Consider the following 55922-nt stretch of genomic DNA (forward strand, 5'->3'; position numbering starts at 1 on the left):
ACACGGATCATGAGCGAATCCCCTCAATGTTATAGTGTAACATCGAGGGGATTGCAGGTGCCGGATGAATGCCAGCTTACAGGCGCGGCGAGGCGGTCAGTCGCGCTTGCGGAACAGCAGCGTCATGCGGTCGCTTTCGCCCAAATCACGGGTTTGCGCGTCCATCGCATCGTCACCGCCGAGCGAGGGCGGCATCATCCAGACGCCGCCTTCCCAGTTTGCCGGATCGCGCGGATTGGCATTCACCTCGCTGCTGTCGACCAGCTCGAAGCCCAGCGCTTCGACATAGCCGATGACATCGTCCTGCCGCAGATAACCCTTCGACCCGTTCGCATAATCCGCGCTGGCATCCGCCGGAGCGCGGTGCTGGACGATGCCGAGCATGCCGCCGGGCTTCAGCAGGTCGCGCATCTTCTTCAGCTCGCTGTCAGCGTTATTCCAGCGCATCAGGTTGGGCATCATGCGAACCACTAGCACCCGGTCGAACGTCCCCGCTTCGCCTTCGGGAACCGCATCGAGCGTCATCGCGGAGAAGTTCTCTGCCGGGAGCCCGGTAAATTCGGCAGCCTCGGCGGGAAAGCCGGTAGCGCCGGCGCGAATGCGCTGCTGCGCTTCTTCGTTGAAAGGTCCGCTCGTGGGATCGAAATACAGGCCGACCAGCTGCCCCTCGCCGCCCAGATAATGTCCCAGCACGCGCGTGTACCAGCCGCCGCCGGGAGCGTACTCGCCGACCTTCATGTCGGGTTCGACGCGGAAGAAGGCGAGCGTTTCGGCCGGGTGGCGGAACTGGTCGCGTGCGCGATCGTCCGCACGGCTGGGGTGGTTGATCGCGCCCGAGATAGCTTCGGCATGGGTTGCCGCGAAAGCGTCCGCATCGGGCAGTTCGTGGTGATCGGCCATCGCGGGGACGGCAAATGCCAGGGCGGCGGTGGCAAGCAGGATACGCATACGGTCTCTCCCGGAAAATCGATGCGCGCTTCCTGCACCTGCCGCCGGTGGATGACAAGGCGTGAGGCGCTTCCTATCTCTGGCGCAAAGGAGATTACGATGAGCGAGACACAACAGGCGATCGTGGCGGGTGGATGCTTCTGGTGCACCGAGGCGGTGATGAAGGACGTCATCGGCGTCCATGAGGTCGAAAGCGGCTATATCGGCGGCGATGTGCCCGATCCGACTTACAAGCAGGTCTGCACCGGCAGCACCGGCCATGCCGAGGGTGTGCGCGTGACCTTCGAACCCGACGCGATCAGCCTCGGCCAGCTCTACGACGTGTTCCTCGGCACGCATGACCCGACCCAGCTCAACCGCCAGGGCGGCGACGTCGGCACGCAATATCGCAGCGCGATCTTCCCGCTCGACGACGCCCAGCGGGCCGAGGCGGAAGCGGCGATCGAACGCTGGAACGCCGACCACGAAGGCCAGAGCGCGGTCACGACCATCGAGACCGGCGAGTGGTATCCGGCGGAAGACTACCACCAGGAATATTGGGAAGGCGAAGGCCAGCGGAACCCCTACTGCCAGGCAGTGATTCCGCCCAAGCTGATGAAGCTGCGCAAGAGCTTCCAGAAATACCTCAAGGAAGACGCCTGAGCGACAGGCCCGATGCCCGGACCGCATGGCAAGGCGTTTACCGGCGACCATGTCGTCCACAATGACGGCAGCGTAGAGTTCGCCTGCTCGCGGGATGCGGGCGCCTGGCCCTGGACAGCGCTCCACCCGCACCATCCCGGCGCGATCCAAGCGCTGAGCTATTGGGTGAGCGTGGAATGCGCCGCCGCGCTCGGCACCTGGGACCCGGACAAGTGGTCGGCGCTCACCTGGACGCGCAGGGAATGCGGCGATCCCGATCTCGGGGCTTATGCCAGCGGGACCTACCGCCGCACGACGATCGACGGGAAGGAAAGCTTCTCGATCGATTTCGCGGATGCGGAGGGTCATCACATATGCCGCCTCGACGGGCGCGGCGTGGTGTTTCGCACCCGCGACTTCGAGAGCTGGCGCAAAGGCGACAAGGCGGCCGCACCGCAGTTCAGGTCCGACGATTTCGACTACGCTGACGCGCGGCTTCTTGGCCTTGCCCAAGGTGAGCGGCCGTTCCTCGGCCCGCTCGAGAATGGCACTGCGCAGGGTCTGCTCGACACTGCCAATAGCATGCCGCCGCACCATCCCTGGCTCGACGGCTCGGGCGACCACGTGAACTCCGCGCATCTCGCCGAAGTCGCGCGGCAATTCGTCAGCCTGACACGCGGGGGACAGCCTTTCCGCGTCACGAAGGCCGAAATAGTCTTCCGGCACTATGTCGAACTCGGCAGTCCTTTCACCATCGAATTGCTAGGCAGAGGTGACAACGAGGTCGCGATGCGCGTCCGGCAAGCCCGCAACGACTGCACGGATATCCGCTACGTGCTTGCCGGCGCCTGATCCGCTTTCCACCGGCCGATGAAGAAGCCATCCAGTCCGCCCTGATCCGCCAGCATGCCGGGATCGGTGCGGACCCAGCCCTCGCTCGTCGGTACGATGCCTTCGGGGAGCTTGTCGGTACGGATTTCATCGGGAGGCAGCGAGATCGCTGATGCCTGCGCCTCGCCCTCCTCGCGCTCTAGCGAGCAGGTGGCGTAGAGCAGCGTGCCGCCAGGTTTGAGCCAGCCCTGGGCGCGCTCGACCAGTGCGGATTGCAGTTCCGCCATCTCTTCGATCTGGCGCGGCCCGATGCGGTGTAGCACGTCGGGATGGCGGCGCGCGGTGCCAGTCGCGGTGCAGGGAGCGTCGAGCAGAATGGCATCGTATTTGTGCTTCGGCTCCCACGTCAGGGCATCGGCGCGAACGATGCTTGCTTTCAGGCCCGTGCGGTTCAAATTTGCCCGCAGCAGTTCGAGACGGCGCTTCGAGATGTCGAGCGAAGTTACTTGCCAGCCCTGTGCAGCCAGTTGCAATGACTTGCCGCCCGGCGCTGCGCACAGATCGAGCACGTGCCGACCCTCGCCCTGCCCGAGGAGACGCGCGGGCAGCGAGGCTGCAAGGTCCTGCACCCACCATGCCCCTTCCGCGAAGCCCGGCAGCTTCTCGACATTGCCGCCGCGCGGCAGGCGCAGGTGACCGGGCATGAGGCTGTCGGCGGAAAGCTGATTTGCCCAGTGCGCGGTCTGGTCCGGGTCGCGCAGGGTCAAGTCGAGCGGCGGTGGTTCCGCTAGACCGGCTGCGATCGCCGGAGCCCGCTCGCCCCAGCGGGCGGCAACGTCGGCGGGGAGGGTCGGCGCATCCGGCAATTGCGCTTCCTGCTTCGTAAGGGTCGAGAACACACCGTGCGCCAGCCTGCGCGGCCCGCCCGACAGCAGGTCCAGCCCGGTCGCCACAACCGCATGCGGCGGCGTGTCGAGCCGTAGCCACTGCGCCAGCATCAGCCGCAACACCATGCGCGCCTTGGCATCGCCCGGCAGCGGCTTTTTGGTCGCGCTGTCGATCAATGCGTCGAGATCGACCAGCCAGCGCAGGCTCTCGCTGGCGATCGCGCGGGCCAGCGCCTTGTCCTCGAACTTGCGCACATCCTTGGTCGCGACTGCAAAGGCGATGTCGAGCGTTTCGCCCCGGCGCAACACGGCATCGAGCAGGCGAAGCGCGGCGCGGCGCGCGTAGATACCGGTGGGCTGGGCCATCGCCCGCGCCTCTACCCCTGCTTGAAACCAAGCGCCAGTGCGCGCATTTCCTGTACATGACCGATCGCGCGACCAAACGGCCCGAAGGCTTCGAAAAGCCGTCCCACTGGACCAACGATCCTCCGCCGGAGCCGCAAAAGGTCGAGAACGACGAGGACCTCAGCCCCACCCGCTATGGCGACTGGGTCAAGGACGGCATCGCGATCGATTTTAGTTGAGTCTTTGTTTGGCGAACCCGCATCCGCGGGTTCGTCCTCGCTAGACGTGCGGCAAGCCGCACCCGCTGCGGGCGCGCAGTCGCGCTTGCCGGGCCTCCTCCGGCCCGGATCAAGCCGCCTGCGTTTGAGGTCTAAAGAGAAACCAGCCTGATCTTCAGCCCGTCCTTGGGCTTGGGGATCGGCCAGGGTTGCCACTCGGGCTCGCCATCGGCCAGTTCGATGCGATAGCGCGGGAGCAGCTGCGCCATCAGGATCTTGATCTGCATGTAAGCGAAATGCAGGCCGAGGCACATATGCGCGCCGCCACCGAAGGGGATCCAGGCGTATTTGTGCCGTTCCTTCACTTTTTCGGGCGTGAAGTGCAGTGGCTCGAAAGCGTGCGGGCGGTCCCAGTGCTCTTCCATATGGTGCACATAATGCGCGTTGATGCCGACATGCGCGCCGGCGGGTATGGCATAGCCGCCGAACTCGAATTCGCGCAGCGCCCGGCGCGGGGTGGAGGGCACCGGCGGGATCATCCGCAGCGCTTCCTTGAAGGCCATTTCCGTCAGCGCGAGCTTGCCAAGATCTTCGTAAGCGAGGTCGCGCGGCTTGCCGCTGGCATCCACGCCGCCGGTCACCGCCTCGATTTCTTGGCGCAGCTTCTCCTGCCAGTCCTGGTGCTTGGCGAGCTGCATGACCAGCGAGGTGCCGGACGAGGTGATCGTGTCGTGCGCCGCCATCATCAGGAAGTTCATGTGGTCGACCACCTCGTCGACCGGCATCAGGCTGCCGTCGTCATGCGTGGCGGTGGCGAACTGGCTGAACATGTCCTGCCCGCCCCCTTCGGCGCGGCGGCGATGGGTTTCCTTCGTGAACCAGTCGACCAGAAATGCGCGCCCGTCGGTCCCGCGCTTCATCTGGGTGAACGGTAGCGACTTGCGCACCGGGGCGACGCTGGCCTGCACCATGTCGATGAAGGCGGTGTTGATCTTGTCCGCTTCCGGCCCCCATTCGATGCCGATGAAGCTGTCGGCGGCCAGATCCAGCGTCAGCTCCTTGATGGCGGGATAGAAGGTCATCTCGCCTTCGCCCCACGCCTCGACCTGCCGCGCGATGCCGCGGTTGAGGCTGCCCGAATAATGCCGCATCGGCCCCGGCTTGAAGGCGATCGAGAGTGCCCGGCGGTCGGCACGATGATGATCGAAATCGAGCAGCATCAGGCCGCGCGGAAACAGCTTGTCGAGGATCGGGCCCCAGCCCTGCTCGGAGGAGAAATTGCGGTTCCGGTCGAACAACATCAGCTCGTTCGCGTCCGCGCCAATCATGGCGATCTGCCAGCCGCCGAAAGCCCGCGTGCGATAGACGTGGCCGTATTGCTCTACCATGCGGCGGGTGAAGCCGTGCGGATCGGCGAGCATGCGGAAGGTGTTGCCGACCAGCGGCAGGCCCCCGTCGCCGGGGATATGCGCGAGATCGCGTTCGCCGAGGCGGCCGTCGGACCAATGGGTTAATTCGGCGGGTTGATGAGGTGCGAGAGTGGCCAAGGTCTTTTCCTGCTACTTACCGTGATGTCAGTAGCCTATCGAAACCCATCTTTCCAGTCTGCTAACACCAGCCGGAAAGTTCGCGGCGCAGCAGTGTTTCCAGCATATCGAGCCCTGCGTCGGAGGTATTGAGGCAGGACAGCGCAGCGAATTTCTCTCCGCCGCCTACGATGAAGGTAGCGCGCCCCTCCATCGCGATTTCCTCCAGCGTTTCGAGGCAGTCGGCGGAAAAGCCCGGCATCGCCACGGCTAGGCGTTTCGTGCCGGCCGCGGCCTCTTTCTGGAGCGTATCGTCGGTCGCAGGTTCGAGCCACTTGGCCGGTCCGAAGCGTGACTGGAAGGTGGTGACCAAGCGCAGGTTCGGGCGCGCCATGGCTTGTTCGAGCAGCCGCGACGTCTTCTGGCACTGGCAATGATACGGATCGCCGAGGTGCAAGGTGCGTTCGGGCATCCCGTGAAAGCTGAGCATGAGCACTTCGGGCTCGAAATCGAGCGCATCGAGCTGGCGCGAAATATCCTTGGCCAGCGCTTCGATATGCACCGGATCGTCGTGATAAGGCGGCATGGTGCGCATGGCGGGCTGCCAGCGCATTTCGCGTAGAGTTTCCCCGACCTTGTCGACCACGGTGGCGGTCGTCGCGCCGCTATATTGCGGATACATCGGCGCCAGCACGATGCGCTCGCAGCCTGCCTCCATCATCGCCTGCAGACGCTCCGAGATCGATGGCGTGCCGTAGCGCATCGCCCAGTCGACGCGGACGCCCTCGCCCAGCCGGGCTTGCATCGCCTCGGCTTGCTGGCGGGTGATGACCGCGAGCGGCGAGCCTTCCTCCGTCCACACCTTCCGGTATGCTGCAGCGCTCTTCTTCGGCCGTGTGTTGAGGATGATCCCGCGCAGGATCGGCTGCCAGACGATGCCGGGTATTTCGACCACGCGCTTGTCGGACAGGAACTCGCCCAAATAGCGCTTCACCGAGGCGGTGTCGGGCGCATCGGGCGTGCCGAGATTGACCAGCAGCACGCCCACCCCGCCCGAGCGGACGGGCGGGTGTTCGGGGGGCAATTGCTGCTCGCGCCAGGTCAACGGGCTCTCCTTACAGGCCTTCCGACAGGAGCGGCAGGCGGCGGAAGCGCATGCCGGTAGCAGAATAGAGGGCGTTGGCAATCGCGGGCGCGGCGACGGCGGTGCCGAGTTCGCCCGGGTCGAAGGGGTCGGCATCGCTCGGCACGAATGTAACCTCGATCTCCGGACTATCGCCCAGCGTCGGCAGGCCGAGCGCAGCGAGGCGGTTAGGCGAGGGCTTGCCCTCGATGAAACTCACGCTCGACCCCGTCGCCAGCGAGAGGCCGAACAGGAGGCCCCCTTCGATCTGCTGGCGGGCAACGTCGAGATTGACGATGCGCCCGATATCGACCGCCGCATGGAGCCGCGTCACGCGCAGACCCCCTTCGCCTAACGCGGCTTGCGCGACGCAGGCGATGCGCCCCGTCGCGCCTCCTATCGCGTCCATGCGGACCATCGCCAGCCCCTGCCCCGTACCGCGCCGTCCACCGTCCCAATTCGCGATCTGCGTCGCACGGCGCAGTACATCTGCCATGCGCGGCGCCTGGCCGAGCATGTCCATGCGATAGAGCAGCGGATCGCGCCCCGCCTTCTCGGCCAGCTCGTCCATGAAGCATTCGGTGAAGAACGCCGTGTAGGCAGCCGAATTGCCGCGCATCGGACCGGTCGGCAGGTCGATGCGGACGGGCAGGTGCTCTACCGCGACATTGGCGATTCCGTAAGGCGGCACCGCGCCCCGGCAGGCGAGCGGATCGGCCTTCCCTGCCGCCTCGCGCATGGCGGCTTCGGGAACGAGATTGTCGAACAGCCGATGTCCTGTCTCGCGCATGGTCGCGGGCATGGCGAGCTGCGTGCGCCAGGCCGCAATCCGCCCGCCGGTCGCGGGCTGGAAAGCCGCTGCCAGTTCCGCGACCACCGGCGTGCGCGGCGGGACGGCCTGGAACTCTTGGACTCTCGGCCACATCAGCTGGACCGGGCGACCGATGGCCTTTGCGATCTGGACCACCTCGATCGCGTGGCGCTTGTCGAGCCGCGCATCGAAGCTGCCCCCGGCGGCGGTGGGGTAGAGCACGACATCGCGCTCCGAGATTCCCGCCGCCTTCGCCGCAGCGCGCCGGGTGAGTTCGGGCGCTTGCGAGGCGATCCACAATTCGAGCTTGCCGTCCTCCAGCCGCGCCGTCGCCGTCGCCGTCTCGATGCCGGCGTGCACGGCCGGTGCGATCGAATAGCGTGCTTCGAGGTCCGGCTTGGCGAGCAGGCCATTCGCGTCACCGATGCTCGCTATCGCTTCCGGCTCGATGTCGCCGAAAGCCTCGTCCAGCAAGACTTCCGCCCCGGCGCTCTCCACCGGGGGCGGGCCGCTGAAGACCGAGGCGAGCCGCTTCAGCGCCTGCTCGGCGATCCACCAGCTTTCGCCCACCGCTGCGAGATAGCGCTTCGAGCGCACCACGCCGACCACCCCGCGCATACCCGCGACAGCGCCCTCGGCGAAGCGGCTGAGCTCCTGCGAACCGGTCGGCGCATGGCGGATCGAGGCATAGACCAGCCCCGGCAGGCGGATGTCGCCGGCGAACAGGAAGCTGCCGTCGACCTTGGCCGGCAAGTCGAGCCGGGGGAAAGCGAGCGGTGTATCGGAATCGATCTCGGCCGGAGCTTCGGCGGCCGGCTCGACGCGCAGGGGGGCCGGATCGGGCGGGTCGAATTCGGCGGCCTCCAGCACCAGTTCGCCGAAACTCGCGGTGTTCTCGCCATAGCGGACCAGGCCGCCTTCGACTTCGCATTCCTCCCACTCGGCGTCCCAGTGCTCGGCGGCGGCCATGGCCAACATCGCCCGCGCACTGGCCGCCGCTTCGCGCATGGGTAGCTCGAAAGCTGCCAGAGATGTCCCACCGGCGGTGGCAATGAAGCGGTTGCCCCGCGCGAAATTCTCGGCGAGCAGGCTGCCCGGTTCATCCGCGAGCGACGGAAGGTTGGACCACATCTCCGCCCATTCGGCAGCAAGCGGTACGTTGGCATATAGCCCGGCCGGTGGCACCGGCTCCACGCCCACCTGTCGCCAATCCGCGCCCAATTCCATTGCGACCACCTGCGCCAGCAGCGTGGTGACACCCTGCCCCATTTCGAGTTGCGGCACGGCAACTGTGACCACACCGTCGGTCCCGATGGTGAGCCAGCCGCCGAAATCGCGCTCTCCCCGACCGGGCGTCAGCGGGCTGCCATAATGCCGCGGCCATAGCCACCAGGCGACGGCAAGACCGCCGCCAACTGCCGCCCCGGCCACCAGCTGGCGCCGGGTGACGGGCAGTTCGCTCAGCTTTTCGCGCCAATCCATGCGTCGAGCTTCGCGGCGATGTCGTGGAAGGGCTGGGCCAGCGGATCGTCGGTCGCGGCCGGCGGCGCACCGCTATCCCCGCCTTCGCGAATGGCGAGGTCGAGCGGGATGCGGCCGAGGAACGGCAGTTCAAGCCTCCCGGCGGCCTCTTCCACCCCGCCCTTGCCGAAGGGATCGGAAACCTCACCGCAATGCGGGCAGGCATAGCCCGCCATGTTCTCGACCAAGCCGATGACCGGGACCCCCGCCTGATCGAACAGCTGACCGGCGCGCGCGGCGTCAATCAGCGCAAGGTCCTGCGGCGTCGAAACCAGTACCGCCCCGGCAGGCTTGAACTTTTGCAGCATGGTGAGCTGCACATCGCCCGTGCCCGGCGGCAGGTCGACCAGCAGCAGCTCCGTATCTCCCCAATGCGCATCGACCAGCTGGGTCAGCGCGCCGCCTGCCATCGGCCCCCGCCAGGCGATCGCGCGGCCCGGCTCGACCAAATGCCCCATCGACAGCACCGGCACGCCGTATTTGCTGGGCACAGGCTCCAGCTTTTCCTCGCGCGCCACCGGCTTCTGGCCCTGGTTGCCGAGGATCATCGGCTGCGAGGGGCCGTAGATATCGGCATCGACCAGCCCGACCTTGCGACCCATGCGGGCGAGCGCAATCGCAAGGTTGGCGGTCAGCGTCGACTTGCCGACCCCTCCCTTGCCGCTACCCACTGCGATCAGTTTGCGCGCGGTCCGCTCCGCCGTCATGGCGACGCGGACCTCCGTCACATCGCCCCGCTTTTCCAGCACTTCTCGGATGTCGGCTTCCAGCGCCTCGCGCTCGCCGGCGCCTAGCCCCGCGGCATCGACAATGGCGATGGCGCGGCCTTTTGCAATGGCTAGGGAGGATACACGCGCTGCAACCGCTTCGGGAAACAGCGCTTTCGGATCGGTCGAACTCATGGGCAGCGCTGCTGTATCATCAAAAAGCGCCGTTCAACCCTGTTTTTCCGCCAAACCACACCTATAAAGAATGGCATGAGAACATTGGACGGGTTCACCAACAGGATTTGGCTGGCAATGGCGGGCAAGAAGAGTCCCTGGGGCCAGGGATCGGGCGACAAGGATAACGGTCCGGGCCGCGGCTCCAACGAGCCAACGGGAGATGGCGACGGCAAGAGCGGGGACAAGACTCGCGGGCCGCGCAATCCGTGGCTTCCGCCCGGGTCCGGCGGCAATGACGGGCGCCGCTCGCCCAATATCGAGGACATCTTCAAGAACCGCGGCCCCGAAGGCCCGCGCCGCAGCGGCGGTGGTGGCCCCGGCGGCCCGAATTTCCGCTTCCCCCAGCGCCCCGGCGGCAAGAGCTGGTTCCCGATCGCAGTCGTCGGCATCATTGCCCTCGGCCTGATCGCGACCAGCGTGCACCTCGTCGGGCCGCAGCAGCAGGCCGTCGTTAAGACGCTGGGCAACTTTACCCGGACGATGGAGCCGGGCCTCAATTTCTCCGCCCCCTTCCCGATCGAAATCGTGGACGTGGAAGACGTTCAGGGCGTGCGAACCGAACGCATTCCGGGCAGCGACAGCCAGGTGAAGCTGATTCTGACGGGCGACCAGAACCTCGTCGATCTCAGCTATATCGTGCGCTGGAACATCAGCGATCTCGCGGCCTTCAAGTTCAACGTGGTCGACCCCGTGGAAACTGTGAAGGAAGCAGCCGAAGCTGCCATGCGCGCTTCGGTCGCTGAGACCGAGCTCGACGAAACCTTCTCCGGTCAGGGCCGTGCCGCCATCGAGCAGGACGTGCGCGAGCGCATGCAGCGCACGCTCGACGGCTACCGCGCCGGCGTCCGCGTGTTGGGTGTCGAAATCGAGAAGGCCGACCCGCCCGCACAGGTGGTCGATGCCTTCCGCGACGTGCAGGTGGCCGAACAGAATGCCGACGCCAACCGCAACCAGGCCCGCGGTTATGCGCAGCAGGTGCTGGCCCAGGCGCAGGGTGAAGCCGAAGCCTTCGACAAGGTGTACGAGGAATATCGCCTCGCGCCCGAAGTGACGCGCCAGCGGCTTTATTACGAAACCATGGAGCGGGTCTTGAGCCAGACGCCCAAGACCATCGTGGAAACGGACAATGTAACGCCGTACCTCCCGCTTCCCGAAATCCGTCGCCGGGCCGACCAGTCGCAGCAACAGCAGCGGCCCTCGACGACCGTGACCGCGCCGGAGGGCCAGTAAGATGAGCACTTTCGTGCAAGACCACCGCAACACGCTGATCGTCATCGGACTGCTGATCGTGGCCCTGATGCTCAGCGCCTATGTAGTGCCCGAGGAAGAGCAGGCCGTCGTGATCCGTACGGGTAATCCCATCGGCACCGTCAATACGCCTGACGGCTCAAGCAATGCGGGTATCTACCTGCGCATGCCGTTTGTCGATTCGGTGCGCCGGATCGAGAAGCGTCTGCTCGACCTCGAAATGAACGACGAGGAAGTACTGAGTGCGGACCAGCAGCGTCTCTTGGTCAACGCCTATGCCCGCTTCCGCATCGTCGATCCCGTTCGCATGGTCGAACGTGCAGGAACGACCGACGGCGTCCGCAACGCGCTCGAGCCGATCCTCAATTCGGTCTTGCGTCAGGAACTGGGCCGCCGCACCTTCCAGTCCATGCTGACGGCAGAGCGCGGTTCCGCTCTGGCAAATGTTCGGGAAAATCTCGATCGGCAGGCCCGCCAGTACGGTGCCGAGGTGGTGGACGTGAAGATCATGCGCACCGATCTGCCCGAAGCGCCGCTGCAATCGGCTTTCCGCCGCATGGAGTCCGACCGTGAACGCGAAGCGCGCACGATCCGCGCGCAAGGATCGCGCGACGCGCGGATCATCCGTGCCGATGCCGATGCCGAAAGCGCCTCGATCTATGCCGATGCCTTCGGCAAGGATCCGGAGTTCTACGATTTCTACCGCGCCATGCAGAGCTACGACGCGACCTTCGCCGCCGAAAACGGCGGGGCGGAAAGCAACATCATCCTGTCGCCCGACAATGAGTATCTGCGGCAGTTCCGCGGACGTCGTTGACCGTTCGTCGAGCACGCCCCGCGCCGTTCAAACGGCATTCAGCGCCGCAGCGCAGTCTGGCAGGCAGGAACCCGCAGCCCGCTGCTCGGTAAGTTCACCGAGCGGATGCGCCGCGCGACAGAAGTGAAGAGGATTTGAAGGACGTGAAGCCTGTGCGATATGCCTATTCCGTAACGAGTGCCCTGTTGGTCGGAGGAGCCGCGATCACGCTGGCGACCGGCTATCCGGCCGGTGCCCAGGTGGCCCAGAACGACGATGCGCAGATGGCCCGCGTGGTCCCGCGCGCCGGTGCGCCCGAAAGTTTCGCCGAACTGACCGCGCAGCTGCAGCCCGCCGTGGTCAACATCTCGACCCGCCAGCGGATCGAAGTGCAGCAGAATGCCAACCCCTTCGCCGGCACACCCTTCGAAGGTCTGTTCGGGCGTCGCGGCCAGCAGCAGCCGGACAAGCCGCAATATCGCGAAGGCCAGTCGCTCGGCTCGGGCTTCGTCATTTCGGCTGACGGCTATGTCGTTACCAACAACCACGTCGTCAGCCCGACCGGGCGCGGCACGGTAGAAGAAATCACCGTGACCATGCCCGACGGCACCGAATACGAAGCGGATCTCGTCGGCACCGATGCGCAGTCCGACCTTGCCGTGCTCAAGGTGAACCGGCGCGAGGCCTTCCCCTATGTCGAATTCGGCGACAGCCGCCAGGCGCGCCCGGGCGACTGGGTGGTCGCGATCGGCAATCCCTTCGGCCTCGGCGGCACGGTGACCAGCGGGATCGTGTCCGCGATCCAGCGCAACACCGGGTCCGGCGGCGCCTACGACCGCTATATCCAGACCGATGCCGCCATCAATCGCGGCAATTCGGGCGGCCCGCTGTTCGACATGCAGGGCAATGTCATCGGCATCAACAACGCCATCTTCTCGCCCTCGGGCGGCAGTGTCGGCATCGGCTTCGCCATTCCGGCGGAAATCGCTGCACCGATTATCCAGAAGCTGCGTGATGGGGTGGAGATCGAACGCGGCTATCTCGGCGTCAACATCGCGCCGGTGAGCGACGATGTCGCCGATTCGCTCGGGCTCGACCGCAATCGCGGCGAGATCGTCCAGTCGGTCCAGTCGGGCCAGGCTGCCGATCGTGCGGGCCTTGAAGCCGGCGATATCGTAACGCGCGTGAATAATCGCGAAGTGACGCCTGAGCAGACCCTGTCCTTCCTCGTCGCCAATATTGCGCCGGGCACGACGGTTCCGATCGAGTTGATCCGCAATGGCGAACGCCGCCGCATCAATGTGACCGTCGGCAAGCGCCCGAGCGAAGACGAACTGCGCCAGCAGCAGATGTTCGATCCGGACATGGACGACGAAGAGGAGATGCAGCCGGGCGAGAACGAGGTGATCGAAGAACGCCTCGGCCTCCAGCTGCTGCCGATCACGGCGCAGATCGCTCGCCAGTTGGGTGTGAGCGCGGATACGCAGGGCCTCGCCGTCGCCGGCGTGAACCCCAATTCCGACGCCGCCCGCAAGGGCCTCCAGCGCCGCGATATTATCCTGTCGGCCAACTACCGCCCGGTCGCGACGCTTTCTCAGCTCGAGGGCATCGTGATCGAAGCCGAGCGCGAGGGCCGAGTAGCCGTGCTGCTCCGTGTCCAGCGCAGCGGCCGTCCGCCGCAATATGTCGCGGTACGGCTGCGCTAAGCTTCCTCGCGCTTGGAAATAGAAAGGGCCTCCTGCCGAAATGGCGGGAGGCCCTTTTGCTGTCTGCTCTATCTATTGAGGCCGGATCACCGTTACCGTCGGGCTCGGTGAAGGTCGCGGGGTCCCGCGCGAAGCACCACCGGTCGCCTCGTCGAGGAAATCGTCGCCGACAGCCTGCGGTGCGCCATCGGCGCCGCGCCCCGGCTGCTGCGGTGCCTGCGGCTGGCGCGGACGGTCGCCGTCGCCGGGCTGCGGAAAGGCATCGCCGAAGGGATCGCGCCGCTCGCCATCCTCGCGGCCGGGCTCGATCAGATTGCCCTGCTCGTCGATGAAGTAATAGTCGTCCGGATCGCCGAGCATGTATTCATCGTCCGGCTCGAGCTGCCATTCGGGCAGTTGCAGGTCGGTGTCGAATTCTTCGACCGGCCGGTCCTTCACGGCATAGCGCATATAGGCGGCAAAGGCGCGCGCCGGCGCGGTGCCGCCCTGCAGACCTGCCACCCGCGCATTGTCGTCGCGCCCCATCCACACGCCGGTGGTGATCCCGCTGGAAAAGCCGACGAAATAGCCGTCCTTGTTCGAACTGGTGGTACCGGTCTTGCCCGCGACCGGTCGCCCGATCTGCGCTGCGCGGCCGGTGCCGGTGTTGACGGCGGTCTGCAGCAAGTCGGTGATACCCGCTGCGACATAGTCCGGCACCAGCTGGCTGCGCCGCGCATTCTGGTGCTGGTAGAGCAACTCGCCCTCGGCCGTCGTCACCTTTACGATGCCATAGGGTTCGACCGACTGCCCTTCGGCCGATATCGCCGCAAAGGCGCGCGTCATGTCGAGCAGGCGCACCTCGTTCGATCCCAGCACCATGGAGGGATAGGTGTTGATCGGCGTCGTCACGCCGAAACGCCGCGCCATCGAAGCGACCGTGCCGAAGCCGACTTCATTGCCGAGCTGTGCCGCCACCGTGTTGATCGAATACGCAAAAGCAGTGCGCAGGTCGATTTCGCCGACATTGCGCCCGCTGGAATTGCGCGGGCTCCACCCGTCGATAGTGACCGGGGTATCGACCACCCGGTCGCCCGGCGTGTAGCCCGCTTCCAGCGCGGCGAGATAGACGAACAGCTTCCAGCTCGACCCCGGCTGGCGCAGCGCATCGGTGGCACGGTTGAAGCTCGTCTCGACATAATCGGTGCCGCCCACCAGCGCGAGGATCGCCCCGTCGCGGTCGAGGCTGACGAGCGCACCTTGTGCGCCGCCGGGCGTATTGCCCTGGATGGCTGCGGTCGCCGCGCGCTGCATGCCGACATCGAGCGTAGTCCAGACCTCGATCGGCTCGAAGGTTTCGGGCAGCAGCATATCGAGCTGCGGCAGCGCCCAGTCGGTGAAGTAGCGGACCGAATTCTGGCCCTTCTCTTCCTTGAGTCTGACCGCCGAGGGATCGACCGTGACATCGGACGGGATGCGCCCCTGCTCCTTCATCAGCCGCAGCACTACGCTGGCCCGACCGACTGCGGCATCGACATCGGCCGTAGGCGAATAGCGGCTCGGTGCCTTCACGAGGCCGGCGATGATCGCAGCCTCGGCAACCGACAGATCGGTCGCCGGATGGCTGAAGAACTTGCGGCTGGCGCTATCGACGCCGTAAGCCCCGCCGCCGAAATAGACCTTGTTCAGATAGAGCTCGAGGATCTGCTCTTTCGAGAACTTCCATTCCAGCGCCAGCGCCAGGATTGCCTCGCGCGCCTTGCGGTCGAGCGAGCGGTTGTTGTTGAGGAAGACGTTGCGCGCCAGCTGCTGCGTGATGGTCGAAGTCGCCGAGATCCGGTCGTCGCCGGTGACGCCTTCATAGACTGCGCGGGTCAGGCCATAGGGATCGATCCCGAAGTGCGAATAATAGCGGCGATCCTCGACCGAAATCATCGCATCCTTCATCACCTGCGGGATCTGGTCATGGGTCAGCCATTGTCCGAAGCTCGGGCCGAGTTCGACGATTTCGGTGCCGTCGCGCGCGCGAACGACGATCGTCTGGGCGTTCTGCGTGGCCTTGAGCTGGTAGTAGCTCGGCATGGACCGAACGGCGAAGGCGACTGCAAGGCCGACAAAAACGACAGCGATCAAGCTCAAGGCGGCGCCCCACAGGGCAATACGGCGCAGCCAGCGGCCTGCGGGCTTGTCGTCGGCTGCGCGACGAGCTGTTTCGCTGCGGGCCGCCTGCTTGCGGCGGCTTCCTCTCTTTTCCATCGGTTGCGGGGTGCCCCTTCGCTGTAACCAGCATCCTGTCCGGCGCTATATCGTTGCCCGCAGAGCATGGCGAGTTCTAACTCAGAGTGAACGCCACCCATCGCTCGCCCTTGCACGGGACGTTTTCCGCCACATTCTTCCACAGTTCGCATAAAACTGTCCCAAAATGGGCACATTTTGGCGCTGTGAAGCACGGCGCTTATTGCTTGCTAACCATTCGGAACCGAAACCCGGTTCGGGGGCATCAATGACGCGATATCAGCAGATCGCGACCGATGAGGACTGGTTTCGAGACAATGTTCCTTTCCGAAGTTCCTTCACGCGTCGGCTTCGGCACGAAGGCTAGCCTGTGCTCGATCCTCGCGCTAGCCGCCGCTGCGTGTGGCGGCGAAGACAAGCCTGCGGCCCCCCAACCGTTAGTCGGCGTTGCCAGCCCGAGTCCGACCCCGACGCCCTCGCCAACGGCCACGCCCACCCCCACACCAACGCCTACATCTTCGCACTATGACCCTGCGAAGTTGCCGGGAGGCCAGCAGCGCGCCTTTCCGACGGCCGAAGGTTTCGGCGCCCGTTCGGTCGGCGGGCGCGGCGGAAAGGTGTTCCACGTCGTCAACCTCAACGATTCGGGCATGGGTTCGTTGCGCAAGTGCATGGAGGCAAGCGGCGCGCGAATCTGCATCTTCCGCGTCGGCGGTACCATCGAGTTGCTTTCGCAGATCAAGGTCACGTCGGGACAATTAACCGTAGCCGGGCAAACCGCGCCGGACGGCGGGATAGCCCTGCGTAATGCGCCTAACAATCTGACCGGCTCGCCGATCTATCTGAACGCGCCGGATATCATCATCCGGCACATCCGCATCCGCCCCGGACCGACGTCTGGCACAAAGCAGGACACAACCGATGCGATAACCGTGGACGGAAAGGCCAAACGGACGATTATCGACCACGTGTCGATGTCTTGGGCGACCGACGAAATCTTCAATTCCACGAAGGCTGCCGAAGACGTAACCCTGCAGTGGTCGCTCGCTTACGAAGGCCTGAGCAAGTCGACGCACAAACAGGGCGAGCATTCCAAGGGTGTTTTCGTCGAAGGGAGCCGTATTTCGCTGCACCATGTGCTGATCGCCCACGCCACCGACCGCATGCCCAATGCGGGCACGGGCGACCGAATCGACATCGTGAACACCGTTTCATACGACATGCGCAGCAAGGCCCACCAGTATTTCTCGAACTACCGGAAGCAGTCCGATCCGAGCAGCGGCCTGACGCGGCTTGCGAATATCGTCGGAAACTGGGTTTCCTTCGGCCCGAGCACTATCAATGGCTCGACGATCTACGGGGGCGACTACGACGAGAAATATTCGACCAATCCGGGCAAAGCGGAGCTCTATCTCTACGCCAATATCGACGGGCGGCGAACCTCGTCGTCGAAAGATCAGCGCGAGTTCCTCGACCCGAACGACTGGAAGTACGTCAAATCCAGCGTGATAGGCTCGCTTTCGGTACAATTGTTTACCGATGCCGCGCAGGCCGTACGCGATGTCATGGAATATGCCGGCGCCTTCCCCCGCGATGCGTCGGACAAGCGCGCTGTCGCCAATTTCGCCGCGTGCAAAGGCTCCATCATCGACAACCCCTCGCAGGTCGGCGGCTGGCCCAGCCTCGCCAACGGCATCGCCTATGCCGATGTGGACGAGGACGGGATGGACGACGCCTGGGAAGCGGCCACCGATCTGACCAATCCGAACGGCGATCACGACAAGGATGGCTATACCAATCTGGAGGAATTCCTGAACGAGCTTGCCGGCGACCAGGATCGCCAGGGTAATCTCATCAACCGGGTCGGCGCGGCGAACGGGAGCATTCCGCAGGTGAATTGCGGCTACAAGGTCTAGCTGTCCGTCCGTTTCAGCGATGAAGGCCTGCCTTTGGCGATCACGCCTTTCGCGTGATGCCTCAAGCGCTCGCCCAGCAGCATCACGCCAATCGTGCGCAGCAATATTTCGACGTCCAGCCAGACCGAGCGGTTCTTTACGTACCACAGATCGAGCGCGATCTTGTCATCGAGATCGAGCAGCGTGTTGCCGCTGATCTGCGAATAGCCGGTCAGACCGGGCCGGACCTTCGAGCGCTCGCGCCCCCGCTCGCCAAGGTCGCAGATGGTTTCGGGCAGAAGCGGGCGGGGGCCGATCCAGGCCATGTCGCCTCGGGCCACGTTCCACAGGCCCGGCAATTCGTCGAGACGGGACCGGCGCAGGAAGGCCCCGACGGCTGTCGTCCGTTCGGCATCGGGCAAAAGCCGCCCGCCCGCATCGCGCATTTCGCGCATCGATCTGAATTTCACGAGCGTGAATAGCACGCCATGGCGCCCCGCCCGTGCTTGCCTGAACAGGATCGGACGGCCCTGACCGACCAGGATCAGACCAGCGAGCGCGGCCAACACCGGCGAAAGCGCCAGCAGGGCAACCGCGGCCGCCAGGCGTCCCACCCGCACGGTCAGGCCTCGATCGCATGAAAGCTGGGATTGGCCTCGCGAAGAGTGCGCTCAACGATCCGCTCGATGGCCATCGGTTCATAGCCATGGGCAGCCAGTTTCGCGCAATCGGCTGCGGCGTAGCCGTCATCGCCTCCCGGTCCGGGATCGGCGGCGCAGTTGCGCACGTCGGCCAATAGCTGACGCCTGATGGTCGCCTCCACCTCGCCCAGCGTGAAGCGGCTCCCGGACGACAGGTTGAATATTCCGGTCAGGCGCCTCTCGCATGCGAGCAGCAAGCCGGAGGCGACATCGTCGAGCGCGACGAAGTCCGCGCCGTAGGAGGGGTTCGCAATGCCCGCATCCTCCCCCCGCGCGATTCTGCCCGCGATACGGGCGATGATATCGTCGCCGGTCTGGACGACACTCGAAATGCGCATTGTCCCAAGCGCGATGCCGGCGGCGCGGCAGCATTCGGCCGCATGGAACTCCTGAGCGGCTTTCGATCCGAGGTAGAGCGATCGGCGATCGGCGCGAATCGGGCTTCGCTCGTCCGCCGTCCCAGCGAGCGGGTCGTAGAGATTGGCAGTCGATGCCATGACTATATGCGGAACGCCGGCCTCCGCCATAGCCGTCACGAGCGCGCCGGAGCCCAGCACATTGATTTGCCACAAACGGTCCGCCTCCGCGCGGTCTAGCGGGTCCATGATGATGGCAGCCGCCAGATGGACGACCGTTCCGACCCCCCGCAGGATATGGGGATCGCAGCACGGCTCTTGCAGGAGGTCAAAGGGCGCGCAGGCCACCTGGCCCTCGACGGCATCCGGGTTGCGGGCCATCGCGAGCACGTCGTGCCCCTCTGCCATCGCCGCCGCGATGAAGGTCCGTCCGACCGTGCCCGTTGCTCCAGTGACCGCGATGCGCATCAGCCGGTCGCCCGCAGCCGCTCGACAGCGTCGTTCGTCACCAACTGCTCTTCGAGATAGCGCAGGACAATGCCATCGGCGACCTCGGGCTGCTCGACCGGCTGTCCATCGAGCAAGTGGCACAGGGCCATGTCGACCTCGTTGAAGCCGAGCAGGGCACGCATGGGCGTAGTGCCCGAAAAGCGCGCATTGATCTCGAACAGCTTGAATTCGCCACTCGCATGGCGGCGAAACTGGAAATTGGCGGGGCCATAGGGTTTCAGGGCCTCACCCACACGGCGCACGTAATCTTCGCAATCTGGGAAGTCGCCGGAATAGGCACGATAGGTATTGCCGTCACGCAGATCGCGCCGCAGCACGATCTGCGCTTTCACGGCGCCGTCGAAATACAGCACGCCAGCGGTGTATTCCTCTTCTTCCGGCCCGGCATATTGCTGGACGATCTGGTCGGTTCCGGGCGCGATTGCCGCTTCGAGGCCCGCACGGTCGTGCACGAGATGGACACCCACGGAGCGGGCGCCGCGGCGCGGTTTCAAGATCAAAGGGAAGCCGCAGCTTTCGACCAGCCTCTCCACCCCGTCGCGATCGTCAGCCAGCGCAGTCACGGGATAAGGCAACCCTTCGTTGCGCAGCCATGCGCCGGTCCGGAACTTGTCATCGGCGATCTCGATGACGTCGGGGGAACTGACGAGAATATGCGTATTGTAACGCGTCTCCCACTCGTCCCGGCGTTCGGCGAATATGCCGAGTTCGACGTCGGTTCCCACCAGGACCGCGGCCGGTCTGACCTGGTCGAGCGCCTGTTCGACGCGTGTGGCATAGCTTTCGTCATTCGCCATCGGCAGCAGTCCGGCATGGTTCGTCCAGTGCAGGCCGACCGACAGCGGATTGGGATCGAAGGAATGCACGCTGTAACGATCGCCCGCCTGGGCGAGCGATTTCAGGATGCCCTGACCGAGGACAGCCCCGGCGCCAGTCACGAGGATTTTGGTCATAGATAAAAGCCGCAGAGCTTGGTTTTGGTCTCTTGCGAGAGGTTCGGCACCATCCGGATCTGTTCTCGCAAGCGTTCGCGATCGAACGGGATGGAACGGCTTTCGATTTCGATTTGCGCCTCGCTCACCTCGACCAGAGTCCACGAGGTGCGCTGAAACCCTTTGCGGCGCGGCTGGCCGGTGGAATCGACGATATGCACCAACGTGCCGAGGTCGTCGCTATAGGTCGCCTCGCGATGGAGATGTCCGAAAATCCCTGCGCGAAAGCCGCGCTCGCGCAGCACCCGCGCCGCCTCGGCCAGCAACTCGGGGGACGAAAGATACGTCCAGTTGCCGAAACCGAAGGGATTGGCATGGGCGAGTAGCAGCCCGTCCCACGCCCACTCCTGGATCGTCTCCAGCCGCCGCGGCCATTTCTCACCAAGTTGCGACCACGTCCACTGCGCGGACTCCATGATCCATTCGGGCAGGCGATCGTAATAGGCCGAACAGCTGCCTTCGAGGTCCAGATAAAGCTTGTCGTGATTGCCCGCGATCAGCAGCGCATCATCGCGCTCCACTGCCTCGATGGCGAGATCGGCACATTCGACCGGATCGACGCCGTAGGTAAACAGATCGCCCAGAATGACCATCTGGTCGAAGCCGGTGCGGCGGGCATCTTCCAGCGCGCTGCGGAATGTGTCTGCGACGGAATGGACATCGCTGATGACGGCTATGCGCATAGTCGTGTCCCCCAAACCCTAGGTTGCATACCGGCCATAGCCACGCTGCAGGCCGAAGGCGCGGGCCAGACGCGTCTTCCAGCTCGGGCGCAGAGGATGCTCGCCGCTGAAATAGGATGCGGATTCTTGGTAGAACTGGACCGAGTCTCCGTAGCGACGGCGGGCGTGTTCGGCATAATCCACCTGGTCGAAGACACAGCCGGCAATCCGTCCCGAGCCGAGCAGTTCCAGCGTGGCTCGCATCTGGTCGATGGTCGTGTGCCCCCAGCGCGCGACCACCAGCGTATCGTCGGTATAATCGCACATCGAACGCGCATCGCGGACGGCCAGCGTTGCCGGAGCGTTTACGACGACCAGATCGTAGCGATCCTTAAGCTCGTTGACCAGTCTTTGAAAGCGTGAGGAACCGAGCACGGCCGACGGCTCCTCGACAGGCTGAGAGGCACTGATCAGGGCAAAACGATTGAGCCGCTCGTCTGCTTCCGTCTGATCGACAATGTCGCGGCTCCCGCTTTTGCCGAACTCGCCGACATCGCTTTCATCGTCGAACTCGCGGGTCGCAGGGGTCGGTCCGGAGATCGACTTCACATCGACCTCGCCATGTACGAGGTCCATCAGTTCGGGCGCGTTGATATCCTGCTGGATCCGCTGGAGAATGCCCGAACGCCGCAGGTCGAGGTCGAGCACGACGGCCCGCTTGCCCATCGCCACCGCCGCTGCGGCGAGCGTCAAGGCGACCACCGACTTGCCATCGCCCGGCAGGGGTGAGGTGATGAGGATGCTCTGAGACGCAGAACCCGGACGCAGCGCACGGGTTTCGGAATAGATCGACCGCGCGACTTCGGCGAAGAGCGACTGCGGTTCGGCAAACACCGGGCTTTCGCGCAGCTTGTCGCTGATTCCGTTTTCCAGCATCGGCAGCATGCCCAGCGTCGGCAGGCCGAAATACTTGCTGATCTGGCGCACGGTCCGCAACCGATCGTCCAGCATTTCGATCGTGAAGGCGAGGAAAACACCGAGAATACCAGAGCCGATGAGCGCTATCAGAGTGAACTTTAGCGGCGACGGGGAAACCGGTTCGCGATTCTCGACGGCGGGCGAGATGATGCTGGAGCTGACGCCCTGAACCATCTTTTCCGAGCGCACGCGGGTGATCCGTTCGCTGATTTCCGCCACGGCGGCTGCCGCAGCCACCGCTTCGTTCTCGAGCTGGCTGAGCAGGGGCGAGTTCTGCACGTTGCGATATGCGTCTGCGCTCAGGCGCGAAACCACTGCCTGCAGCTGTCCCGCGCGGGCCGCATCGCCCGATGCCTGTGCGCGCGCGGTCTCGCGCACGCGCGCGCTCTCCGCGGCAGCGACCTGCTGCGCCGCGGCGCGGGCCTGGCGTTGTTCGCGCGCCAAGGCGGACTGCACGCTTGACAATTCGCTCTGCACCCTTGCCAGCTCGGGATAGCCGGGGCCGTAGGTTTGGCTAAGCCGCGCGACATTGGCGGACAGCTCGGCTTCCTGCCGCTGCAAGTTCTGGACCGCGGCACTGGTGGCATCGGCAGTCGAGCGCATGGAAGCGGCGCGGGCCATGCCGGCGCTTTGCGCGGCCGATCCGGCGCCCAGTGCGCTGGCAGAAGCAGCCTCGGTGAAGATGCGGTTGAGCTGCGCCAGATCCTCTGCCCCGCCGGAACCTACCAGCATGCGGTTGTTCACTCGGAATTCGGCGAGATCTTCCGCGCTCTGGCGGGCTGCATCCATCCGGTCGGACCGTTCGGCTTCAAGCTCGTCGATCAGGGCTTCGCGGCGACGTTCGTTCTTGCGCGCCTTCATCTGGCTGACCGCCTCAGGAAACGCATTGGCGATCTCCGCCGAAAGCCGGGGCGAACGCGAGGTGACAGTGAGATCGATAAGGTCGGACCCGTCCTCCGCCTGGACGCGGGTCATTTCGAGCAGTTGCGAGGTGGCCGCGTTGATTCGCGTGCGATCGTCGGCCAGCACCTCGCCACCCATTTCGCGGATGAAGGCCGGGTCGCTGGTGAGGTCGAGATCGCTGACCACCCGCTCTGCCGAACTGCGCGAGCGATAGAGCTTCACCTCGTTGGCGATACGCTGCACATTGCGCGCAAGAACATCGGCCTGGTTCGTACCGAGGTCGTCGATCAGCTCGACCTGCACGTTCACGCTCGAGCGATAGAGGTTGGGCGATGTCACCTGCCAGACCAGCGTGCCCAGCGTCACCGCTGCAATCAGCGACAGGATGATAAACTTGTGGCGCAAGATGACCCTGACCAGGTCACGTAGGCCAACCTGCTCGCTGCCGTCGGCTCCGCTCGGGGCGTAGATTGCGCCGGGATAATCGCTGTAATTGGCAGGCACAGTGCCATGCGGGCTGGGTACGGCGAGATTGTTCACGTCTGCTCTCCACACTTGCAACCGCCGGAACTACCGGATCCTAGAGGATCTCCGGCCGCTAGCCCGGTTCGAGATGCCTCCACGCTGGGCACGCCGGTGAAGCTATCAAAAACGGACGTATTCTTGGCCGACTATTGCGGAGCGCGCGCTCACCTATTCTGGCTAATCCTTTTGGGCGCGTCGTATGTTCAGGCCGCCTGTCCGGTGATGTCGCGATAAAGTTGCAGGTGCTTTTGCGCAGTTGCTTCCACCGAGTATTCGCGGCTCCGCGCAAGGGCATTGCCCGACATGGCGCGATAGGCCGCGCGGTCCGACAGCATGCGCTCGATCAGTAGCGCGAAATCCTGCGGATCATCGAGCGCGGCGCGAAAGCCGTTGTACCCCTCGTCCACCAGTTCGCGATTGCCCGGCGCGTCACTGGCCAGTATCGGCAGACCCGAAGCCATTGCTTCCAGCAAGGTGAGCGGCATGCCTTCATAGAGCGAGGTGTTGAGATAGAGGTCCGCATCGCGCATGCGCTCCGGAACGTCCGCCCGCTCGCCGAGAAAGATGACAGTGTCGGTCAGGCCCTCCTGCGCAACCTTCTCGCGCATGGCAAACAGATCCTCGCCGCCCCCGGCCACGTGAAATACCGGCATTGCCTCCTCGCAGAAGACCGAGCGGCAGTGCTTCGCGATCTCGAGGACCAGGCCGTAATTCTTCTGGCCCGAAATGGCGCCCACCGAAAGCACGACAGGCTGGCGGCTCCGCGGCTCGCTACGGATCTTCCCGCCGGCGAAATTCCGGCCGGCGCAATTCGCGATCGGTACGATAGGCTTGCCGACATGCCGCATCAGGGCGCCTTCGACATCGCGGCCAATCGCGACATAGGCGTCGGTCATCCGGTCGAATGCGCGGAACAGGAAAATCGGAAAACCGATGCGCGTGTTGTGATGGGTGAACGCGACTCGCGCCGTATTGCCGGCCAGTGCGAGCAAGGGCAGCGCGCGGGCGGTGTGGGCGTGCACAACGTCGGGTCGGAACTCCCGCAGTAACGCGCGCATACGCCCGCGTCCGTCGAAGGGGTTGCGTGCTGCCGACTGGCAGAGCGAAGCGAAGCGAATCCCCGCCTCGCCCAATTCTTTCCGCATGCGCGCCTCGGTTTCGGCCGAATTCCCAACGATAGCAGCATCCGTCAAAGCGACGACGAGCACATCGTGCCCTTGTGCGGTAAACTCCTCCGACAGCGCCTTGACGAGGATTTCCGCGCCTCCGGTCGTCAGGCTGGTAATGACGGCAGCAATTTTCATGCCGCGGCACTATTAGTCACGACGCGATATCCTGAGGCTGCATAGGCGCGGCGTGCCGGGTCGCTAAGCACACGGTCGAGAATGGCATCGATTCGCTGGAGCTCTTGGGGGCCGAGATAGTCGAGATAGCCCGCAACCTTGCCCCGCCGCACCCGCGAGGCATCGGCGTCGCTGCGATCATAGGAATGACCCGGAATGCCTTCGCGCTGCTCCTTCTTGCGCATTCTGTCGAACTGTGCCTGACGGATCGCATGATCGAGGGCGGGCTCGTCGACCGAGAGACCGAGGAAACCGAGCACCCCGCGTACGGTGGCTTGGGCATCATTGCTCAGCTGCTCGTAACTGATGACGATGTGCCGCTGTCCGTTGAGCCCGTCGAGCCAGCGGTTGTGAAACGCACCGATCGCACCGACGCCATAGTCGGCATCATCGATGAAGTCCGACAGATCGCCGTCGAAGCGATGTTTGTGGCGGGTCTGGTGGAAATAGGAGGATACCAGCACGTCACGTGGATCGCGCACCAGGAATACGGTGGGCAATCCGGCGAAGAGTTCGGGGTCCCAGTCGCGGTGGCTGGCAGCGACCAGCGGGCCCGGGCTTCCGACCATCATGGCGGACGCCGGCAGACCGCGCTCCGCATCGAGATCGTAATTCGGCAAGACCTGGAACGTCGTGCGCAAATCGATATCGAGGCCGAGCTCGAACCTTTGCGCAAAATAGATCGACAGGAGATAGCGCAGCCAGGTCCGGCCGCTTTTCGGATAGGATACGAGAAAAGCGTCCACCTCACCGCGCGACTGCCTTAGCTGCCAGTCGTGTTGCGCCCGCCTGACGCTCGCCAATCCTGCTTTCAGTCCGGCAATCATCGCGTACCCTCCAGTTCCAGTTCGACAAAAATCTGCTCGATCACCGCTTCCCACTCCTGTCCGATCCGTTCGGGTTCGAACCGGCGGGACGATGCCTTTGCCGCCTCCGAGAGCCGATCGCGCAAATCCGCATCGCCCATCACGCACGACAGGCAGGCGGCGAGATCGGCGACGTCGCCATCGCGGGCCAGCAATCCGTCGACGCCGTTGGTAATCATGTCTTCGGGCCCGAACGGACAGGCGAACGATACGCTGGGAAGTCCGGCCGCCATGGCTTCGCCAAGCACCAGACCCCATCCCTCGAACCGCGAGCTGAGCACGAAGGCATCGCTGGACTCGATCCATTCGCCAGGCTGCGCGGTGACCCCTGGCAGTTCGATCCGGTCGGCCAGTCCCGCGGCGGCGACCTGCGCTTCGAGTTGCTCGCGATCCGGGCCCTCGCCCCAAATGCGCAGGGACCAGTCGGGATGGCGCCGCGCAATCTGCGCGAATGCCTCGATCAGCAGATCGAAGCCTTTCTGGTGCGTCAGGCGGCCAACTGCCGTCAGGGTCGGCCCACCCGAATGCGGTTGCGGTTCGTAATGGGCGAAATCCGCCATGTTCGGAATGACCCAGCCGCGCCTGCGCGATCTGCGGGGAAAGCATTCCAGCGCGCCGCGCGTCATCGTGATCAGCCCCGCGGCATGCGGATAAGCGCGATTGCGCAGGAATCGCCAGACAGGCCCTGGATCCTGCCGCACCGGATTGTTGCGCTCGGACACGACGACCGGCGCGCTTCGCCCGCGCGTGGCGGCGAGCGTCTGGATATTGGTTCGGGTCAGGAAACTCAGCACGAGGTCGGGCGACAGTTCGTCAAGAGCCCGGCGGAGATCGCCGATCCGCCGGAGAATGACGATTGCCCCGCCAACCCGCCCACGGCGAACGACCGGCCGACCGATATAGCGGATCGCAACCCGCTCGTCGGTTTCGTAATAGGGCGCCTCGTCGCCCGTCTCGAAATTGACAATGGTCACATCATAGCCAAGTCGCGCCAATCTCGAGGAGAGAAAGCTCACCACATGCTCCGATCCCCCAGCGCGTAGGCCCGGCAGAACGATTGCCACACGCCTCCCGCTACGGCGCTCGTGCGTGTGTGTCTTGACCGGGATCTGTTCGTGCCGGGTCATTCGCCGCCTCCATCGAGACGTTGCTGGCGGCGCCAGATCCGTGGCCAGCAGGACGCATCGAGCGCGATCGCGGTAAAAAGCGCGAAGCCGATATGCGCGAAATTCGCGCCGATCGGGCCGTAGGCCGGGATCGCGACGCTCGCGATGCCGAAGAAGATCGCAGTCGATACCAGTGCAACCATCAGGACCGTACCCGGATGGTTCATGGCCAGCATCGCCGATCGCGGGGTCGAAGAATGGAGGATCAGGGCGACTGCAATGACTTGAGTAAAGACAAGCGGTAGCAGTCCCGCGTAGTCCTCACCCAGAAGCAGCGCGATCACGGGATCTCCGAGCAGCCATACGACGCCAAGTGCCAGAACGGCGAAAGCGGCAAGGATCGCCTGCACCTTCATCACGATCATGCCGAACATCTGCGCCTGCCCCTGCGCCCAAAGCCGTGCAAAATCGGGGTAGAGGACGGCCTGAATATGCTGGCCGACCTGCTGCGCCATCTTCGCCAGCCGCTTTGCGAGATGGTAAAGGCCGGCCCCGGCGGTCCCGGTCATCGCGCCGACCAGCAAAACGTCGGCCTCTTGCGTAAGGGTGCGCAAAGTGCTCGATGCATTGGTCGACCAAGCGAACCCCATGAACCCCGGGAAAGCCCGGATGAGTTGGGCTGGCGGCGTATCGAAGACCAGCTGCACCCCAACGTTGTTGAGCGATCGACGGGCCAGCCAGGCAAAGATCGCAGTGTCGACCAGCTGCGCAAAGGTCCAGATAGCGAGAAACTCCGCCACGCCGGCGCCACAGGCCCAGCCCGCGGCTGCGAGCGTCAGCCGCAGGACCGCCGACAGCGTCTGGAAATAGGCGAGCGTCCGGAAATGACCCGCCAGCCGCAGCGCAGCGGTCGGCACCCCGCGGATATTGAAAGCGATCGCCGGCGCGAAGATGAGCAGAAGGTAATATTGTGACTGGTCCAGGCCGACGAGGGGCAGGAGGACATAGCCTGCGGCGACCAGAACGAGCGCCGCGGCGGCGGCACAGGCAAGATCGAGCATGAGGCCGAGGACGAACAACCGGCCCATATGCACCGGATCAGCCTCGGCATCGGGCTGACTGGCAAACCGGATCAGTGGCTGCCAGCTTTCGAACCGGATGAGTCGTTCGCAGATCCGGCCCATGGTCAGGACCAGTGCCAGCACGCCATACATCTGCGGCCCGAGGGCGCGGGCGGCGACGATCGTGCTGAGCGCCATGAGGCCGGTGACCGCCAGCGTGCCCGAGAAGAGATGCGCGATGCTGCCCAATCGCGAAACAATATATTCGCGCGGCAGCCCGATCCCGCCCAGCCCGGGTGCAGCGGGACAGCGATCGTTCTCAGGCATCGCCGGCACCGGATCGAGGCAATGCGTGGTCACCTTTTGACGGCATCGCCGGCTCAGGCCGCGGCACTGGCCGGAATGCCGCGTCGACGCTCCGATATGCAATCAGCGCAAGCAAGACTGGTGGGAACCAGATGCGCGTATACATGTGCGGAATGGCGAGGCTGAAGACCGCCAGGACCACCACCATCGCCAGCATGATTGCGCCGCTCGATCGCTCTTCGCCGAGCCTGGCAAGTGCCATGGCGAACATGGCGAGGAACATCCCGATGACAGCGATCGCGGCAAGCAGCCCTCCTTCCGTCAGCGCCAGCAGCGGGAAATTGTGGACTGGGGCACCATCACTGCTGACGACGCGATACTGATCGACGCCTAGACCGACGAGCAGGGTATCGTCGGCAATCTCCCATGATTCGGCAATCAGCCGCGAACGGTCGGCAAAGGTGCCCGCCTGTTCGAGCGAGCCGCTCGCCAGTGCGCCCGCCACGCGCTGCTCGAAAATTTCCGGCATCGGATAGCCAAAGCTGACGTAAAGGCTCGGCACGGCGACCAGCAACAGCACCCATCCCGCCAGCGAGCGCCCGCCGCGCGCAAGGATCAGCGTGGCCAGACCGGCCATTGTGGCGAAGAGCCCGGTGACGCTGCCTGTTTCCAGCAGGGCCCAGCTCAGCACGGCGAGGCAGGCGATACCGCCAAGCCAGTGCAGCGAGCGCGTGAGCGAGGCGTGCATGATGATGACCGTGCCGAAGCCGATCATCGCTCCGTTCCAGTTCCCCTCGCCCGCCATGGCACCGATCCGGCCGTTTGCCAGCACGACCTTGTCCGGAAGGAATTCGTTTATCGTCACCGGCAATGCATATTTTACCGCCAGCCCGATGACCTGGGACACGACGATGCCGTAAGCGAGCCATAGCAGGCAGCGTTTCAGGAACAGTTTCGTGAAGCTGCCGAACAGCATCGGCATCACCACCAGCGACAGGATATATTGCGGGGCGACGACGACCCAGCGCCCTGGGCCGTAACTGGCCATGCTGCTGGCGAGGAGCGCGCCGAGAAACGCCAGCACGCACAAGATCCAGATATAGCTCAGCGTGCCGAGCGGCCTGATCGACAGGCGATAGCGCACCAGCACGACCACAGTCGCCGCTATTAGCAGAAGGTCCGAAATCGTGACATTGACTGCCGGCACCCGCAGCAGGTGCCAGGACATCAGGCCGCAGCCGGCCAGCATCAGCGCGATCTGCAGGCGCAGGGCCGGGCTGCTCGACGGCGCACGGTAGGGGCGCACGAAAGCCCCGTCCCATCCGAAGGTCGATCCCGCCGGCCTGAGTGCACGCTGTGTCATGCCCGCAATTTGCGCGACCGACCCGCTTCTCGCAAAGGTTCGTCGGGAGGGTCGGCTATGCAATGGATGTAGTCAAAGCGGCGCTAGGGGGTGAGGCGGCCTATCCGAAAGATACGTTGTCGGGCGCTTGCCCCTGCCTATCCTGCCGGCGATGCGCATGCGAATTTTCTCGGCTATCCCTGCATCTAAAGGGATTTTCGGACCATGATCTGGCCGGTTTTCTCGCTTGCCCTGCTGGCGGCCATGCTGTTCGCGTGCTCCGCCAGCCCCGCTCCCGGCGAACCGCCGGTCGAACAACGCGAACAAAGCGCCGAAAGCCCCGCTCACTCGCGCGCGGCAGAGGTCCAGCGGACCGGCAAGCTCGCCTTCCCGGGCGCCCTGGGCCATGGCGCGCTGGCGATCGGCGGCCGCGACGGGCGCATTATCAGCGTTTCGACCCTCGCCGACCGGCAGCCGGGCTCGCTGCGCGAATGCCTGACAGCCACGGGACCGCGCACCTGCGTCTTCGATGTCGCGGGCACGATCCGCTTCGAAGGCGAACCGCCGATCATCCGCGAACCCTTTCTGACGATCGCGGGGGAGACCGCGCCCGGCGCGGGGATTACCCTGGCCCATTCAGGCGGCCCCGAGGCGCGCAGCCCGCTGCTGATCAAGAACACCCACGATGTCGTGGTGCGCCATATCCGCGTGCGCAACGACCGCATGGGGGACCATCGCGAAGCGGAAGACGCGATAACGATCGAGGGCAGCGAATACGTCATCGTCGACCATGTCAGCGCCAGCTGGGCACGCGATGAAATCGTCAATGGTTATGCCGACAACGACTGGATCACCATTTCGAACTCGATCTTCGCCTTCGGCCTGAAACGCCACGACAAATGCGCGCTGCTGGCCAGCGATCCGCACGATGCGCAGCACGTCAGCTTCGTCATGAACATCTGCGCGCATAGCGGCGACCGCAACCCGGATATCAATTTTCCGCCAGGCTCCTGTGTCGAAGTGACCAATAACGTCTTCTTCAACGCCCAGTCCGAATTCGCCGAGATCTGGGAAACCTATGGCGGATCGCCGGTCTCGCTTGTCGGGAACTGGTTCATCGCCGGGCCGAGCACGACCGATGCCGCGATCGGGATCGTCCGCCAACAATTCGGCACTCGCGGTCCCGCGCGGCTTTACGAGCGCGACAATTCGTTCGACGGCGCATTCCGCCCGCGATCGCCCGATCTTGCACAAATATTGGTCGATGAGCCGCCCTGTCCCCTCGCTACCGAACCGCAGCCCGCTGCGCGGGCATTCGCTTCGGTGCTCAAGCACAGCGGCGCTTGGCCACGCGACGCAATCGATGCCGAGGTGGTCGCAAACATCCGGCAGAAAAAGGGTCGCATAGTCCGCACACCCGGGCGTATCCCCGAGGTCCGCATGTCAGCTTCGCCAGCTAAGCGCGATAGCGACCGCGATGGCATGCCCGATAGCTGGGAAACCCGCCACGGCAGCGATCCGCAGCGCGCCGACAGCTGGGCCGATGCGGATGGCGACGGCTGGGCGAACTTCGAAAACTATCTGGCAGAACGCGCGTCTGCGCGAAGATCGGGGTAGTTGGACATGGCCACGCACGCACTCGACACCGGGACTATGGCTGCCGAAGATCTGGCACGCTCGCAACCCCGCTTGATTGCCTTCCCGATGGTCGGAAATACACTCGGCGGCAGTCACGAGTCGACTATAGGTCTGCTGCGCAATCTCGACCCGGGACGGTTCCTGCCGGTTATCATTCATGAACCCGGCGCGGACCGCATTGCCGATTTCTTTCGCGAGTTCCGAACCTTTGTCGGCCCCGGTTTCGAGGCGGTGGAACGACCCGGCCAAAAGATGTCGGTCGTGCGCGCTCTCAACGCACTGCGGCATACCAAGGCGCGGCGCGCGCTGCTGGCGCAGATCAAAGCGGACCTGGTGCACACCAACGACGGGCGTAGCCATGCCGTCTGGGGCCTGGCCGCGCGATTGGCCGGGCTACCGCTCGTCTGGCATCATCGCGCCGATCCCGCTGCGCGCGGGCTCAATTACGTGGCTCCGCTGCTGGCAACGCGCGTCCTGTCGGTCTCGCGCTTCGCTCTTCCCGCCGATCCCGACAGCCGCGTGCTGCCCAAGGCGCAAGTGATCCACAGTCCGTTCGATACCGCCATCGAACCGGACCGCGCGGCAATGCGTGAGCGGATCGTTGCAGAGCTCGACCTCCAGCCGGACACGCTCGTCTGCGGCTATTTCGGCCTTTTGATTGAGCGCAAGCGCCCCGTGGCTTTCGTCGAGGCTGTGGCGCGCTTGAGCGAAATTAGCGATCGCCCGGTCGTCGGCCTGGTCTTTGGCGAACCGGCTGAGCCTGGCATTGCTGAACAGGTCGAGAGAAAGATCGACGAGCTCGGCATGCAATCGGCCATCCACGTGATGGGCTTCCGCCGGCCCGGTCACGACTGGATCGCGGCCTGCGACTATCTGCTCGTGACTGCAGTGCGCGAGCCGCTCGGCCGAACCCTTGTGGAGGCTAATCTTGTAGGCACCCCGGTCGTCGCAACCCGATCCGGCGGGAATGTGGAAGCGCTTGACGGAGGCATTGGCAATTTGGTCGAGCCCGACGATGCGCAAGCGATGGCCGCGGCAGTAATCGCGGCCGAGCTCGACGAAGCCAAACGTCTCGCAATGACCCGGTCCGCCCGCCAAGCAGCGCTGGAGCGTTTCGGCATGGACAGCCATGCGCGAAGCGTCATGACAGTCTACGAAAGCATTCTGGGCGAACAGCCCGGCTAGATGCGCATCCGCAGGGTCAGACCTGCCCGGAACCGCTCGAAATCGTCGAATGGGTCATCGCTCGACCGTTTGCGATAGGTCGCATCGGCGATCAGCGAGAGATTGCGGTTGAAAAGATATTCGACCGCGACATTCGGGCCGAAAGTCTCTTCGCTTACACCGCTGCCGACGAAGGTCGATTCGCGCCAGCTCGCGCCGTAGCGTGCGAATAGATTGTGGCGGATCTCCTGCTGTACGGTCAGCGCCACGCGTGTGTCGGTACGAGCGGATGCCCCTTGGCGAAATGTCGCGACATCGCCGCGAAAGCCGTCGAGAACCACTGCAATGCGGCGGGTCGGCAGGGCGGACACCGATGCCGCGATCGACAGGCCGGTGCGCGCATCGAGTCGCGCGTCCTGCGGATCGAACCGGAACAGGCCAACGGCCGCACTCCCCCTGACCGGCCCTTCGCCGATCCAGCGCACACCAAGGCGTCCGCCATAGGTGACCGCATCCCGGTCCGGCTCCAGCGCGGTTCCTTCCAGCCGGAAGTCGCGCTTGTTTACGAACCCGCCGACAGTCGCATATAGCGCCCCGCCAACGCGATAGCCGACGACTGCACGGCTGGAATAGGACAGAAAATCGCGTTCGCGATCGATTGCAGCGACAGCGTCGTACTCGCGCACTTCCGCATCGATATCGAGCAGGATCCGTCCGTCTTCCTTGCGATAGCCAGCATTGGCGAAGACAGTGTCGATGAGGCGCGGGCCGGGCCCGGCGAGTTCGCGAGCTTCCGGATCGCCACGATCCTCGGCCAGTCGCGCGAACCCCGCACCGGCTGTAAAAGCACTGCCGGTGCGGGGAGAGAACAGGCTGGCGAGAGAGACGCCATAGGTGTCCGAATTCTCGGTGGTCAGGTCGGTAAAGCGCGACAGCTGGACATAACCTTCTATGCGCAAGCGCGCCGTCTCGTTGCCGAGCGAGGCTGCCAGCTCCGGACGCAAGATAAACTCGACATCCTCGATCTCGTTGTCTTCCTCCGCCAGCACGTTGGAATCGTAGTACGTCTGCGCCAGAAGCTGCGGCTCGAGCCGAAACGGGCCCGCAGTGATAGGCTGGATCTGGTATTCCGGATCGCCCGCCGCGATGATCGGCGCGATCGTCGTCTGCGCGGCGAGAGACGCTGGGATCGCGAGCAGGGGCAAGGCCGCCGCCAGAGCGGCCAGCGACCGCGCGCGTGTGCTCGCCATCGTCAGAACCACCGCTCGTGCACCATGATCCGGTCACCCGGGCGGATCGGCGTGTCGGCCGAAGCGGTTCCGGTAATGGTGCGACCGTCAAGCGTCCGGGTCACGGCCACCTCCGCCTGGTTGGCGCGATAGGTATAGCCACCGGCCACCGAAATGGCAGCGAAGACGGTCATGCCTTGGCGATAGGATACCTCGCCCGGGCGATTGACCTCGCCCATGACATAGACCGGCCGCAGTTCGAGCGGCTGGATGCTCACAGTCGGGTCGAGCAGCACTTGCTGGCTCATGAGCGCCTGTTCGACAGCGCGCTCAGTCTCGCGATAGCCGAGGCCTGCGACTTGCACATCCTTGATGACGGGCAGGGAAATCGTCCCTGCATCATCCACGATGTATTCGCCGTCCATGGCCGGCAGATCTTGCACGCTGACGCGCAACTTATCGCCAGCAGCGACGGTCATTTCGGGTGCTGCCAATGTGCTTATCGGCGAAAGCCCCGCCACGCCTGAGGCGCAGCCTGGCGCCAGCAGCATGGTCGAAGCGGCCAGGATAACCGCAGCGATCGAGCGAGGTGTTGTCATCGTCTTCCCCTCCCTTGTGGTCAGTTCACGCCAATACGGCGCATGTTGTCAAGCCGCGCTGCTGCGCGGCGGGCTGAAGCCAGTGCGAAAGATCGCGCCCGATCAGGCGTTCCAGGGCGCGGATGTCGTCGCGATAGAAATCCTGCAATCGCGCCCGCAGGTCGTCGTCGAGCGCCGGGTAATCGATTTCGCGCGCAAAAATACTGCGTGTCTTTTCGAACCAGGCAAGTCCGCGCAGGGGTTTGGCGAGCGGCTTCAACGGGGCGAGCGCGCGCCGGACCGGCAACGGCAGGAACCGCTCGCTGCTGTCGTTCTGCGAGCGTGCGGCGAGCGTATCGTCATAATGCGGTGGCAAGCCAAGATGCCTGCAGGTGCGCGCCAGCATCGCCTGCGGATCGTGTTTCACATCTTCGAAGAGGAACGCGAGTATCTGTCCGCGCTCGAAATGCTCCAGCCACCGCGCAAGGTGATGGGCATAGCGTCCATTGTAGAGGAAGCGGGGCATTTCGGCCTGCCGCGCGTCTAGATATGCAGCCACATCGCCGCCCACAAGCCCGCGACGAAACAGCATCTTGTAGTCAGAATAGGCGCGCTCGACAGGATTGCGAAATTGCACCACCACCTTGATGTCGGGATAGGCGGCGGCGATCCGAGCTGCGGCTTCGGTATTCGCGAGATAGTCTGCCGTCTTCTCGCCCCACAGTGTGCCCTCGGTCTTCCGGTCGGGAAAGAGGCCGCGATACCAGGACCAGTCCTTACCGTGGTCGCGCGAAAAGAAATGCGGTTCGATGTCGGGCATGAAAGCGCGCGGATGATTCTGCAGCTGCACCTGCAACCAGGTCGTCGCCGCCTTGATAGCGCCGATAACCATGAAATCGAGCGGCGGATGGAGCGGCGCGGTCATGCGGCGCTCTCCAGCCGCTCGACGATTTCGACAATGCGGCGGCCGATGGCGCGCATGTCGCACTCGTCCAGCGTATGGTCGACCGGGAACATGATCGTGCGACGGCCCAGATTCTGCGCGATCGCCAGTTCGCCATCGCGACGCACCGGGACGTCTGCGAAGGCCCCCTCGCGGCTCATGTCGGGGCACGAGCCGCTGCCGCACGCGATACCGTCGGCATGCAGCATGGCGAGGATCGCTGGCCGGTCGACTGATCTTACAAGCGCTTGGGGGTCGAGCCGCAGATAGCATTTGTAATAGGCGTGCTCGGCTTCGTCAGGCAGGTGCAGCGGCGCAATCGCCGGATGCCGGCAGGCTTCCTCGATCAATGCCTGCGCATTGCGGCATCGCTGGTCGAGCCAGGAAGGCAGCTTGCGCAATTGTGCCCTGCCGATGGCCGCCTGCATTTCGGTCATGCGGAAATTGCTGCCGAACGAGGAATGGAGGAAGCGGAATTCACCGGCCGGTGCCGGGCTAGGCTGCGCCAGCTCGACGGGGTCCTTGCCATGATCCTTGTAAGCCCAGGCGCGCCGCCAGACCGCCTCATCGCGCAACACGACCATGCCGCCCTCGCCCCCGGTCGACATGATCTTGTCGGTGCAGAAGGAGTAGCACCCGGCATCGCCGAACGAACCGACCGCGCGGCCTCGCCAGCGTGCTCCATGCGCCTGGGCGCAATCCTCGACCAGCCGCAACGAGTGCCGTTCGCAGACTTCGACGAGACCATCCATGTCGCATGGCTGGCCGGCCAAATGCACGCAGATAACGGCATGAGTGCGCGGACCGGCCACGCGCGCGACCGATCGCGGGTCGATATTCTGTGTGTCAGGCTCGACATCGGCAAAAACGGGGGTGGCGCCGACTGCGACGACAGCGCTGGTCGTAGCGAAGAAACTGCGCGCGGGAACGACGACTTCATCTCCCGGTCCTATCCCCAAGGCGCGCAGCGCGAGTTCGAGCGCGAGCGTGCCGTTGGCGACGGCGATAGCGTGCGGCACGCCGACGAAGTCTGCAAATTCTGCTTCGAAAGCGCGGGTCTGCTCGCCATGCACCAGGGCATTCGTCCGCCCCTCGGCAAGGACGGCGACGGCGGCTTCCAGCTCGTCGGATTCGTGGCGCGGCCAGTGCGAGCTTGCGAAAGCAGGCACGCTGTTCAAATGCCCCCTGGTGCCGTCGGCTGCGGGAAGGGTCGTTACGGCCATCAGGCTTCCTCCACCATACGCAGATTGGTGCTCTTGAGGCCGCCATCCTTGTCGAACACGAAATTGGCCGCGACGTCGGCATGATGGGGCAGCGTGATGAGGTTATGCGTGATCTGTCGGACGGCATCCTCGTTGCCGACGGCCACCTCATGGGCGAGCAGTTCGATCGCCCGCGTGATGAGCGGCAGCGGCACCGAGTTCGAATGCGCTTCGAATACGCCCGGGATACCGGAATCGATCTGTGCCTCGCAGCTGTCGAACAGTTCTTCAAAGAGCTTTTCGCCGGGCCGCAGACCGGTGAACCGGATCGCGATATCGACCTCTGGCTCGAGACCATAGAGGCGGATCATGCGGTTCGCGAGATCGACGATCTTGACCGGCGTGCCCATGTCGAGAACGAAGATGCGACCGCGCCGGGTGTCTTCCTGCAAGGCATGGGTCGATCCCTCGAGAATCAGCTGGACCGCTTCCGACACGGTCATGAAGAACCGCTCGATCTCGGGATGGGTGATGGTCAGCGGTCCGCCGGCGAGCAGCTGCTCGCGAAACAGCGGCACCACCGATCCAGAAGATCCTAGAACATTGCCGAACCGCACGGTCATGAAGCGCGGGGCGTCCGGGTCATCGACACCGCACAGATCCAGCGACTGGGCGTAAAGCTCGCCCACCCGTTTGGTTGCGCCCATCAGCCCGACGGGATTGACTGCCTTGTCGGTGCTGACCTGCACCATCGCGCGCGTGCCGAATTCGCACACCGCATCGGCGATATTCTTCGTGCCGAGGATATTCGTATGAGCGCCAGCGCAAGGATTGGCTTCGACCATCGGGACATGTTTCAGTGCGGCGGCGTGATAGACGATGCCGGGGCGGTGCTTGTCGAACACCCGGCAGACTTCCGAACTGTTGCGGATGTTGCAGAGCGCCACCGCCAGCTTCTGCTGCGGAAAGGCGTCGCGAATGCGCTTCTCGATCGCGTAGAGATTGTACTCGCTGTGGTCGAGCAGCACGATCTTGACCGGATTGAAGCTTGCCAGCTGCCAGACAAGCTCCCCGCCGATGGTCCCACCTGCGCCGGTGACAAGGATGGTTTCGCCGGCCAGCTGCCGTACCACGCTGTCGTCGCGAAAGCGCAATTCCTCGCGCCCCAGGAGGTCAGCAGTGGAGATCGTGTCGTCATTGGCCGCGCCGGAGTTTTCGATCAGCTGCCCCCAGTCGTCGCCGACCTTCGTCAGTTTGAGCTGGAGGTCACGTGCCTGCCGCGCCAGCGATGCGACTTGCCGGACACTCAGATTGATGCCGTCGTCGCACACCACGATACCGTCGGGCCGCATGCCGCGCTGTTCCAGCAAGGCCGTCGCCGTGACGAGGCCGCTGGGCACGCCCAGCACCGGAACTCCGCGCAATTGCACGATCGGACCGTCAGATTCCGGGAGCAGGATGCCGCAGATACTGATCGGGGAGGCCGGATGCACCCTGGCCATGTCGATGATCGAGGCCGCCCATTCGGCACGCCCGCACAGGATGACCCGCGAAGCTCCTTCGGCAAGGGTCTTCCTGGCAATGCGCGGGAAACCCACGTGCCTCATCTTGCGTAAAGCCCTGCGCGCCATGCGCATGAGCTGCATCGCAAGAAAGCTAAGGCAGAAATGCAGCAGCGCCAGTGCAGGCAGATTACCGGTCAGGAATCCGGCCGGTTCGATGAACGCAATCAGCGACCAGCCCGCGAGCAGTCCGGTGGCTACGGCGACGCCCATGATCGCGCAATCGGCGAAAGAGACGAACCGCCAGCTGCGACGGTAAAGGCCGAACAGATATTGGGTCGCCACCGCGGCCCCGCCGGCCAGGGCGATGGTCCAGGGCGGGAAAACCATCGCCGACGCGCTCGGCGGTGGGCTCAGGATCGGGAGAAGGAAAAGCAGCGCGCCGGTAATCGCCAAGAAATCCAGCGTCATCACACCGGCCAGTCGGATGGCCCTACGCATGGAAAGGCTGGGGCCCGTCGAATTGGCGAGTACACGTCCGATCACGTAGCGACGTCGGGCGACCGGGCTTGTCGGCAAATGGTGTCCACCCTGTACGCCGCCCAGATTGGCCATTGCCTACTCCATCCCGATCCAATGTACGACGGAAAAGGCGGTCGGTTCTTGCGCAGATTCCATCGAAGTCGCATCGGGACCTATCGCATCGGCGGCGGGCGCGCATTTGCTCTTCAAGCGATCAATCGGAAGGGGAGCGGCGTCACATCGGTCTATCGAAAACCCTGTGTCGATAAGCCATTCGGCGCGGCCCTGACCTGTCCCTATCAGATGCCGTCACGCCACGAAGGGAGGCTTGCTAACCCGAAAGGCTGATTGCCGATAATTCGGCTATCCTCCCGATTGGCGCACCATTCGCGGGCCTGTGCTCCTAATCTGTCCCACATGGTTCAGTTGTTGACAAGCTCGGCGCCCGCAGCAGATGCGGGCGGGAAATGCGGAGGCAATCGATGAAGGTTGCGGTCTTCTCCAGCCTGGCCTTTTCGCTGGTCAATTTCCGTGGAGACCTGTTGCAGGAGTTGCGCCGCGCAGGCCACGAGGTCGTCGCCGCCGCGCCCGACCGCGATGCCGCGGTCGAACCAAGGCTGGCCGAGTGGGGCGTTGCCTTCGAACAAGTGCCGATGGCCCGTGCGGGGACGAATTTGCTAGCCGATCTCCGCACCTTTCTAGCCTACGTAAAGCTCTTGCGTCGGCATCGGCCAGAAGCCGTCATCGCTTATACGCAGAAACCAATAATCTATGGCGGCCTTGCCGCGCGGCTATGCGGTATCAGACGATACTATGCGTTGATGTCGGGCCTTGGCTATCTGTTCAGTGATGCCGCGAAAGAGCGCAAACTGCTCAAGGCGGCGTTCTGTCGGCTTTATCGCGAGGGGCTGCGCGGCGCCAAACGGATCTTCGTCTTCAATTCCGACGACCGGCCCGACATGCTTGCCGCCGGCATTGTCTCGCCTACCAGCCCGGTTGTTCAGGTGCCCGGATCCGGCGTCGATGTTGACCGGTTTGCGCAAGCACCCCTGCCGGAAGGTCAAACCAGCTTCCTGATGATCGGCCGACTGATGTGCGACAAGGGCGTATGGGAATATGCCGAGGCTGCCCAGCGCGTTCATTCGACATATCCCAAAGCACGGTTCGCCCTGATCGGTCGTCCCGAACCCAGCAATCCCACGGGGCTGAGCGAAAGCGACACGGAGCGGCTGACGCGCGATTATCCGATCGAACTCATCCCGGAAACGAACGAGGTTCCGAAGTTCCTGGCCAGTGCGCATGTGTTCGTGCTGCCGTCCTATTACCGCGAAGGATTGCCCCGTACTATCCTGGAAGCGCTGGCTGTCGGCCGGCCCGTCATCACCACCGACATGGCGGGATGTCGCGACGCCGTGGTGGACGGCGAGAACGGTCTGCTGGTCGAGCCGCGCGATGCCGCTTCGCTCGCAAAAGCCATGCTGCGCCTCGCGGGCAATCGCCAGCTTGTCCGCCATATGGCCTCGAATGCGCGCAAGCTCGCCGAGGACGTATACGACGTGCGCAAAGTCAATGCGCTCTTGCTGCGGGAAATGCAGCTCGACCGGACCATGCCCCAGCATGCGAGTACGACCGTGGGTGCAGGCGCCTCGGGCGGCGATGGTCGCGCCTTGGCAGAGGGATCAGTCTGAGCCCGATGCGTATCGTTCTTGTCGGGGCTGTCGAGAGCACTGGCGTGGCGCTGAACGCCATGCGCGAGAGCGCGTGCGACATCGCGATGGTCGTCACGCTCGATCCTGACCTTGCTGGCCGGCATTCGGATTTCGTCGACCTGGCGCCGGATGCGCAGGAAATCGGCGCGCAGCTGCTCGCCATTCGCAAGACCAATGATCCTGCGACGCTGGACGCGATCCGGCAAGCTGAACCGGATGGCATTTTCGTGATCGGCTGGTCGCAGATATGCGGGCCCGATTTCCTTGCGATCGCGCCGGGCCGGATATTCGGATACCACCCCGCACCGCTTCCCCGCATGCGCGGGCGGGCAGTTATTCCATGGACAATTCTCGCCGACGAGAAGATTTCGGGCTCCAGCCTGTTCTGGATGGACGAGGGCGTCGACACAGGTGCGCTGTTGGCGCAGGAATTCTTCCACGTGGCACCGCGAGAGACCGCGGCAAGCCTTTATGCCAAGCATATGATGGCGCTCGATACGATCGTGCGGCGCGCCATCGAAGCCTTGGCCGATGGTAGCGCGCGCGAAATCCTGCAGGATGAAAGTTGCGCCACCTATTGCGCGCGGCGGCGTCCATCGGACGGTGAGGTGGACTGGCACCGGCCCGCTGAAGAGATAGACCGCCTGATCCGCGCAGTCGGCCGGCCCTACCCAGGCGCGTTCACCCAGTCAGGCGACGCGCGCATGACCCTTTGGGCCAGTTCCCCGATAGAGAACATCGATCACCATGCCTCCGCCGGGCAGATCGTCGGTATCGACGGCGAGGCTTTGATCGTGCAGACCGGATCAGGCGTGATCAGGATCGAGGAATGGAGCATGGACGGCGGGCAGCCGCCGCGGATTCACTCCGTCCTGGGGCACGCGCAATGACCGGTTCCACTCCCCTCGATCAATTGGGCCGCGTCCTCGTGGTCGCACCGCATCCCGACGACGAAGTGCTCGGTTGTGGCGGCTCAATCGCGCGCCTGAGGGATCATGGGCACGACGTCCATGTCGCCATCGTCACGACGGGCAAATCGCCGCAATTCTCCACCGATCTGGTCGCTCAGGTGCGCCGGGAGCTGGTGGCCGCTCATGCAGTGCTGGGTGGAACCAAAGTGCATTACCTCGATCTGCCGGCCGCCGCTCTCGACACGGTAGGCGCTGCGCAGATCAATGCCGCGGTCGCGAAAATCGTGGACCACGTCGAACCCGATACCGTCTTCGCCCCCTTCTTCGGTGACGTCCATGTGGACCACCAGCTGGTCTTTAACGCCGCGCTCGTCGCGTGCCGCCCGCGCTCCGCAAACGTGCCGCGGCTCGTGCTGGCCTATGAAACCCTTTCTGAAACGAATTGGGCGGCACCGCCGATCACGCCCGGGTTCCAGCCGAACGTCTTCATCGACATCGGCGAGTATCTCGATCGCAAGCTGGAAGCGTTTGCGAAGTTCGAAAGCCAGGTGAAGGCGTCTCCCGATGAACGCTCGCTCAAGACGATCGAAGCCCTCGCGCGGCTGCGTGGGTCGACCGTATTTCGCCAAGCGGCGGAAGCTTTCATGATGGTGCGAGAAGTAGTCTAGCGCGGAATGTGCACGGGTTGACCCATTTTGGCACGAGGTAAGAGTTAACGTTTCCTTCGGACTCGACTCAGTATTCGCAAGAAAGTAGTACCGTCTCATACAGAAATTGAGGTCGCTGAATTTTTCAGAGGATTGGTCGTTCTTTCGGGTCGAGACGGAGGAAAATACGATGCATTCTGTACAAGCGATACCCTTGGCGATCATCAGCCGTAATACTCTTGCGCGGGAAGGCATGCGCCGCATCCTGCATGGTGAGACGTTCGAGGTGATACAATCGAGCAATACAAGTTCGTCTCTGACGGATGCGGATATCGAGTTCGCGCCGCGGATCGTCCTGCTGGACGAGAGCGACGAGTGCTGTGTTGCAACCGAGGTCGAGCATATTCGCGAACAATGCGCCGACTCGCGTATCGTGGTATTGGCCAATGCGTATGATTTCGACGCCATGGTCGAGGCATTCCGGTCAGGAATCCATGGCTATATCGTTAAATCGATCGATTGCGATCCGCTGATCGAATCGCTCAAGCTCGTCCACCTTGGCGAGAAGGTCATGCCGAGCGAGCTGGCCAACCGTTTCCCGCAGCACTGGATCGACGAGACCTGCGCGGCCAGTTCGCAGAGCGAAATGCTGGATCTGCTGTCCGATCGCGAGCTCGAGACACTGCGATTTCTCGTGGTCGGTGCGCCGAACAAGGTCATCGCCCGCAGTCTAAATATCAGCGAGGCAACGGTGAAGGTCCACGTGAAGGCGATCCTGCGCAAGCTCGACGTGCAGAACCGCACCCAGGCGGCCATCTGGGCCGTGCGCAACGGCATCAGCATCCAGCACATGCCGGCCGAGCAATTGCCGGCTCCCGAGACCGCTGAACCGGTAGGAATGTAAACCCGTAATGGCACACCGGCGCTTGGTATCGGGGTGGCGGCTCAACGGTGTGCCAGGATTTCCAGGCGCAGTCCCCTTCCGACCCCATGGGTTCCTGCCACTTCGCTACTGATCGCTTTCGGTCGGTTCGGGCGGATTGTTCTATGATTGCGTGTCGTCGGGCTCGAACTTCAGGGCCGCGCTGTTGATACAATAGCGCATGCCGCCACGATCGCGCGGACCGTCGGGGAAGACATGGCCGAGATGGCCGTCGCAATTGGAACAGGTGACTTCGGTGCGGATCATGCCGTGACTGGTGTCGCGGTGCTCATCGACCGCGTCGCCTTCCGCCGGCGCAACGAAGGCCGGCCAGCCGCAGCCGCTGTTGTATTTGTCCTCGCTCTCGAACAGCTTCTGTCCGCAGGCGGCGCAGTAATACTCGCCCTCTTCGTAATGCTTGTCGTATTTGCCGGTGAAGGCGCGTTCGGTGCCGGCCTCGCGCAGCACGTGATATTGCTCGGGCGTCAGCTTCTCGCGCCATTCGGCGTCGCTGTGGATCGTCTTTTCTGTCACTTGCGGTCTTCCCTTCGCTTCGCTTGCTCTTATCTAGGCAAACAGACGGGGCAAACCAGCGTTCCGCCGCAGCCTGGCATGCACCAAGCAATTGCTTGACGATTCGGGGGAGCGCAGCTAAGTGCGCCGCTTTCCGGCGGCCCATGGGCTGCCTTTTCGAAACGCCCAGACGAGATTTTCCGCCGCGCAGACATTCGGCGCGGCCTGACGAGGACAGATATGGCCAATACGCCGCAAGCCAAGAAGCGCATCCGCCGCAACGAACGCCGTGCCGAAATCAACGGCGCCCGCATGAGCCGCATTCGCAACTATGTGAAGAAGGTCGAAGTGGCGATTGAAGGCGGCGACAAGTCGGCCGCGCAGGACGCGCTCAAGACCATGCAGCCCGAGCTTGCTCGCGGCGTGGCCCGCGGCGTGATGCACAAGAACACGGCCGCTCGCAAGATGAGCCGTCTCAGCAAGCGCGTCGCCGCGCTCTGATTCGCCGGCCTTCGGGCCCGCCCGGTAGCAATTCGACAGGGGTCCGCCGCATCGCGCGCGGACCCCTTGTTGCATCCCGGTCACGTAACGTCGCAACGCCGCAATGGAACCGTCAAGCAAGGCTAGAGATTCCTGCGATTCGCCTGCCACGGCGAAGCCAAACGAAGGTAAATCAGGGGCTTGAACGGCAGCCTGCGGGCTTGCGGCGAGTCAACAAGATTATTTCCGATTTATTGCAGTTATCCCCCTTGCGACTCATTCGCCCGCCTGCCTAAAACATCTTCACCGGCACGGGACGGGACAGCCCGCGCCTCACATTCGAACTGCTAGAGGGGAACCTCCGGAAAACACCGATTCCGGGGTGGGGCGAAGCTTTGCCCGCTCCCTTTCACGCGACGGGAACTGGTAGGATCGCGGAGGCCGATGCGCTTCCGCGCTTGGGGGAAGTTTGTGACTATGGGCAAGGGTGCCGAAGCGACAAAAGCAAAACAGAAAAATCGGGACGATTTCATGGAAGATAGTGAAGCTGTAAACCTGGCGGCCGACTGGTCGGACATCAGCCAGGGCCTGCGCAAGGATCTCGGGCATCAGCTTCACAGTCAGTGGATCAAACCGATCCAGGTCGGCGGGATCGACAAGGAAACCGGCACGCTCGACCTTTTCCTGCCGACCGAGTTCAGCGCCAACTGGGTCAAGGACCGCTTCGCCGACCGGCTGAGCCTCGCCTGGAAGATCGCGTGCAGCGACGTGCGCCACGTCAACATCCAGGTACACCCGGGCCGCCGCCAGGTCGCCGACCTTCGCCTGCACTCCGACGGTCGCCGCCCGGCCAATGACGGTGCCGACAGCTCGATGATGGCGATCAGCGCCGACACGCTGGGCGACCGCGGCTTCACCTCTAGCGTCGGCCTCGACCCCTCGCTGACCTTCGCCGCCTTCATCACCGGCGAAGCCAACATCCTCGCCTTCAACGCAGCCCAGCGCATGAGCGCGACGGAAAAGCCGCAGTTCAGCCCGCTCTACCTCAAGGGCGCGACCGGACAGGGCAAGACGCACTTGTTGCACGCCATCGGCCATACTTTCCTGCAGGCCCATCCGCGCAGCCGCATCTTCTACTGCAGTGCCGAACGCTTCATGGTCGAGTTCGTGCAAGCCTTGAAAGCCAACCAGATGCTGGAATTCAAGGCCCGCCTGCGCAGCTTCGATCTGCTGCTGGTCGACGACATCCAGTTCATCATCGGCAAGGCCTCGGCACAGGAAGAACTGCTCTACACGATCGATGCGCTGCTGGCCGAAGGCAAGCGCCTGGTCTTCGCCGCAGACCGGGCACCGCAGGCGCTCGACGGAGTCGAGCCGCGCCTGCTCTCGCGCCTCTCGATGGGCCTCGTCGCCGACATCCAGGCGGCCGACATCGAGCTGCGCAAGAAAATCCTGCATTCCAAGCTAACCAAGTTCGCGCCGCTGCAGGTGCCCGAGGACGTGCTCGACTTTCTCGCCCGCACGATCACGCGGAATGTCCGCGAGCTGGTCGGCGGCCTCAACAAGCTGATCGCCTATGCCCAGCTGACCGGGCAGGAAGTCTCGCTCCAGCTGGCCGAGGAACAGTTGACCGATATCCTGTCGGCCAATCGCCGCCGGATCACGATCGACGAAATCCAGCGCACGGTCTGCCAGTTCTATCGCATCGACCGCAGTGAAATGAGCAGCAAGCGCCGCGCGCGCGCCGTGGTTCGCCCGCGGCAAGTGGCAATGTATCTCTCCAAGGTGCTGACCCCGCGCAGCTATCCCGAAATCGGGCGCAAGTTCGGCGGACGCGATCACTCGACGGTGATCCATGCCGTGCGGCTGATCGAGGATCTGCGCCAGCGCGACGCCGATATGGACGGCGATGTGCGCAGCCTGCTGCGCCAGCTGGAGAGCTGATCGCTCCCCTCCGTACCCACAGGTAATGCACGTCTGATCGACAGCCCTTTGCACAGGGTTGTCGACAGCGCGCGTGCGAGCGGCCAAAGGGCGGTCATGGCCTCCGACCCATCGCGCTACGCCCTGCCTGCTTCCTTCGCCGAAACGCTCTGGCGCGGAGCGCGCTGCCGGTGTCCGCGCTGCGGCGAAGGCACACTATTCCGCAAATGGCTCAAGCCGGTCGATGGGTGCGCGCATTGCAACCTCGACATTTCGGGCCAGCGGGCGGACGATTTCCCGGCCTATATCGCCCTGTTCGTGACCGGCCACCTGCTGGCCCCGGTGCTGATTTTCCTCGTCGCCGAACTGGCGCTGGGCGCGATGGCGATCGTGGCGATCATCGTCCCGCTTGCGGTGGTGATGCTGGTCGCCTTGCTCCAGCCATCGAAAGGCGCAGTGATCGGCATGCAATGGTGGAACGGGATGCACGGGTTTCGAAAAGAGCGCCTGCCCGACGCCGACGAGGACGCTGCGGGATGAGCCTGTCCGATGATCGCCTCGACCGCTTCGCCCGCCATATCGTGCTGCCCGAGATCGGCGGCGCGGGGCAGGTGGCGCTGGCTGGCAAGCACCTCGTTCTCGTCGGCCTCGGCGGGATCGGCTCGCCGGCGCTGCAGTATCTCGCCGCAGCAGGGATCGGCAGGCTGACGCTGGTCGACGACGACAAGGTCGAGGCGAGCAACCTGCAGCGCCAGACGCTGTTCAACACGCGCGACATCGGCCACGGCAAGGCCGTCATCGCCAAGCGCTGGGTCAGCACGTTCGACCCTGCGCTCGATGTGACGATCAGCGACCGGCGCATCACTGCCGAAAATGCCCACAGCCTCGTCGTCGGTGCCGATCTGGTGCTCGACGGGACGGACAATTTTGCGACCCGCCTGGCGATTTCCGATGCCTGCGTGGCCGAACGCGTGCCGCTGTTGTCGGCCGCCGTCGGTCGCTTCCAGGGCCAGGTCGGCGCATTCGCGGGTCACTTGCCGACCGAGGCCTGCTATCGCTGTTTCGTCGGCGACGCCTTCGATGCTGAAGACTGCGATACCTGCGCCGAGGAAGGCATGCTCGGCGCGATGGCCGGCTGGGCAGCGACCTTCGCCGCGCTACAGGCAGTGCGAGCGTTGCTGGGGCCGTCGGGCAACATGCCGGATATCGACTGGGGGCGGGTCTACCTGCTCGACGGACTCAAGCCAGACATGCGCAGCTTCGCGATTGCAAAGGATCCCGCCTGCAAGGGGTGCTCCTGAAACGCAGGCATCAGAATTGCGGGAAGCACTACAGGCAAATCATCGAGCACCCGCCGACTTATTGATCGGGGCAGGCTACGTACGTCTGGCTTTCCCCGTCGCCCTCGCGGATGCGGATGCGGTCCTCCGTTTCGCGCGCGAAATAGACCACGCGGTGTTCGGTTTCGCCGTTCGGATTCTCGAAGGGATAGGTCACGGCGAGCGCATGGCCCTTCACGCGAATGTCGCTGGCAAAGCCGCCGTCCTCGAAGAAATTCACGCGGTCGTCCTGCACCGTCACGCGGTAGAAGCTGCGCGCGGAGCAGTTTTCGGGGGAGGTTGCCCATGTCCCGCGAAAGGCTTCCGGGATCGCTTGCACTTCGCTGCGCGCGCTGGCGTTTGCCGTAGAGCCATCGGTGGCATCGTCACGCTCCATTGCATCCATGGCAGCGTCCGCATCCCCGGCGGATATATCCTCCACTGCGCTGTCATCGTCCGAGGCGGTCGGCGTTGCGGTGGCGATATCGGCCTCGGGCTCGGCGGCAGGCTCCTGACTGGAACAGGCGGCGAGAATGAGGGCGAGTGCGGTAGCGCTAACAATCTGCTTCATGGGGCTGAAATTCCGTCGCCGCTCGGGCGTTCCGACAGGCCTTACCTATCCAGCAGCGTATCGACCCACTCGGGCACCAGCTCGCTAGCCCTGCCCTGCCGACTTTCGTCGAACCAGCCCGAGCCCTGACTGCGCTCGAGATTCAGCTCCAGCGTGCGTGCGCCCAGGCTGCGCGCATCGCGCACGAAACCGGCGGCAGGATAGACCGCGCCGGAAGTGCCAATGCTGACGAACAGGTCCGCGGTGCGAAGCGCAGCATAGATGCGCTCCATCTCGTAAGGCATCTCGCCGAACCAGACGACATCGGGTCGCAGCGCATTCGTCCCGCAGGCGGGGCATGGCGGACGGTCCGCAAGCGTGCCGGTCCACGGGTTCTTCGCATCGCAGGCGGTGCACCATGCGTTGAGATGGGTGCCGTGCATGTGCAGCACCCGCTTCGCTCCGGCGCGCTCATGCAGGTCGTCGACATTCTGCGTGACGATCAGGAGGTTGCCCTCCCAGTGCTCGTCCAGCCGGGCGAGCGCGTCATGCGCGGGGTTGGGCTGCTTCCTCTGGATCGCCTCGCGCCGCATGTCGTAAAAGCGCAGCACCAGATCGGGATCGCGCGCGAAGCCTTCGGGCGTGGCGACGTCCTCGACCTTGTGCTGTTCCCACAGCCCGCCCTCGGCGCGGAAGGTGTCGATGCCACTCTCGGCCGATATCCCCGCGCCGGTCAGGATCACGATGTTGCGTATTTCAGCCATTCCTCTCAAGTAGCGAAGGCAGTGAGGGGATCAACCGCCCTCACGCAGCGAAGCGGTAGGGCGACAAGGACGAATGGCAAACATCGGCGTAATCGGCAGCAAGGGCGCCATGGGCGAAGCGCTGCGGCGCGTGATCGAGGCCTCGGGCCACGACTATGCAGGCGGCGTCGACAAGGGCGACGACGTGGGTGATCTGGCCGATGTGAGCGATGTGCTGGTCGATTTTTCCGCCCCGGCGGCGCTGCAGGCGAACCTCCATGCCGCGATCGGCGCTGGCGTGCCGATCGTGATCGGCACCACCGGGCTGGAGCCGGGTCACCACGAAGCGATAGATCATGCCGCGCGGGCCGTGCCGGTCCTGCAAACAGGCAATACCTCGCTCGGTGTTACGCTTCTCGCCCACCTGGTGCAGGAGGCCGCCGCGCGGCTCGGGCCGGACTGGGATATCGAGATCGTCGAGATGCACCATCGCCGCAAGGTGGATGCGCCTAGCGGCACCGCGATTCTGTTGGGCGAGGCTGCGGCGGAGGGGCGCGGGATCGATCTTGCCACGAACCGGGAGAGCGGTCGCGACGGGCAGACCGGCGCGCGCGAGCGCGGGGCAATCGGCTTTGCGGCCCTGCGTGGCGGGACCGTGGCGGGCGAACACAGCGTGATCCTGGCTGGCGAGCAGGAGCGCATCACCCTCTCCCACAGCGCCGAGAACCGCGAGATTTTCGCGCGCGGCGCGATCAAGGCAGCCGACTGGCTGAAGGGCCGCGAACCGGGACGCTACACGATGGAGCAGGTGCTGGGGCTTTGAAGGGTTTCGCCATCGGCTGTGGCCTCGCACTGGCCATCCTGTTCAGCGCGATCGGTTACGTGATGAGCATACCGGAGGCAGGCGTGGCATATGCCTGGCCGCTGTGGGCGGGCCTGGCGTCGGCGATCGGACTGCCGGCAGGCTATGCGTCGCTGGTGCAGACTCCGGCCCCGTGGCAGCTCGGGCTGATCGGTTTCGCAGCGATGCTCGCGGTGCTGGTCGCTCTGACGCTGCCGTTCCTGTCGGACCCGGACCTGCAAGCAGCCCATGGAGGCCGGATGATCGTCTGGGGCATGCTGTGGAGCGTCGCGGCCTTCCCCTTCATCCGGACCGCCAGCAAGCGATGACCAAAGACCAGATTTTCGAATTCTTCCGCCGCCTCGCCGAGGACAATCCCTCGCCCGAGACGGAACTGGAATATGGCAATTGCTACCAGCTGGTGGTGGCCGTGGCGCTATCGGCGCAGGCGACCGACGTGGGGGTGAACAAGGCGACGCGCGCGTTATTCCGCGAGGTCGAGACGCCGCAGCAGATGCTGGCGCTGGGCGAAGACGGCTTGAAGGAGCACATCAAGACCATCGGCCTGTTCAATTCGAAGGCGAAGAACGTAATCGCGCTTAGCCAGCTGCTGGTCGACGAATATGACGGCGAGGTGCCCGACACGCGCGATGACCTCGTCCGCCTGCCCGGCGTGGGCCGCAAGACGGCCAATGTCGTACTCAACTGCTGGTTCGGTCAGGAAACCTTCGCGGTCGACACGCACATCCTGCGCGTCGGCAACCGCACCGGCCTCGCCAAGGGCAAGACACCCGAACAGGTCGAGGCAAAACTCGAAAAGCGCGTGCCCCAGCCCTTCCGCCTCGGCGCGCATCACTGGCTGATCCTGCACGGCCGCTATGTCTGCAAGGCAAGGACGCCCGAGTGCTGGCGGTGCAAGGTGGCGGATTTGTGCAGCTACCGGAAGAAGGTGCTGGAGAAGCCGAAGGGGCGCTAGGAAAGACTAGCAACGAAATCCGCGATCATCGGGTCCGTATAGAGCTTCACCGGGTCTGCATCCCCGTCCTTTTTTCGACGAAACTCTCCGGCATCGAATGCCAAATAAACCTCATCGAACTGCTGAGGCCAACAGCCTTCCGGTATCTCCTGGTGACGTGAGATCATCTCACTCCACAACTCATTCGCGAGCGAATCTCCAAAGGCATAATTCACTGTGCCGCTGTCATAGCGCTTGGCCAATTCGACACCAATGCAGTTCAAGCTTTCGAACCAAGGAAGGCCGAGAAGTCCGGACCAACGATCCAAGTCGTCTACGTAAGTGAAAATGTAGCCGTCGGGATCGCACCGCAAGCGCAATTCAGCGAATATCTTATCGAGAATTGGCGCTTTCGACTCGGTCATCATTAGGCACGTCAAACATCATCCGCGGAGATCATCTCGCCCCGGTCGATCTCGCCCGTCATCACCGCCACGGTCGTCGCCACTGCCGCATCGCCCGAAACATTCGTCGTCGTGCGCATCATGTCCATGATCCGGTCGACACCGGCGACGAAAGCGATCGTTTCCAGCGGCACGCCGACCGCGCCGAAGACCAGAGCCATCATGATAAGGCCCGCGCCAGGAATGCCTGCCGCACCGACTGCGCCGAGCGTCGCGAGGATCGAGATGAGGAAATAATCGCCCATCGACAGGTCGACGCCGAAAATCTGCGCGCCGAATAGCGTGGCAAGGCCGAGATACATCGCCGTGCCGTTCATGTTGATCGTCGCGCCGAGCGAAATCACGAAGGCCGCAACCGAGTTCGAGACGCCGAGATTGCGCTCCGCGCAGCGCAAGGTCACCGGCAGAGTCGCGTTGGAGCTGGCGGTGGAATAGCTCACCGCCATCGCATCGACGATCCCGCGGAAGAAATCGCGCACCGGCAGCTTGGCGAGGAACTTGATCATCCCGCCATAGATGAAGGCGATGATCAGCAGGCAGCCGAGGTAGTTGAGGCCCACCAGCTTGGCGAGGCTGACCAGCGCATCCAGCCCCAGCGTGCCTGCCACCCAGGCCATCAGCGCGAAGACGCCGAAGGGGGTGAGCTCCATCACGATCATGGTGACCTTCTGCATGATCACCGCGCCGCTATCGAACACCTTCTGGACGGGAACGCCCTCTTCCTTGGCCATCAATATGCCGATGCCGATCAGGAGCGAAAAGACGATCAACGGCAGCACCGCGACATCGGCCATCACCTGCACCGGGCTTTCTGGCACGATGGAGAGGATCATGTCGACCGCCGTGGTCTCGTTGGGCACCGGCGTCTCGCCGCGCTGGATCGCGCTGGTATCGACGCCTGCCCCGGGCGCGAGCACGGTGCCGAGGCCGAGGCCCAGCCACACCGCGATCTGCCCGGTCACGACGAACAGGATCATCGCCCGCCCGCCGACCGCGCCGAGCTTCCGCAAGTCCCCGATCGCCGCGACACCGCTGACAAGGCTGAAGAAGATCAGCGGGACGACCAGCATCTTGATCGCCTTGATGAAGAAATCGCCGATCCACTTGATGCTTTCCGCATCCGGCCCCCAGGCCCAGCCGGTCAGCACGCCCAGGATGAGCGCGGTGATGACGCGCTGCCACAGCGGAATTTCGAACCAGGTCTTCAGCACGGCGATCCCTCCCCAACTTGGCCTCTAGCGGGCCAGCGCGTCCTTCGCGATGCGCGTATAAATGCGGCTTAGCGTCGAAAGGTCCTCGATGGCTACAGCCTCGTCGCGCTTGTGCATGGTCGCGTTGCAGAGGCCGAATTCGATCACCGGGCACACGGCACGCAAGAATCGTGCATCGGAAGTGCCGCCGGTGGTGGAGGGTTCGGGGTCGATCCCCGTCTCCGCCGTGACCGCAGCGGCGATGATGTCGCTGAATTCGCCCGGCGGCGTCAGGAACGGTTCGCCCGAGATGATCGGCAGCGCGGTGCCGCCGTGCTTTTCCGCAATGGCACCCACTATCTCCGACAGCGATGCGCCCGAATGCGTGTCGTTGAAACGGATCGAAATGCGCGCCTTGGCCTTGGCCGGGATGACGTTGTGCGCGTGGTTGGGAATGTCGATCTCGGTAATCTCGAGATTGCTCGGCTGGAACCAGTCGGTGCCTTCATCCAGCACCAGGGCGTCCAGTTCCGCCAGCATGGCGACCAGCTTGGGGATCGGATTGTCGGCAAGGTGCGGATAGGCGACGTGGCCCTGCGTCCCCTCGACCTCCAGCCAGATGTTCACCGACCCGCGTCGCCCGATCTTCATCATGTCGCCGAGCCGGTTTACCGATGTCGGCTCGCCGACGAGGCACAGGTCGGGCCGGATGCTCTCGGCCTTCATGTAATCGATCAGCGCGCGCGTGCCGTGGAGCGCCGGGCCTTCCTCGTCGCCGGTGATGATGAAGCTGATCGTACCGGCCTCGGCTGGCACATTGGCCACCGCATCGACCATGCAGGCGATCGAGCCCTTCATGTCCACCGCGCCGCGCCCGTAGAGCAATTCGCCCCGCTCCTCCGGCTCGAAGGCGTCACTGGTCCAGCCGTCGCCAGGCGGCACCACGTCGAGGTGCCCGGCAAAGGCGAAATGCTTCGATCCTGCCGGCCCGCGACGGATCGCGAAGAGATTTTCTACGGCTTCCTCCGGCGTGCCCTGCTCGCCCTCGCCGCGGATGAAGCGCGTCACCTCGAAGCCGAGCGGCGCCAGCATGGCTTCCATCGCGTCGAACACCTGCCCGCGCGCGGGCGTGACACTGGGCGCCGCCATCAGCCGCTTCGCAAGATCGAGCGCGCTCACGAATCGCGCTCCTGCTCGGGAAGCGGGCCGGGCGCGAAGGCTTCGTCGAGATACTCCGCCATGCGCAGGCCCGCCTGCAACACGCGGCGGCGGGCAATGGGGATCGAGCGGTCGAGAACGTCCTGCGAAAGCACCGTCTCATCGGGCAGCTCGCCATCGCAGGGATCGCAACCGAAGGCCTGCGGATAGACAAAATCGCGCGACAACTGCCAGCTTTCGCGGCCCCAGTCGGCAGCACGACCGCCCGCCAGTTCGGCGCGCTCGGCGGCGGAATAGCGACGCACCACCGGCGGATTGCCGCTGATCGCACGTTCCGCCAGCGGGCCGTCCCACACCCAGTGCAGGTTCAGGCCCGGCACGATGCCGTAGGCGGCAGTGCGATCGTTGCCGCCGCGATCGTCCTTGTCGCCCGAATGGAGCGGCATGTGGATGTCTCCGATGAAGTGGACCATGAAGGCGAGCGCTTCCAGCCGGACATTGTCGGGCAGGCTCTCGTCGGCGAGGATGCGCTGGTTGCGCTCCACCTGCGCGCTGACGCAGGCGCCGCCGGAGCAGTTCTTGCGCGCGCTGTATTCCTCGGTGATCGGCTCGGTCTGGTAATGCCAGGCGAAGGTATAGCCCCAGCGCCAGTAGGCTCCGCGCAGGCAATCGGGCCACACCGATGCATCCTCGAGGCTGGCGAGGGGGCAATCGGGCGTGCCCAATTGCGGAGAGGCGCGCAGCAGCCGCTCGATCTTCGCGCGCGTTTCGGGCTCGACATTCGCCTCGGCGATCTCCGCCGTGACAGTGTGCGCGTAATAGCCCCAGGCCTTCGCCTGTGCGGGCAGCAGGGCAAGGACCACCGCGAGAATAGCAACGAACCGCATCAGCCGACCGTCTCGTATTGCTCGATCACCCACTCCTCGTTCTCCGAGGCCTCGATCCAGCCCTGCATCCACTCATGCTCCCACAGCGCCTGCATATAGGCAGCGGCGAAGCCGGGCACGGCGATCTGGTAGCTGATGAAGCGGCTGACCACCGGCGCGAAGAACACGTCCGCCGCGCCGAAGGTGCCAAACAGGAACGGCCCGCCGCTGCCGAAGCGGCTGCGCGCTTCCGCCCAGAGGCCGAGGATGCGTATGATGTCCGCTTTGCAGGCCTCGCTCGGCTCGAACCCGTCGAAGCGCTTGCGCACGTTCATCGGGCACTCTCCCCGCAATGCCTGGAAGCTGGAGTGCATTTCGGCGACCATCGACCGCGCCATGCCGCGCGCAACGTCGTCCTTGGGCCAGAAGCGGTCGCGCCCGACCTTGTCGGCGAGGTAGTCGAGGATGGCGAGGCTGTCCCACACGACCACTTCGTCGTCCCACAACAGCGGGACTTTGCCGCTCGACGGGCGGATTTCGCCGCTCTGTTTGTCGGCCTCCCAGTTCTCGCCGAACAACGGTACCACGATCTCTTCGAAGGAGAGGCCCGACTGCTTGGCCGCGAGCCAGCCACGCAGGCTCCAGCTGGAATAGTTCTTGTTGCCGATGACGAGTTTCATGCGCGTGTCCCACCTGTTTCGCCTGCGCGGTAGAGGTTCAGCTTGGCAGTGTCGAGGCTGAACGAAGTGGCTTTGCGACGAACGACGGCTGGGCTAGACGGGCGGCATGAGCCTGCGCCCCTTCCACCTCGCCTTCCCAGTCGACGACCTTGCCGAAGCCCGCCGCTTCTATGGCGATACCATGGGCTGCGACGAGGGGCGCAGTAGCGCCGAATGGATCGATTTCGACTTTTACGGCCATCAGATCGTCGCCCATCTCGCGCCGGGCGGATCGGGCGATAGGGCGAGCAACCATGTCGACGGACATGGCGTGCCGGTGCCGCATTTCGGCATCGTCCTACGGATGGACGATTGGCAGGCACTGGCCGAGCGGCTGCGCGCGGCGAATGTCGATTTCGCGATCGAACCTACCATCCGCTTCAAGGACCAGCCCGGCGAACAGGCCACGATGTTCTTCCGGGACCCCAGCGGAAACGCGCTGGAAATGAAGGCTTTCGCCAACGATGACATGCTGTTTGCGACCTGACGATCAATGCCGATTAGGTGATTGGCAGGTGCCGTGCTAGGGCGATTCCGCTGACGTCGAATTATGCGACGGACTTCGGCTTTTGACGACCGCCCGACACCTCCGCGTGTGCAGGCGCAACCCAGACTTCGACTTCCTTTCATCGGACGATTTTAAGCACGACCACGCCGCATGTCGCGGCGAGGCAATCCCATGCGTTCTTGAAAGGAACCATCATGAGCAAGACCGGAACAGTCAAATTCTTTAACGCCGACAAGGGCTATGGCTTCATCCAGCCCGACGACGGCTCGGACGACAGCTTCGTCCACATCACTGCCGTGCAGGCCGCAGGCATGCAGACGCTCGATAAGGACCAGCGCCTCAACTACGAAGTCGAGACCGGCCGCAATGGCAAGGCCAGCGCCGTGAACCTCTCGGCCGCCGACTAAGGTCGACCAGACCATCCCCCGCACGCGCATCGTGTGTGTGCGGGGGCACGTCGTATACCTCCCTCCGGCGAGAGATCGAGCATGAGCCAGACATTCGAATTCTACGACGCACGGGCAAAAGAGGCCGCTGCGGAAGCCAAGGCCGCTACTCTCGACAATGTCCGGGAACGCAGCCTGCGGGCAGAACAGACCTGGCGCGGCCTCGCGACTCAAGCGCGCAAGGTAAAGACGGAACGCGAGAAGGCGCTTCAGGCCAGTGCAGAAAAGCGTGCTGCGGAAGAAGCGATCGCTTCGAGTTAAACGCCCGCGTCGGCCAGCACCGCTGCTCTAAGCGCGCCGATGCCCATGCCCTTTTCCGCGCTGGTCACGTGGATTTCCGGATAGGCGGCGACGTGCTTGCGCGCTTCCGCCTCGGTCGCGGCGACGACCTTTTCCAGGTCACTGGCCTTGATCTTGTCCGCCTTGGTCAGGACCACGCGATAGCCGACGGCTGCCTCGTCGAGCATCGTCATCATCTTCCGATCGACCTCTTTCGGCCCGTGGCGGCTATCGACCAGCACCAGCGTGCGGGCCAGCACTGCGCGGCCGCGCAGGTAGGTCTTCACGAGGTTCTTCCAGCGCTCGACCACTTTCACCGGCGCCTTGGCGAAGCCATAGCCCGGCATGTCGACGAGGCGAAACAGCGTCGGATCGCCGACCTCGAAGAAGTTCAGCTCTTGCGTGCGCCCCGGCGTGACGGATGCGCGCGCGATCGCCTTACGGCCGGTCAGCGCATTGAGAAGCGTGCTCTTGCCGACATTCGAGCGGCCGCAAAAGGCGATCTCCGGCACGTCCGGCTCGGGCAGGAACTTGAGCTGCGGCGCAGACAGCAGGAATTCCACCCGGCCCGAGAACAGCTTGGTCGCGCGCCTTTCCAGCGTGGCGAGTTCGGCCTCGTCCATCAGGTCGCCTTGGCCGCCTCGGCCGCCTTCTTCTTTTTCTCTTCCTCGATCATCGCGCGCATCTGCGGATGCTTGGAATAGAGATATTTCTGC

Annotated in this window: 56 protein-coding genes (2 of these 56 cut by a window edge); 23 read left to right on the top strand and 33 right to left on the bottom strand. The window is 64.2% G+C overall.

Annotated elements, in window-relative coordinates:
- A protein-coding gene (locus tag P8R33_RS04670) for an SIMPL domain-containing protein (RefSeq protein WP_278327809.1) crosses the window boundary here: on the bottom strand, positions 1-11 show its 5' portion. 766 nt of this gene lie to the left of the window's left edge; 11 of the gene's 777 nt are visible here — the first part of the coding sequence; the start codon lies at positions 9-11; its stop codon lies off the left edge, out of view.
- Between the two features lie 85 nt (positions 12-96).
- Complete coding sequence (locus tag P8R33_RS04675) at positions 97-948, bottom strand: class I SAM-dependent methyltransferase (RefSeq protein WP_278327810.1); 852 nt, start codon at positions 946-948, stop codon at positions 97-99.
- A gap of 99 nt (positions 949-1047) precedes the next feature.
- Between P8R33_RS04675 and msrA the strand changes: the two genes are divergently transcribed.
- On the top strand, positions 1048-1590 hold the full coding sequence (gene msrA / locus P8R33_RS04680) for a peptide-methionine (S)-S-oxide reductase MsrA (protein ID WP_278327811.1): 543 nt from the start codon (positions 1048-1050) through the stop codon (positions 1588-1590).
- 12 nt (positions 1591-1602) lie between these two features.
- Entirely contained in the window at positions 1603-2421 is an 819-nt protein-coding gene (locus tag P8R33_RS04685) for a hypothetical protein (protein WP_278327812.1), read from the top strand.
- Here the strand turns inward: P8R33_RS04685 and P8R33_RS04690 are convergent.
- Positions 2400-3653, bottom strand: coding sequence for an RsmB/NOP family class I SAM-dependent RNA methyltransferase (locus tag P8R33_RS04690; protein WP_278327813.1), 1254 nt, complete (start codon positions 3651-3653; stop codon positions 2400-2402). The genes P8R33_RS04685 and P8R33_RS04690 overlap by 22 nt on opposite strands.
- A gap of 56 nt (positions 3654-3709) precedes the next feature.
- Here P8R33_RS04690 and P8R33_RS04695 point away from each other — a divergent pair, with 56 nt between their 5' ends.
- Complete coding sequence (locus tag P8R33_RS04695; RefSeq protein WP_278327814.1) at positions 3710-3871, top strand: DUF1674 domain-containing protein; 162 nt, start codon at positions 3710-3712, stop codon at positions 3869-3871.
- 131 nt (positions 3872-4002) lie between these two features.
- Here P8R33_RS04695 and P8R33_RS04700 read toward each other — a convergent pair whose 3' ends face one another.
- The 4 genes from P8R33_RS04700 to P8R33_RS04715 all read right to left on the bottom strand — a co-directional run bounded on the left by P8R33_RS04700 (position 4003) and on the right by P8R33_RS04715 (position 9733).
- A complete protein-coding gene (locus P8R33_RS04700) occupies positions 4003-5397 on the bottom strand; it encodes a cytochrome P450 (RefSeq protein WP_278327815.1) in 1395 nt (464 codons plus the stop codon).
- A 61-nt stretch (positions 5398-5458) separates the two neighbouring features.
- Positions 5459-6481, bottom strand: coding sequence for a ferrochelatase (hemH, locus tag P8R33_RS04705; RefSeq protein ID WP_278327816.1), 1023 nt, complete (start codon positions 6479-6481; stop codon positions 5459-5461).
- 10 nt (positions 6482-6491) lie between these two features.
- On the bottom strand, positions 6492-8792 hold the full coding sequence (locus P8R33_RS04710) for a xanthine dehydrogenase family protein molybdopterin-binding subunit (protein WP_278327817.1): 2301 nt from the start codon (positions 8790-8792) through the stop codon (positions 6492-6494).
- Positions 8771-9733: an Mrp/NBP35 family ATP-binding protein gene (locus tag P8R33_RS04715; RefSeq protein ID WP_446532492.1), complete on the bottom strand. Its 963-nt coding sequence runs from the start codon at positions 9731-9733 to the stop codon at positions 8771-8773. The genes P8R33_RS04710 and P8R33_RS04715 overlap by 22 nt, the downstream gene beginning before the upstream one ends.
- Before the next feature lie 75 nt (positions 9734-9808).
- Between P8R33_RS04715 and hflK the strand changes: the two genes are divergently transcribed.
- The 3 genes from hflK to P8R33_RS04730 all read left to right on the top strand — a co-directional run bounded on the left by hflK (position 9809) and on the right by P8R33_RS04730 (position 13525).
- Positions 9809-11005 carry a protease modulator HflK gene (gene hflK / locus P8R33_RS04720; protein WP_278327818.1) on the top strand — a complete coding sequence of 399 codons (1197 nt, stop codon included), beginning with the start codon at positions 9809-9811 and terminating at the stop codon, positions 11003-11005.
- Position 11006: 1 nt separating this feature from the next.
- Positions 11007-11840 carry a protease modulator HflC gene (hflC, locus tag P8R33_RS04725; RefSeq protein WP_278327819.1) on the top strand — a complete coding sequence of 278 codons (834 nt, stop codon included), beginning with the start codon at positions 11007-11009 and terminating at the stop codon, positions 11838-11840.
- Positions 11841-11992: 152 nt separating this feature from the next.
- The gene (locus P8R33_RS04730; RefSeq protein WP_278327942.1) at positions 11993-13525 is read left to right on the top strand and encodes a Do family serine endopeptidase; all 1533 of its coding nucleotides are present in this window, start codon (positions 11993-11995) and stop codon (positions 13523-13525) included.
- Between the two features lie 72 nt (positions 13526-13597).
- On the opposite strand, the gene P8R33_RS04735 is transcribed toward P8R33_RS04730, so the two are convergent.
- Positions 13598-15760 (bottom strand): transglycosylase domain-containing protein, encoded by a 2163-nt coding sequence (locus P8R33_RS04735; protein WP_278327820.1) that lies wholly within the window; start codon positions 15758-15760, stop codon positions 13598-13600.
- Positions 15761-16056: 296 nt separating this feature from the next.
- Here P8R33_RS04735 and P8R33_RS04740 point away from each other — a divergent pair, with 296 nt between their 5' ends.
- Positions 16057-17655 (top strand): hypothetical protein, encoded by a 1599-nt coding sequence (locus tag P8R33_RS04740; RefSeq protein WP_278327821.1) that lies wholly within the window; start codon positions 16057-16059, stop codon positions 17653-17655.
- Here the strand turns inward: P8R33_RS04740 and P8R33_RS04745 are convergent.
- From P8R33_RS04745 to P8R33_RS04790, 10 genes are all read right to left on the bottom strand, one after another.
- Positions 17652-18248, bottom strand: a complete 597-nt coding sequence (locus P8R33_RS04745; protein WP_278327822.1) for a sugar transferase — start codon at positions 18246-18248, stop codon at positions 17652-17654. The genes P8R33_RS04740 and P8R33_RS04745 overlap by 4 nt on opposite strands.
- 8 nt (positions 18249-18256) lie before the next feature.
- Positions 18257-19159, bottom strand: coding sequence for an NAD-dependent epimerase/dehydratase family protein (locus P8R33_RS04750; RefSeq protein WP_278327823.1), 903 nt, complete (start codon positions 19157-19159; stop codon positions 18257-18259).
- Positions 19159-20154 (bottom strand): ATP-grasp domain-containing protein, encoded by a 996-nt coding sequence (locus tag P8R33_RS04755; RefSeq protein WP_278327824.1) that lies wholly within the window; start codon positions 20152-20154, stop codon positions 19159-19161. Before P8R33_RS04755 ends, P8R33_RS04750 begins: the two co-directional genes overlap by 1 nt.
- Positions 20151-20876 (bottom strand): metallophosphoesterase family protein, encoded by a 726-nt coding sequence (locus P8R33_RS04760; protein ID WP_278327825.1) that lies wholly within the window; start codon positions 20874-20876, stop codon positions 20151-20153. The genes P8R33_RS04755 and P8R33_RS04760 overlap by 4 nt, the downstream gene beginning before the upstream one ends.
- An 18-nt stretch (positions 20877-20894) precedes the next feature.
- On the bottom strand, positions 20895-23276 hold the full coding sequence (locus tag P8R33_RS04765) for a GumC family protein (RefSeq protein WP_278327826.1): 2382 nt from the start codon (positions 23274-23276) through the stop codon (positions 20895-20897).
- Positions 23277-23464: 188 nt separating this feature from the next.
- On the bottom strand, positions 23465-24565 hold the full coding sequence (locus P8R33_RS04770) for a glycosyltransferase family 4 protein (protein WP_278327827.1): 1101 nt from the start codon (positions 24563-24565) through the stop codon (positions 23465-23467).
- Positions 24562-25431: a sulfotransferase domain-containing protein gene (locus P8R33_RS04775; RefSeq protein WP_278327828.1), complete on the bottom strand. Its 870-nt coding sequence runs from the start codon at positions 25429-25431 to the stop codon at positions 24562-24564. The genes P8R33_RS04770 and P8R33_RS04775 overlap by 4 nt, the downstream gene beginning before the upstream one ends.
- Positions 25428-26597, bottom strand: coding sequence for a glycosyltransferase family 4 protein (locus P8R33_RS04780; protein ID WP_278327829.1), 1170 nt, complete (start codon positions 26595-26597; stop codon positions 25428-25430). The genes P8R33_RS04775 and P8R33_RS04780 overlap by 4 nt, the downstream gene beginning before the upstream one ends.
- On the bottom strand, positions 26594-27964 hold the full coding sequence (locus P8R33_RS04785) for a lipopolysaccharide biosynthesis protein (protein ID WP_278327830.1): 1371 nt from the start codon (positions 27962-27964) through the stop codon (positions 26594-26596). Before P8R33_RS04785 ends, P8R33_RS04780 begins: the two co-directional genes overlap by 4 nt.
- Positions 27957-29306, bottom strand: coding sequence for an O-antigen ligase family protein (locus tag P8R33_RS04790; RefSeq protein ID WP_278327831.1), 1350 nt, complete (start codon positions 29304-29306; stop codon positions 27957-27959). Before P8R33_RS04790 ends, P8R33_RS04785 begins: the two co-directional genes overlap by 8 nt.
- Positions 29307-29510: 204 nt before the next feature.
- Here P8R33_RS04790 and P8R33_RS04795 point away from each other — a divergent pair, with 204 nt between their 5' ends.
- Both P8R33_RS04795 and P8R33_RS04800 read left to right on the top strand, forming a co-directional pair.
- Positions 29511-30902 (top strand): pectate lyase family protein, encoded by a 1392-nt coding sequence (locus tag P8R33_RS04795; protein WP_278327832.1) that lies wholly within the window; start codon positions 29511-29513, stop codon positions 30900-30902.
- Between the two features lie 6 nt (positions 30903-30908).
- Positions 30909-32108 (top strand): glycosyltransferase, encoded by a 1200-nt coding sequence (locus tag P8R33_RS04800; RefSeq protein WP_278327833.1) that lies wholly within the window; start codon positions 30909-30911, stop codon positions 32106-32108.
- On the opposite strand, the gene P8R33_RS04805 is transcribed toward P8R33_RS04800, so the two are convergent.
- Genes P8R33_RS04805 through P8R33_RS04825 form a run of 5 tightly spaced genes read right to left on the bottom strand, consistent with a single transcriptional unit; the run spans position 32105 to position 38156 of the window.
- The gene (locus P8R33_RS04805) at positions 32105-33337 is read right to left on the bottom strand and encodes an outer membrane beta-barrel protein (RefSeq protein ID WP_278327834.1); all 1233 of its coding nucleotides are present in this window, start codon (positions 33335-33337) and stop codon (positions 32105-32107) included. The genes P8R33_RS04800 and P8R33_RS04805 overlap by 4 nt on opposite strands.
- Positions 33338-33339: 2 nt before the next feature.
- On the bottom strand, positions 33340-33915 hold the full coding sequence (locus tag P8R33_RS04810) for a polysaccharide biosynthesis/export family protein (protein WP_278327835.1): 576 nt from the start codon (positions 33913-33915) through the stop codon (positions 33340-33342).
- A gap of 25 nt (positions 33916-33940) precedes the next feature.
- Positions 33941-34819, bottom strand: a complete 879-nt coding sequence (locus P8R33_RS04815; protein WP_278327836.1) for a sulfotransferase family protein — start codon at positions 34817-34819, stop codon at positions 33941-33943.
- Positions 34816-36060, bottom strand: coding sequence for a DegT/DnrJ/EryC1/StrS family aminotransferase (locus P8R33_RS04820; RefSeq protein ID WP_278327837.1), 1245 nt, complete (start codon positions 36058-36060; stop codon positions 34816-34818). Before P8R33_RS04820 ends, P8R33_RS04815 begins: the two co-directional genes overlap by 4 nt.
- Positions 36060-38156 (bottom strand): polysaccharide biosynthesis protein, encoded by a 2097-nt coding sequence (locus P8R33_RS04825; protein ID WP_278327838.1) that lies wholly within the window; start codon positions 38154-38156, stop codon positions 36060-36062. Before P8R33_RS04825 ends, P8R33_RS04820 begins: the two co-directional genes overlap by 1 nt.
- 389 nt (positions 38157-38545) lie before the next feature.
- Here P8R33_RS04825 and P8R33_RS04830 point away from each other — a divergent pair, with 389 nt between their 5' ends.
- From P8R33_RS04830 to P8R33_RS04845, 4 genes are all read left to right on the top strand, one after another.
- Entirely contained in the window at positions 38546-39751 is a 1206-nt protein-coding gene (locus P8R33_RS04830) for a glycosyltransferase family 4 protein (RefSeq protein WP_278327839.1), read from the top strand.
- Positions 39752-39756: 5 nt separating this feature from the next.
- A complete protein-coding gene (locus P8R33_RS04835; RefSeq protein WP_278327840.1) occupies positions 39757-40662 on the top strand; it encodes a methionyl-tRNA formyltransferase in 906 nt (301 codons plus the stop codon).
- Positions 40659-41351: a PIG-L deacetylase family protein gene (locus P8R33_RS04840; RefSeq protein WP_278327841.1), complete on the top strand. Its 693-nt coding sequence runs from the start codon at positions 40659-40661 to the stop codon at positions 41349-41351. Before P8R33_RS04835 ends, P8R33_RS04840 begins: the two co-directional genes overlap by 4 nt.
- A 169-nt stretch (positions 41352-41520) precedes the next feature.
- Positions 41521-42234 (top strand): response regulator transcription factor, encoded by a 714-nt coding sequence (locus tag P8R33_RS04845; protein ID WP_278327842.1) that lies wholly within the window; start codon positions 41521-41523, stop codon positions 42232-42234.
- A gap of 141 nt (positions 42235-42375) precedes the next feature.
- On the opposite strand, the gene msrB is transcribed toward P8R33_RS04845, so the two are convergent.
- Entirely contained in the window at positions 42376-42786 is a 411-nt protein-coding gene (gene msrB / locus P8R33_RS04850; protein WP_278327843.1) for a peptide-methionine (R)-S-oxide reductase MsrB, read from the bottom strand.
- Between the two features lie 219 nt (positions 42787-43005).
- Between msrB and rpsT the strand changes: the two genes are divergently transcribed.
- From rpsT to P8R33_RS04870, 4 genes are all read left to right on the top strand, one after another.
- Positions 43006-43266: a 30S ribosomal protein S20 gene (gene rpsT, locus P8R33_RS04855; RefSeq protein WP_278327844.1), complete on the top strand. Its 261-nt coding sequence runs from the start codon at positions 43006-43008 to the stop codon at positions 43264-43266.
- Between the two features lie 510 nt (positions 43267-43776).
- Entirely contained in the window at positions 43777-45189 is a 1413-nt protein-coding gene (gene dnaA / locus P8R33_RS04860) for a chromosomal replication initiator protein DnaA (RefSeq protein WP_278327845.1), read from the top strand.
- Between the two features lie 96 nt (positions 45190-45285).
- Positions 45286-45708 carry a DUF983 domain-containing protein gene (locus P8R33_RS04865; protein WP_278327846.1) on the top strand — a complete coding sequence of 141 codons (423 nt, stop codon included), beginning with the start codon at positions 45286-45288 and terminating at the stop codon, positions 45706-45708.
- Complete coding sequence (locus tag P8R33_RS04870; protein WP_278327847.1) at positions 45705-46469, top strand: HesA/MoeB/ThiF family protein; 765 nt, start codon at positions 45705-45707, stop codon at positions 46467-46469. Before P8R33_RS04865 ends, P8R33_RS04870 begins: the two co-directional genes overlap by 4 nt.
- 58 nt (positions 46470-46527) lie before the next feature.
- On the opposite strand, the gene P8R33_RS04875 is transcribed toward P8R33_RS04870, so the two are convergent.
- Together P8R33_RS04875 and P8R33_RS04880 are read right to left on the bottom strand one after the other, a co-directional pair.
- Positions 46528-47058 carry a hypothetical protein gene (locus tag P8R33_RS04875; RefSeq protein WP_278327848.1) on the bottom strand — a complete coding sequence of 177 codons (531 nt, stop codon included), beginning with the start codon at positions 47056-47058 and terminating at the stop codon, positions 46528-46530.
- Between the two features lie 41 nt (positions 47059-47099).
- Positions 47100-47801 carry an NAD-dependent deacylase gene (locus P8R33_RS04880; protein ID WP_278327849.1) on the bottom strand — a complete coding sequence of 234 codons (702 nt, stop codon included), beginning with the start codon at positions 47799-47801 and terminating at the stop codon, positions 47100-47102.
- 73 nt (positions 47802-47874) lie between these two features.
- On the opposite strand from P8R33_RS04880, the gene dapB reads away from it, so the two are divergent.
- From dapB to nth, 3 genes are read left to right on the top strand one after another with little or no spacing between them, the layout of a single operon-like run.
- Complete coding sequence (gene dapB / locus P8R33_RS04885; protein ID WP_278327850.1) at positions 47875-48603, top strand: 4-hydroxy-tetrahydrodipicolinate reductase; 729 nt, start codon at positions 47875-47877, stop codon at positions 48601-48603.
- Positions 48600-48950 carry a hypothetical protein gene (locus P8R33_RS04890; RefSeq protein WP_278327851.1) on the top strand — a complete coding sequence of 117 codons (351 nt, stop codon included), beginning with the start codon at positions 48600-48602 and terminating at the stop codon, positions 48948-48950. The genes dapB and P8R33_RS04890 overlap by 4 nt, the downstream gene beginning before the upstream one ends.
- Entirely contained in the window at positions 48947-49597 is a 651-nt protein-coding gene (nth, locus tag P8R33_RS04895) for an endonuclease III (protein ID WP_278327852.1), read from the top strand. The genes P8R33_RS04890 and nth overlap by 4 nt, the downstream gene beginning before the upstream one ends.
- Here nth and P8R33_RS04900 read toward each other — a convergent pair.
- From P8R33_RS04900 to P8R33_RS04920, 5 genes are read right to left on the bottom strand one after another with little or no spacing between them, the layout of a single operon-like run.
- Positions 49594-50004, bottom strand: coding sequence for a hypothetical protein (locus P8R33_RS04900; protein WP_278327853.1), 411 nt, complete (start codon positions 50002-50004; stop codon positions 49594-49596). The genes nth and P8R33_RS04900 overlap by 4 nt on opposite strands.
- An 8-nt stretch (positions 50005-50012) precedes the next feature.
- Positions 50013-51251 carry a dicarboxylate/amino acid:cation symporter gene (locus tag P8R33_RS04905; protein ID WP_278327854.1) on the bottom strand — a complete coding sequence of 413 codons (1239 nt, stop codon included), beginning with the start codon at positions 51249-51251 and terminating at the stop codon, positions 50013-50015.
- A gap of 24 nt (positions 51252-51275) precedes the next feature.
- Positions 51276-52409, bottom strand: a complete 1134-nt coding sequence (dapE, locus tag P8R33_RS04910) for a succinyl-diaminopimelate desuccinylase (RefSeq protein ID WP_278327855.1) — start codon at positions 52407-52409, stop codon at positions 51276-51278.
- Positions 52406-53275, bottom strand: a complete 870-nt coding sequence (locus tag P8R33_RS04915; RefSeq protein WP_278327856.1) for a S1/P1 nuclease — start codon at positions 53273-53275, stop codon at positions 52406-52408. Before P8R33_RS04915 ends, dapE begins: the two co-directional genes overlap by 4 nt.
- Entirely contained in the window at positions 53275-53934 is a 660-nt protein-coding gene (locus tag P8R33_RS04920) for a glutathione S-transferase family protein (protein WP_278327857.1), read from the bottom strand. The genes P8R33_RS04915 and P8R33_RS04920 overlap by 1 nt, the downstream gene beginning before the upstream one ends.
- Before the next feature lie 106 nt (positions 53935-54040).
- Between P8R33_RS04920 and P8R33_RS04925 the strand changes: the two genes are divergently transcribed.
- From P8R33_RS04925 to P8R33_RS04935, 3 genes are all read left to right on the top strand, one after another.
- Entirely contained in the window at positions 54041-54460 is a 420-nt protein-coding gene (locus P8R33_RS04925) for a VOC family protein (protein WP_278327858.1), read from the top strand.
- Positions 54461-54675: 215 nt separating this feature from the next.
- Positions 54676-54888 (top strand): cold-shock protein, encoded by a 213-nt coding sequence (locus tag P8R33_RS04930; RefSeq protein WP_278327859.1) that lies wholly within the window; start codon positions 54676-54678, stop codon positions 54886-54888.
- 81 nt (positions 54889-54969) lie between these two features.
- Entirely contained in the window at positions 54970-55188 is a 219-nt protein-coding gene (locus P8R33_RS04935) for a hypothetical protein (RefSeq protein ID WP_278327860.1), read from the top strand.
- On the opposite strand, the gene yihA is transcribed toward P8R33_RS04935, so the two are convergent.
- Together yihA and yidC are read right to left on the bottom strand one after the other, a co-directional pair.
- Positions 55185-55829 carry a ribosome biogenesis GTP-binding protein YihA/YsxC gene (gene yihA / locus P8R33_RS04940; protein WP_278327861.1) on the bottom strand — a complete coding sequence of 215 codons (645 nt, stop codon included), beginning with the start codon at positions 55827-55829 and terminating at the stop codon, positions 55185-55187. The two genes, P8R33_RS04935 and yihA, sit on opposite strands and share 4 nt — an antisense overlap.
- Positions 55829-55922: the end of a membrane protein insertase YidC gene (yidC, locus tag P8R33_RS04945; protein WP_278327862.1), read on the bottom strand. Its footprint extends 1679 nt past the window's final position; the window shows 94 of its 1773 coding nt (coding positions 1680-1773); its start codon lies off the right edge, out of view; the stop codon is at positions 55829-55831. Before yidC ends, yihA begins: the two co-directional genes overlap by 1 nt.

It is taken from the genome of Qipengyuania flavescens, assembly GCF_029688735.1.
GTDB lineage: Bacteria > Pseudomonadota > Alphaproteobacteria > Sphingomonadales > Sphingomonadaceae > Qipengyuania.

What these genes read in the sequence shown, in the direction of transcription:
- P8R33_RS04830 (WP_278327839.1), top strand. Translation starts at nt 38,546, where the DNA reads ATGAAGGTTGCGGTCTTCTCCAGCCTGGCCTTTTCGCTGGTCAATTTC.
- P8R33_RS04750 (WP_278327823.1), bottom strand. Translation starts at nt 19,159, where the DNA reads ATGCGCATCGCGGTCACTGGAGCAACGGGCACGGTCGGACGGACCTTC.
- P8R33_RS04845 (WP_278327842.1), top strand. Translation starts at nt 41,521, where the DNA reads ATGCATTCTGTACAAGCGATACCCTTGGCGATCATCAGCCGTAATACT.
- P8R33_RS04740 (WP_278327821.1), top strand. Translation starts at nt 16,057, where the DNA reads ATGTTCCTTTCCGAAGTTCCTTCACGCGTCGGCTTCGGCACGAAGGCT.
- P8R33_RS04770 (WP_278327827.1), bottom strand. Translation starts at nt 24,565, where the DNA reads ATGAAAATTGCTGCCGTCATTACCAGCCTGACGACCGGAGGCGCGGAA.
- P8R33_RS04780 (WP_278327829.1), bottom strand. Translation starts at nt 26,597, where the DNA reads ATGACCCGGCACGAACAGATCCCGGTCAAGACACACACGCACGAGCGC.
- P8R33_RS04685 (WP_278327812.1), top strand. Translation starts at nt 1,603, where the DNA reads ATGCCCGGACCGCATGGCAAGGCGTTTACCGGCGACCATGTCGTCCAC.
- P8R33_RS04880 (WP_278327849.1), bottom strand. Translation starts at nt 47,801, where the DNA reads ATGGCTGAAATACGCAACATCGTGATCCTGACCGGCGCGGGGATATCG.
- P8R33_RS04755 (WP_278327824.1), bottom strand. Translation starts at nt 20,154, where the DNA reads ATGACCAAAATCCTCGTGACTGGCGCCGGGGCTGTCCTCGGTCAGGGC.
- P8R33_RS04790 (WP_278327831.1), bottom strand. Translation starts at nt 29,306, where the DNA reads ATGACACAGCGTGCACTCAGGCCGGCGGGATCGACCTTCGGATGGGAC.
- nth (WP_278327852.1), top strand. Translation starts at nt 48,947, where the DNA reads ATGACCAAAGACCAGATTTTCGAATTCTTCCGCCGCCTCGCCGAGGAC.
- P8R33_RS04875 (WP_278327848.1), bottom strand. Translation starts at nt 47,058, where the DNA reads ATGAAGCAGATTGTTAGCGCTACCGCACTCGCCCTCATTCTCGCCGCC.
- P8R33_RS04695 (WP_278327814.1), top strand. Translation starts at nt 3,710, where the DNA reads ATGACCGATCGCGCGACCAAACGGCCCGAAGGCTTCGAAAAGCCGTCC.
- P8R33_RS04690 (WP_278327813.1), bottom strand. Translation starts at nt 3,653, where the DNA reads ATGGCCCAGCCCACCGGTATCTACGCGCGCCGCGCCGCGCTTCGCCTG.
- P8R33_RS04815 (WP_278327836.1), bottom strand. Translation starts at nt 34,819, where the DNA reads ATGACCGCGCCGCTCCATCCGCCGCTCGATTTCATGGTTATCGGCGCT.
- P8R33_RS04925 (WP_278327858.1), top strand. Translation starts at nt 54,041, where the DNA reads ATGAGCCTGCGCCCCTTCCACCTCGCCTTCCCAGTCGACGACCTTGCC.
- P8R33_RS04835 (WP_278327840.1), top strand. Translation starts at nt 39,757, where the DNA reads ATGCGTATCGTTCTTGTCGGGGCTGTCGAGAGCACTGGCGTGGCGCTG.
- hflC (WP_278327819.1), top strand. Translation starts at nt 11,007, where the DNA reads ATGAGCACTTTCGTGCAAGACCACCGCAACACGCTGATCGTCATCGGA.
- P8R33_RS04675 (WP_278327810.1), bottom strand. Translation starts at nt 948, where the DNA reads ATGCGTATCCTGCTTGCCACCGCCGCCCTGGCATTTGCCGTCCCCGCG.
- P8R33_RS04870 (WP_278327847.1), top strand. Translation starts at nt 45,705, where the DNA reads ATGAGCCTGTCCGATGATCGCCTCGACCGCTTCGCCCGCCATATCGTG.
- P8R33_RS04735 (WP_278327820.1), bottom strand. Translation starts at nt 15,760, where the DNA reads ATGGAAAAGAGAGGAAGCCGCCGCAAGCAGGCGGCCCGCAGCGAAACA.
- P8R33_RS04820 (WP_278327837.1), bottom strand. Translation starts at nt 36,060, where the DNA reads ATGGCCGTAACGACCCTTCCCGCAGCCGACGGCACCAGGGGGCATTTG.
- rpsT (WP_278327844.1), top strand. Translation starts at nt 43,006, where the DNA reads ATGGCCAATACGCCGCAAGCCAAGAAGCGCATCCGCCGCAACGAACGC.
- P8R33_RS04775 (WP_278327828.1), bottom strand. Translation starts at nt 25,431, where the DNA reads ATGATTGCCGGACTGAAAGCAGGATTGGCGAGCGTCAGGCGGGCGCAA.
- P8R33_RS04825 (WP_278327838.1), bottom strand. Translation starts at nt 38,156, where the DNA reads ATGGCCAATCTGGGCGGCGTACAGGGTGGACACCATTTGCCGACAAGC.
- P8R33_RS04935 (WP_278327860.1), top strand. Translation starts at nt 54,970, where the DNA reads ATGAGCCAGACATTCGAATTCTACGACGCACGGGCAAAAGAGGCCGCT.
- P8R33_RS04715 (WP_446532492.1), bottom strand. Translation starts at nt 9,733, where the DNA reads ATGAGTTCGACCGATCCGAAAGCGCTGTTTCCCGAAGCGGTTGCAGCG.
- yihA (WP_278327861.1), bottom strand. Translation starts at nt 55,829, where the DNA reads ATGGACGAGGCCGAACTCGCCACGCTGGAAAGGCGCGCGACCAAGCTG.
- P8R33_RS04805 (WP_278327834.1), bottom strand. Translation starts at nt 33,337, where the DNA reads ATGGCGAGCACACGCGCGCGGTCGCTGGCCGCTCTGGCGGCGGCCTTG.
- P8R33_RS04760 (WP_278327825.1), bottom strand. Translation starts at nt 20,876, where the DNA reads ATGCGCATAGCCGTCATCAGCGATGTCCATTCCGTCGCAGACACATTC.
- P8R33_RS04710 (WP_278327817.1), bottom strand. Translation starts at nt 8,792, where the DNA reads ATGGATTGGCGCGAAAAGCTGAGCGAACTGCCCGTCACCCGGCGCCAG.
- P8R33_RS04865 (WP_278327846.1), top strand. Translation starts at nt 45,286, where the DNA reads ATGGCCTCCGACCCATCGCGCTACGCCCTGCCTGCTTCCTTCGCCGAA.
- dapB (WP_278327850.1), top strand. Translation starts at nt 47,875, where the DNA reads ATGGCAAACATCGGCGTAATCGGCAGCAAGGGCGCCATGGGCGAAGCG.
- P8R33_RS04900 (WP_278327853.1), bottom strand. Translation starts at nt 50,004, where the DNA reads ATGATGACCGAGTCGAAAGCGCCAATTCTCGATAAGATATTCGCTGAA.
- P8R33_RS04810 (WP_278327835.1), bottom strand. Translation starts at nt 33,915, where the DNA reads ATGACAACACCTCGCTCGATCGCTGCGGTTATCCTGGCCGCTTCGACC.
- hflK (WP_278327818.1), top strand. Translation starts at nt 9,809, where the DNA reads ATGAGAACATTGGACGGGTTCACCAACAGGATTTGGCTGGCAATGGCG.
- P8R33_RS04915 (WP_278327856.1), bottom strand. Translation starts at nt 53,275, where the DNA reads ATGCGGTTCGTTGCTATTCTCGCGGTGGTCCTTGCCCTGCTGCCCGCA.
- msrA (WP_278327811.1), top strand. Translation starts at nt 1,048, where the DNA reads ATGAGCGAGACACAACAGGCGATCGTGGCGGGTGGATGCTTCTGGTGC.
- P8R33_RS04800 (WP_278327833.1), top strand. Translation starts at nt 30,909, where the DNA reads ATGGCCACGCACGCACTCGACACCGGGACTATGGCTGCCGAAGATCTG.
- P8R33_RS04795 (WP_278327832.1), top strand. Translation starts at nt 29,511, where the DNA reads ATGATCTGGCCGGTTTTCTCGCTTGCCCTGCTGGCGGCCATGCTGTTC.
- P8R33_RS04920 (WP_278327857.1), bottom strand. Translation starts at nt 53,934, where the DNA reads ATGAAACTCGTCATCGGCAACAAGAACTATTCCAGCTGGAGCCTGCGT.
- dnaA (WP_278327845.1), top strand. Translation starts at nt 43,777, where the DNA reads ATGGAAGATAGTGAAGCTGTAAACCTGGCGGCCGACTGGTCGGACATC.
- P8R33_RS04840 (WP_278327841.1), top strand. Translation starts at nt 40,659, where the DNA reads ATGACCGGTTCCACTCCCCTCGATCAATTGGGCCGCGTCCTCGTGGTC.
- P8R33_RS04930 (WP_278327859.1), top strand. Translation starts at nt 54,676, where the DNA reads ATGAGCAAGACCGGAACAGTCAAATTCTTTAACGCCGACAAGGGCTAT.
- P8R33_RS04785 (WP_278327830.1), bottom strand. Translation starts at nt 27,964, where the DNA reads ATGCCTGAGAACGATCGCTGTCCCGCTGCACCCGGGCTGGGCGGGATC.